General features: G+C 60.7%; 56 protein-coding genes (1 of these 56 only partly in view). 26 read left to right on the forward strand and 30 right to left on the reverse strand.

Annotation, left to right across the window (positions count from 1 at the left end; genetic code table 11):
- Positions 1-113 precede the first annotated feature (113 nt).
- Positions 114-848, forward strand: coding sequence for a BglII/BstYI family type II restriction endonuclease (locus tag Q1B16_RS07165; RefSeq protein ID WP_299786063.1), 735 nt, complete (start codon positions 114-116; stop codon positions 846-848).
- 59 nt (positions 849-907) lie between these two features.
- On the opposite strand, the gene Q1B16_RS07170 is transcribed toward Q1B16_RS07165, so the two are convergent.
- The 4 genes from Q1B16_RS07170 to Q1B16_RS07185 all read right to left on the reverse strand — a co-directional run bounded on the left by Q1B16_RS07170 (position 908) and on the right by Q1B16_RS07185 (position 5,180).
- Positions 908-1,564, reverse strand: a complete 657-nt coding sequence (locus Q1B16_RS07170; protein WP_299786064.1) for an MT-A70 family methyltransferase — start codon at positions 1,562-1,564, stop codon at positions 908-910.
- 203 nt (positions 1,565-1,767) lie between these two features.
- Positions 1,768-4,386: an ATP-dependent chaperone ClpB gene (gene clpB, locus Q1B16_RS07175; protein WP_299786066.1), complete on the reverse strand. Its 2,619-nt coding sequence runs from the start codon at positions 4,384-4,386 to the stop codon at positions 1,768-1,770.
- A gap of 123 nt (positions 4,387-4,509) precedes the next feature.
- Positions 4,510-4,770, reverse strand: a complete 261-nt coding sequence (locus Q1B16_RS07180; RefSeq protein ID WP_299786068.1) for a hypothetical protein — start codon at positions 4,768-4,770, stop codon at positions 4,510-4,512.
- Positions 4,770-5,180, reverse strand: coding sequence for a hypothetical protein (locus Q1B16_RS07185; protein WP_299786070.1), 411 nt, complete (start codon positions 5,178-5,180; stop codon positions 4,770-4,772). Before Q1B16_RS07185 ends, Q1B16_RS07180 begins: the two co-directional genes overlap by 1 nt.
- A 105-nt stretch (positions 5,181-5,285) precedes the next feature.
- On the opposite strand from Q1B16_RS07185, the gene pyrF reads away from it, so the two are divergent.
- On the forward strand, positions 5,286-6,002 hold the full coding sequence (gene pyrF, locus Q1B16_RS07190) for an orotidine-5'-phosphate decarboxylase (RefSeq protein ID WP_299786072.1): 717 nt from the start codon (positions 5,286-5,288) through the stop codon (positions 6,000-6,002).
- Here the strand turns inward: pyrF and Q1B16_RS07195 are convergent.
- A complete protein-coding gene (locus tag Q1B16_RS07195) occupies positions 5,996-6,331 on the reverse strand; it encodes an NUDIX domain-containing protein (RefSeq protein WP_299786074.1) in 336 nt (111 codons plus the stop codon). The genes pyrF and Q1B16_RS07195 overlap by 7 nt on opposite strands.
- Before the next feature lie 92 nt (positions 6,332-6,423).
- Here Q1B16_RS07195 and Q1B16_RS07200 point away from each other — a divergent pair, with 92 nt between their 5' ends.
- A complete protein-coding gene (locus Q1B16_RS07200) occupies positions 6,424-7,371 on the forward strand; it encodes an IS1595 family transposase (protein WP_299786076.1) in 948 nt (315 codons plus the stop codon).
- Between the two features lie 379 nt (positions 7,372-7,750).
- Here Q1B16_RS07200 and Q1B16_RS07205 read toward each other — a convergent pair whose 3' ends face one another.
- A complete protein-coding gene (locus Q1B16_RS07205) occupies positions 7,751-8,125 on the reverse strand; it encodes a hypothetical protein (RefSeq protein ID WP_299786078.1) in 375 nt (124 codons plus the stop codon).
- Positions 8,126-8,439: 314 nt separating this feature from the next.
- On the opposite strand from Q1B16_RS07205, the gene Q1B16_RS07210 reads away from it, so the two are divergent.
- Entirely contained in the window at positions 8,440-8,580 is a 141-nt protein-coding gene (locus Q1B16_RS07210; protein ID WP_299786080.1) for a hypothetical protein, read from the forward strand.
- Between the two features lie 119 nt (positions 8,581-8,699).
- Here Q1B16_RS07210 and Q1B16_RS07215 read toward each other — a convergent pair whose 3' ends face one another.
- Positions 8,700-8,942 carry a hypothetical protein gene (locus Q1B16_RS07215; protein WP_299786082.1) on the reverse strand — a complete coding sequence of 81 codons (243 nt, stop codon included), beginning with the start codon at positions 8,940-8,942 and terminating at the stop codon, positions 8,700-8,702.
- A 174-nt stretch (positions 8,943-9,116) separates the two neighbouring features.
- Between Q1B16_RS07215 and Q1B16_RS07220 the strand changes: the two genes are divergently transcribed.
- On the forward strand, positions 9,117-10,370 hold the full coding sequence (locus Q1B16_RS07220; RefSeq protein ID WP_299786084.1) for a DNA polymerase IV: 1,254 nt from the start codon (positions 9,117-9,119) through the stop codon (positions 10,368-10,370).
- Here the strand turns inward: Q1B16_RS07220 and Q1B16_RS07225 are convergent.
- The 6 genes from Q1B16_RS07225 to Q1B16_RS07250 are packed head-to-tail and all read right to left on the reverse strand — an operon-like array spanning position 10,367 to position 15,332.
- A complete protein-coding gene (locus tag Q1B16_RS07225) occupies positions 10,367-10,690 on the reverse strand; it encodes a DUF3775 domain-containing protein (protein ID WP_299786086.1) in 324 nt (107 codons plus the stop codon). The genes Q1B16_RS07220 and Q1B16_RS07225 overlap by 4 nt on opposite strands.
- A gap of 60 nt (positions 10,691-10,750) precedes the next feature.
- Positions 10,751-11,482: an SDR family NAD(P)-dependent oxidoreductase gene (locus Q1B16_RS07230; protein WP_299786088.1), complete on the reverse strand. Its 732-nt coding sequence runs from the start codon at positions 11,480-11,482 to the stop codon at positions 10,751-10,753.
- The gene (locus Q1B16_RS07235) at positions 11,479-12,045 is read right to left on the reverse strand and encodes a DUF3833 family protein (protein ID WP_299786090.1); all 567 of its coding nucleotides are present in this window, start codon (positions 12,043-12,045) and stop codon (positions 11,479-11,481) included. The genes Q1B16_RS07230 and Q1B16_RS07235 overlap by 4 nt, the downstream gene beginning before the upstream one ends.
- Before the next feature lie 4 nt (positions 12,046-12,049).
- Positions 12,050-13,282 (reverse strand): MFS transporter, encoded by a 1,233-nt coding sequence (locus Q1B16_RS07240; RefSeq protein WP_299786092.1) that lies wholly within the window; start codon positions 13,280-13,282, stop codon positions 12,050-12,052.
- A complete protein-coding gene (locus tag Q1B16_RS07245; RefSeq protein ID WP_299786094.1) occupies positions 13,282-14,037 on the reverse strand; it encodes a DUF1365 domain-containing protein in 756 nt (251 codons plus the stop codon). The genes Q1B16_RS07240 and Q1B16_RS07245 overlap by 1 nt, the downstream gene beginning before the upstream one ends.
- Entirely contained in the window at positions 14,034-15,332 is a 1,299-nt protein-coding gene (locus tag Q1B16_RS07250; protein WP_299786096.1) for an FAD-dependent oxidoreductase, read from the reverse strand. Before Q1B16_RS07250 ends, Q1B16_RS07245 begins: the two co-directional genes overlap by 4 nt.
- Before the next feature lie 178 nt (positions 15,333-15,510).
- On the opposite strand from Q1B16_RS07250, the gene Q1B16_RS07255 reads away from it, so the two are divergent.
- Together Q1B16_RS07255 and Q1B16_RS07260 are read left to right on the forward strand one after the other, a co-directional pair.
- The gene (locus tag Q1B16_RS07255) at positions 15,511-16,104 is read left to right on the forward strand and encodes a sigma-70 family RNA polymerase sigma factor (RefSeq protein WP_299786098.1); all 594 of its coding nucleotides are present in this window, start codon (positions 15,511-15,513) and stop codon (positions 16,102-16,104) included.
- Between the two features lie 7 nt (positions 16,105-16,111).
- The gene (locus tag Q1B16_RS07260) at positions 16,112-16,765 is read left to right on the forward strand and encodes a ChrR family anti-sigma-E factor (protein WP_299786100.1); all 654 of its coding nucleotides are present in this window, start codon (positions 16,112-16,114) and stop codon (positions 16,763-16,765) included.
- Between the two features lie 57 nt (positions 16,766-16,822).
- Here Q1B16_RS07260 and lpdA read toward each other — a convergent pair whose 3' ends face one another.
- The 6 genes from lpdA to Q1B16_RS07290 all read right to left on the reverse strand — a co-directional run bounded on the left by lpdA (position 16,823) and on the right by Q1B16_RS07290 (position 26,437).
- Positions 16,823-18,607 (reverse strand): dihydrolipoyl dehydrogenase, encoded by a 1,785-nt coding sequence (gene lpdA / locus Q1B16_RS07265; RefSeq protein ID WP_299786102.1) that lies wholly within the window; start codon positions 18,605-18,607, stop codon positions 16,823-16,825.
- Between the two features lie 13 nt (positions 18,608-18,620).
- Positions 18,621-19,892, reverse strand: a complete 1,272-nt coding sequence (gene aceF / locus Q1B16_RS07270; RefSeq protein ID WP_299786104.1) for a dihydrolipoyllysine-residue acetyltransferase — start codon at positions 19,890-19,892, stop codon at positions 18,621-18,623.
- 81 nt (positions 19,893-19,973) lie between these two features.
- Complete coding sequence (gene aceE / locus Q1B16_RS07275; protein ID WP_299786106.1) at positions 19,974-22,634, reverse strand: pyruvate dehydrogenase (acetyl-transferring), homodimeric type; 2,661 nt, start codon at positions 22,632-22,634, stop codon at positions 19,974-19,976.
- A gap of 188 nt (positions 22,635-22,822) precedes the next feature.
- Complete coding sequence (gene dld / locus Q1B16_RS07280; RefSeq protein ID WP_299786108.1) at positions 22,823-24,505, reverse strand: D-lactate dehydrogenase; 1,683 nt, start codon at positions 24,503-24,505, stop codon at positions 22,823-22,825.
- Between the two features lie 94 nt (positions 24,506-24,599).
- On the reverse strand, positions 24,600-25,388 hold the full coding sequence (locus tag Q1B16_RS07285; RefSeq protein ID WP_299786110.1) for an exodeoxyribonuclease III: 789 nt from the start codon (positions 25,386-25,388) through the stop codon (positions 24,600-24,602).
- A 143-nt stretch (positions 25,389-25,531) separates the two neighbouring features.
- Positions 25,532-26,437 (reverse strand): LysR family transcriptional regulator, encoded by a 906-nt coding sequence (locus Q1B16_RS07290; protein WP_299786112.1) that lies wholly within the window; start codon positions 26,435-26,437, stop codon positions 25,532-25,534.
- Positions 26,438-26,657: 220 nt separating this feature from the next.
- Here Q1B16_RS07290 and Q1B16_RS07295 point away from each other — a divergent pair, with 220 nt between their 5' ends.
- Positions 26,658-27,101 carry a DUF4399 domain-containing protein gene (locus tag Q1B16_RS07295; protein ID WP_299786114.1) on the forward strand — a complete coding sequence of 148 codons (444 nt, stop codon included), beginning with the start codon at positions 26,658-26,660 and terminating at the stop codon, positions 27,099-27,101.
- 72 nt (positions 27,102-27,173) lie between these two features.
- Here Q1B16_RS07295 and Q1B16_RS07300 read toward each other — a convergent pair whose 3' ends face one another.
- From Q1B16_RS07300 to Q1B16_RS07310, 3 genes are all read right to left on the reverse strand, one after another.
- Positions 27,174-27,734, reverse strand: a complete 561-nt coding sequence (locus Q1B16_RS07300) for a type 1 glutamine amidotransferase domain-containing protein (RefSeq protein ID WP_299786116.1) — start codon at positions 27,732-27,734, stop codon at positions 27,174-27,176.
- 88 nt (positions 27,735-27,822) lie between these two features.
- Positions 27,823-29,850, reverse strand: coding sequence for an NADPH-dependent 2,4-dienoyl-CoA reductase (locus Q1B16_RS07305; RefSeq protein ID WP_299786118.1), 2,028 nt, complete (start codon positions 29,848-29,850; stop codon positions 27,823-27,825).
- Between the two features lie 79 nt (positions 29,851-29,929).
- Positions 29,930-31,105 carry a TIGR03862 family flavoprotein gene (locus Q1B16_RS07310; protein WP_299786120.1) on the reverse strand — a complete coding sequence of 392 codons (1,176 nt, stop codon included), beginning with the start codon at positions 31,103-31,105 and terminating at the stop codon, positions 29,930-29,932.
- A gap of 153 nt (positions 31,106-31,258) precedes the next feature.
- Between Q1B16_RS07310 and Q1B16_RS07315 the strand changes: the two genes are divergently transcribed.
- From Q1B16_RS07315 to Q1B16_RS07330, 4 genes are all read left to right on the forward strand, one after another.
- A complete protein-coding gene (locus Q1B16_RS07315) occupies positions 31,259-31,579 on the forward strand; it encodes an HNH endonuclease (protein ID WP_299786122.1) in 321 nt (106 codons plus the stop codon).
- Positions 31,580-31,652: 73 nt separating this feature from the next.
- The gene (locus Q1B16_RS07320) at positions 31,653-32,264 is read left to right on the forward strand and encodes a RimK/LysX family protein (RefSeq protein WP_299786124.1); all 612 of its coding nucleotides are present in this window, start codon (positions 31,653-31,655) and stop codon (positions 32,262-32,264) included.
- Positions 32,261-33,166, forward strand: a complete 906-nt coding sequence (gene rimK / locus Q1B16_RS07325; RefSeq protein ID WP_299786126.1) for a 30S ribosomal protein S6--L-glutamate ligase — start codon at positions 32,261-32,263, stop codon at positions 33,164-33,166. The genes Q1B16_RS07320 and rimK overlap by 4 nt, the downstream gene beginning before the upstream one ends.
- Positions 33,166-34,209: a succinylglutamate desuccinylase/aspartoacylase family protein gene (locus tag Q1B16_RS07330; RefSeq protein ID WP_299786128.1), complete on the forward strand. Its 1,044-nt coding sequence runs from the start codon at positions 33,166-33,168 to the stop codon at positions 34,207-34,209. Before rimK ends, Q1B16_RS07330 begins: the two co-directional genes overlap by 1 nt.
- A 24-nt stretch (positions 34,210-34,233) precedes the next feature.
- On the opposite strand, the gene Q1B16_RS07335 is transcribed toward Q1B16_RS07330, so the two are convergent.
- The 3 genes from Q1B16_RS07335 to ubiA are packed head-to-tail and all read right to left on the reverse strand — an operon-like array spanning position 34,234 to position 37,488.
- Positions 34,234-34,560, reverse strand: a complete 327-nt coding sequence (locus tag Q1B16_RS07335; protein ID WP_299786130.1) for a hypothetical protein — start codon at positions 34,558-34,560, stop codon at positions 34,234-34,236.
- The gene (locus Q1B16_RS07340; protein WP_299786132.1) at positions 34,547-36,463 is read right to left on the reverse strand and encodes an OmpA family protein; all 1,917 of its coding nucleotides are present in this window, start codon (positions 36,461-36,463) and stop codon (positions 34,547-34,549) included. Before Q1B16_RS07340 ends, Q1B16_RS07335 begins: the two co-directional genes overlap by 14 nt.
- A gap of 59 nt (positions 36,464-36,522) precedes the next feature.
- A complete protein-coding gene (gene ubiA / locus Q1B16_RS07345) occupies positions 36,523-37,488 on the reverse strand; it encodes a 4-hydroxybenzoate octaprenyltransferase (protein WP_299786134.1) in 966 nt (321 codons plus the stop codon).
- Between the two features lie 12 nt (positions 37,489-37,500).
- Here ubiA and Q1B16_RS07350 point away from each other — a divergent pair, with 12 nt between their 5' ends.
- The 3 genes from Q1B16_RS07350 (at position 37,501) to Q1B16_RS07360 (ending at position 40,249) form a co-directional block, all read left to right on the forward strand.
- Entirely contained in the window at positions 37,501-38,220 is a 720-nt protein-coding gene (locus Q1B16_RS07350; protein WP_299786135.1) for a 16S rRNA (uracil(1498)-N(3))-methyltransferase, read from the forward strand.
- 64 nt (positions 38,221-38,284) lie between these two features.
- The gene (locus Q1B16_RS07355; protein ID WP_299786137.1) at positions 38,285-38,815 is read left to right on the forward strand and encodes a hypothetical protein; all 531 of its coding nucleotides are present in this window, start codon (positions 38,285-38,287) and stop codon (positions 38,813-38,815) included.
- Positions 38,816-38,878: 63 nt separating this feature from the next.
- Positions 38,879-40,249, forward strand: a complete 1,371-nt coding sequence (locus tag Q1B16_RS07360; RefSeq protein WP_299786139.1) for a glutamate--cysteine ligase — start codon at positions 38,879-38,881, stop codon at positions 40,247-40,249.
- Positions 40,250-40,306: 57 nt separating this feature from the next.
- Here the strand turns inward: Q1B16_RS07360 and Q1B16_RS07365 are convergent, their stop codons facing one another.
- From Q1B16_RS07365 to Q1B16_RS07375, 3 genes are all read right to left on the reverse strand, one after another.
- Positions 40,307-41,884 (reverse strand): gamma-glutamyltransferase family protein, encoded by a 1,578-nt coding sequence (locus Q1B16_RS07365; protein ID WP_299786141.1) that lies wholly within the window; start codon positions 41,882-41,884, stop codon positions 40,307-40,309.
- A 316-nt stretch (positions 41,885-42,200) separates the two neighbouring features.
- Positions 42,201-42,635 carry an ATP-binding protein gene (locus Q1B16_RS07370; protein WP_299786143.1) on the reverse strand — a complete coding sequence of 145 codons (435 nt, stop codon included), beginning with the start codon at positions 42,633-42,635 and terminating at the stop codon, positions 42,201-42,203.
- Positions 42,616-42,954, reverse strand: coding sequence for an STAS domain-containing protein (locus Q1B16_RS07375; RefSeq protein WP_299786145.1), 339 nt, complete (start codon positions 42,952-42,954; stop codon positions 42,616-42,618). The genes Q1B16_RS07370 and Q1B16_RS07375 overlap by 20 nt, the downstream gene beginning before the upstream one ends.
- Before the next feature lie 93 nt (positions 42,955-43,047).
- Between Q1B16_RS07375 and Q1B16_RS07380 the strand changes: the two genes are divergently transcribed.
- Positions 43,048-44,211 (forward strand): acetyl-CoA C-acyltransferase, encoded by a 1,164-nt coding sequence (locus Q1B16_RS07380; protein ID WP_299786147.1) that lies wholly within the window; start codon positions 43,048-43,050, stop codon positions 44,209-44,211.
- A 57-nt stretch (positions 44,212-44,268) separates the two neighbouring features.
- Positions 44,269-44,724 carry a GAF domain-containing protein gene (locus tag Q1B16_RS07385; protein ID WP_299786149.1) on the forward strand — a complete coding sequence of 152 codons (456 nt, stop codon included), beginning with the start codon at positions 44,269-44,271 and terminating at the stop codon, positions 44,722-44,724.
- 41 nt (positions 44,725-44,765) lie between these two features.
- Here the strand turns inward: Q1B16_RS07385 and Q1B16_RS07390 are convergent, their stop codons facing one another.
- Positions 44,766-44,918, reverse strand: a complete 153-nt coding sequence (locus Q1B16_RS07390; RefSeq protein ID WP_299786151.1) for a hypothetical protein — start codon at positions 44,916-44,918, stop codon at positions 44,766-44,768.
- Between the two features lie 96 nt (positions 44,919-45,014).
- On the opposite strand from Q1B16_RS07390, the gene Q1B16_RS07395 reads away from it, so the two are divergent.
- From Q1B16_RS07395 to Q1B16_RS07430, 8 genes are all read left to right on the forward strand, one after another.
- Entirely contained in the window at positions 45,015-45,587 is a 573-nt protein-coding gene (locus Q1B16_RS07395; RefSeq protein ID WP_299786153.1) for an XRE family transcriptional regulator, read from the forward strand.
- Positions 45,587-46,213, forward strand: a complete 627-nt coding sequence (locus Q1B16_RS07400) for a LysE family transporter (RefSeq protein WP_299786155.1) — start codon at positions 45,587-45,589, stop codon at positions 46,211-46,213. Before Q1B16_RS07395 ends, Q1B16_RS07400 begins: the two co-directional genes overlap by 1 nt.
- Entirely contained in the window at positions 46,210-46,581 is a 372-nt protein-coding gene (locus Q1B16_RS07405) for a GFA family protein (protein WP_299786157.1), read from the forward strand. The genes Q1B16_RS07400 and Q1B16_RS07405 overlap by 4 nt, the downstream gene beginning before the upstream one ends.
- Positions 46,582-46,584: 3 nt before the next feature.
- Complete coding sequence (locus tag Q1B16_RS07410) at positions 46,585-47,208, forward strand: LysE family translocator (protein ID WP_299786159.1); 624 nt, start codon at positions 46,585-46,587, stop codon at positions 47,206-47,208.
- A 10-nt stretch (positions 47,209-47,218) separates the two neighbouring features.
- Positions 47,219-49,663 (forward strand): FAD-dependent oxidoreductase, encoded by a 2,445-nt coding sequence (locus tag Q1B16_RS07415; RefSeq protein ID WP_299786161.1) that lies wholly within the window; start codon positions 47,219-47,221, stop codon positions 49,661-49,663.
- On the forward strand, positions 49,660-50,532 hold the full coding sequence (locus tag Q1B16_RS07420; RefSeq protein WP_299786163.1) for a homocysteine S-methyltransferase family protein: 873 nt from the start codon (positions 49,660-49,662) through the stop codon (positions 50,530-50,532). The genes Q1B16_RS07415 and Q1B16_RS07420 overlap by 4 nt, the downstream gene beginning before the upstream one ends.
- Before the next feature lie 190 nt (positions 50,533-50,722).
- Complete coding sequence (locus tag Q1B16_RS07425; RefSeq protein WP_299786165.1) at positions 50,723-53,167, forward strand: FAD-dependent oxidoreductase; 2,445 nt, start codon at positions 50,723-50,725, stop codon at positions 53,165-53,167.
- Between the two features lie 63 nt (positions 53,168-53,230).
- On the forward strand, positions 53,231-53,875 hold the full coding sequence (locus Q1B16_RS07430) for an RluA family pseudouridine synthase (RefSeq protein WP_299786167.1): 645 nt from the start codon (positions 53,231-53,233) through the stop codon (positions 53,873-53,875).
- Positions 53,876-53,982: 107 nt separating this feature from the next.
- Here the strand turns inward: Q1B16_RS07430 and Q1B16_RS07435 are convergent, their stop codons facing one another.
- Positions 53,983-55,422, reverse strand: a complete 1,440-nt coding sequence (locus tag Q1B16_RS07435; protein WP_299786169.1) for an aldehyde dehydrogenase family protein — start codon at positions 55,420-55,422, stop codon at positions 53,983-53,985.
- A 130-nt stretch (positions 55,423-55,552) separates the two neighbouring features.
- Here Q1B16_RS07435 and Q1B16_RS07440 point away from each other — a divergent pair, with 130 nt between their 5' ends.
- On the forward strand, positions 55,553-55,734 hold the 5' end (the start) of the coding sequence (locus Q1B16_RS07440; protein WP_299786171.1) for a peroxiredoxin. The gene runs 472 nt beyond the window's last position; the window shows 182 of its 654 coding nt (coding positions 1-182); it begins with the start codon at positions 55,553-55,555; the stop codon falls past the right edge of the window.

Genomic DNA, 55,734 nt, shown 5'->3' on the forward strand with positions numbered 1-55,734 from the left:
GTTGATAAAGTCGGACATAAGGTCGGACTTACCATCGGATCGATCCCGAAATCAGACGGCCGCCGCCGGAGGCTTACGCTTGAGGACACCTCCAGTTGCTTTAACCTGCGCGCATGTTCGATCGCCTCCGACACAAAGGATTTGACGTCGAAACCCGCAACCATGCGGGCGCGATCCTGTCCGTGGATTTCCCAAAAATATCGGGCGAACTGGAAACGGCTCTGATGGAGCTTTCCATTCCGGCGGAAGAACTCATCGGTTCCGGCGGAGGTGAGGCGCTTTCAACGCAACGACTGCGCAAGCGGTTGTACGAAGCGGGGTGGCCTAAGCACAATTTCGATTTTCGACTGATTGTGGACGGACGCGAAACCGTGTCCAACAGCCACGAGATCGATCACGTGCGCAGCACCGATCTTGGCAAGGTCGCGCTCGAGATCGAGTGGAACAACAAAGACCCGTTCTTCGACCGGGACCTAGAGAATTTTCAGCGCTTGCATGCGCAATCGGCCATTTCCGTCGGCATCCTGATCACACGAGGGGCCAGCCTTCAGGACGACATGCGCGGGATCATTCAGCGATGCATCGAAAAACATGGGTTCCTCGATGAATCCGATATGGTCTCGGCCTTTGGCATGAAAGACCGGACGAAACGGCAACGCGATGCCGTCCAAAGGCTTATTGATCAGCAAACCCCGTTCGCCGAGGCGTTCGCCAAGCATTTCGTCAGCGACAAGTTCGGCGCTGCGACGACCCATTGGCAGAAATTGAAAGACAGGATCGACCGCGGCGTCGGGAATCCCTGCCCGCTTCTGCTCATAGGGCTGCCTGCGTCGATCATCAGCGAATAATCGCGGGTCGGCGTCGGTGATGCGTCAACGCATCACCGCGTTTCGATCAATCGAAACGCTTACTCTGCCGCGACGCCGGAATTGTGCTTATAGGTCTTCCAGGTCGGTTTGTAATCGTCGCTGGCCTGATTGCCCCAGACCGTCCATCCGTCACGAACACCGCGACCGAACAGTTCCAGATATGGTCCCCAGGAACAGCTTTCGATGATCTTGTACTGCTCGTCGGGCTTGCGGCTGTGCTCACGCTTGCGCGTCTTGAGCACGTCGCCATCGGGTTCTTCGGCTTCGATGTAGTTCACTTGGGACCGGCCCGGACCAAGCGTGCGGACATCCTTGCCACGGACACCGAACAGCAGAATCTCGGTCACGTTGCGAAAGTAGAAGCCGACGCCCCGCCCATCCGGTCCGCCATCCTTGCGCACTTTTTCCCAGATGATGTTCGACTTGTATTCAAAGCCCCAGGCGTTCAGCACCTGAAGCCCATCAGGCAAAAGTGCGTTTGGCACCCAGAGATAGCAATGCGCGCGATCTTCGAGATGCTCGGCGACAGGCAGGGCGCAGATTTCGTCCAGTTCCATTGTGGGATAGCGCGCCAGTCGTTTATGCTCTGGCGCCACCTTCCCGGTGCGGTTTTGAAACCGCCAAGGCGGGTCTGCCATGACGGTGGCAAAACGGTCGTCGCCCAGGAAATTGCGCAGATCGTCCGCTGCTGTCATGACTCACCTCTAGTTGTGGGTTCGTTCCTGTCTAAAACAATATTTGGTATCGGGCAAACAAAGAAGACAATCTGTCCACACCGTTCTTGCATGCGGATCCTTAACGCTTTCCAAAGACGCTGAATGTGTCGGTATTTGCCAGACAAAACGCAAAAAAGGCGGGAGAACCTCCCGCCTTTTCCTTGCTCAGTCAGACTGGGCCCTTAGTGAACCACGGCATCGTCCGGGCGCGGCCGGTTTGACGCGGCAACGCGATCACCGATGATAAGCCCATCCGCACCGGCCGTGACCGGCACGAGATCACCGTCCGCGATATCCCCGGCCAGCAACATCTCGGCCAGCGGATCCTGAAGCGCGCGCTGGATGACCCGCTTCAGCGGCCGTGCACCAAAGACCGGATCATAGCCTTCCTCCGCCAGCCACTTGCGTGCGGCATCGTCCAGTTGAAGGTCGATCTTGCGCGCTGCAAGCCGCTTGAGCAGGCGAGACATCTGGATGTCCACGATCCCATGCATATCCTCGCGCTTGAGGCGGTCGAAGATCACGGTTTCGTCCAGACGGTTCAGGAACTCGGGTCGGAAATGCGCCCGCACCGCGTCCATCACGTCCCGTTTGGCCTGGCTCGGGTCCGCGCCATCTGGAAGCTGGGACAGCGCCTGCGACCCGAGGTTCGAAGTCAACACGATCAGCGTCTGCTTGAAGTCCACGGTGCGGCCCTGACCATCGGTCAGCACGCCGTCGTCGAGCACCTGCAACAGCACGTTGAACACGTCAGGGTGCGCCTTTTCGACCTCATCGAACAGCACAACCTGATACGGACGCCGCCGCACAGCTTCGGTCAGCACACCGCCTTCATCGTAGCCGACATAGCCCGGAGGCGCACCGATCAGGCGGGATACGGCGTGTTTCTCCATGAACTCCGACATATCAATGCGGACCATCGCGTTGTCATCGTCGAACAGGAATTCCGCCACCGCCTTGGTCAACTCGGTTTTACCCACACCGGTCGGTCCGAGGAACAGGAAGCTGCCCAAAGGACGGTTCTCGTCGTTCAGACCAGCGCGCGCCCGGCGCACGGCGTTGGCAATGGCTTTGACCGCTTGATCCTGGCCAATGACCCGCTTGTGCAGCCCTTCTTCCATGCGCAAAAGCTTGTCGCGCTCGCCTTCCAGCATCTTGGATGTCGGGATACCCGTCCAACGCTCGACCACGGACGCGATCTGTTCGGGGCGTACGGCCTCTTCGACCATGACGCCGTCTTCTTCTTGCGCCTCGGCTTCGGACAATTGCTTTTCAAGCTGCGGAATCACGCCGTAGGACAGCTCACCAGCCTTTGCCAGATTGCCCTCGCGCTTGGCGATCTCCAATTCGGCACGGGCCTTGTCCAGCTGCTCTTTCAACTCGCGGGCCGAGGCCAGCCTGTCGCGTTCCGCCTGCCATTTGGCGGTCATTTCGGCCGATTGCTGTTGAAGCTCGGACAGATCCTTTTCCAGCTTTGCGAGCCGGTCCTTGGATGCCTGATCGTCTTCTAAACGCAGGGCTTCCGCTTCGATCTGCTTTTGCAGGATGTCACGATCGAGGTTGTCGAGCTCTTCCGGCTTGCTGTCCACTTCCATCCGCAGACGAGCGGCTGCCTCGTCCATCAGGTCTATGGCCTTATCGGGCAGGAACCGGTCCGTGATGTAGCGATGCGACAGCGTCGCCGCGGCGACCAGGGCAGAGTCCGAAATCCGCACGCCGTGGTGCAGTTCGTACTTTTCCTTGATGCCCCGCAAGATCGAAATCGTATCCTCGACCGTCGGTTCCTGCACCATCACGGGCTGGAAGCGTCGGGCCAGAGCCGCGTCTTTCTCAACGTGCTTGCGGTACTCATCAAGCGTGGTCGCACCCACGCAGTGCAATTCACCGCGCGCCAAGGCTGGTTTCAGAAGGTTTGATGCATCCATCGCGCCATCGGCTTTGCCGGCGCCGACAAGCGTGTGCATCTCGTCGATGAACAGAATGATCTCGCCCGTCGCTGCCGTGACTTCCGACAGAATGCCTTTGAGACGCTCCTCGAACTCACCACGATATTTCGCGCCAGCGATCAGAGCGCCCATGTCGAGCGCCAGTAACCGTTTGTTGCGCAGGGATTCAGGCACGTCGCCGTTCACGATGCGCAATGCCAAGCCTTCGGCAATGGCCGTCTTACCGACACCCGGCTCACCGATCAGAACAGGGTTGTTCTTGGTCCGACGGCTCAACACCTGCATCGCCCGACGAATTTCATCATCGCGGCCAATGATCGGGTCGATCTTGCCTTCGCGCGCGCGCTCCGTCAGGTCAAGCGTGTACTTTTTCAGCGCCTCGTACTGATCTTCGGCGCTTGCGCTGTCGGCGGTGCGACCCTTGCGGATGTCATTGATAGCGGAATTCAGCGCTTGAGCGTTCACGGCACCGGCTTCCAGCGCCTCTTTGGCGGGGCTTTTGACCATCGCCAAGGCCATGAGAATACGCTCCACCGGGACAAAGCTGTCACCGGCTTTCTTCGCGATCTTCTCCGCTTCGTCGAGGACCTTGCCCGTCACGGAATCAAGGTAAACCTGACCGGCATCCCCGGAAACCTTGGGAATTTTCCCCAACTTGCCATCCAAAGCCTGAACGACGCGCTGCGGCGATCCGCCAGCGCTCGAAATGAGATTGGAAGCCAATCCCTGTTCATCGTCCATCAATGCTTTGAGGATGTGTTCGGGTGCGAGCCGTTGGTGGCTTTCCCGCATCGCGATGGTCTGGGCCGCTTGAATGAAACCGCGCGACCGCTCCGTGAACTTCTCTAAGTTCATGGTATTCTCCTTCTGTTAAGCACCCCCTCATCCAGAAACGCCCGCCTGCGGCACGTCTCATCTTTGGGGCCTTCGTAAAGGAAATGGGGGCCGGCAAGCCCCCATTCAAGAGGTTGTGATCGCTTAGTCCTGCACCTCTTCCAGGATCGTTTCATTGTCCTCGTATTCCGGCCCGGACGGCGACGGCACTCCTGCACTGTCCGTGTCGGGATCGACCACTTCCTCCAACTCGGTCTCAGGCGCTTCGCCCGTGTCGAGAGGGCTGGTGTCGATCTGCTGGGACTCGGGCGCGACCGGACCGCCAGTCGGACGACCGATCAAAACAAGAATGGCAACGATGGCGACGAAGCCAAGCGGGATCAGAACATAAATCAATCGTTTCATTACGATCCCTCCGGTGCCTGCACTGTTCCGGTTTCATCGCTGACCGTGCCTTCTTCACGCGTGATCACATCCGACGGGGACAAAGTGCGGCTGCCTTCGTCCGCAACTGTGTTTTCATATCCCGGCTCATTGATGCCGGTCAGATCCGTCGCATCCGTGCTGCCTGTGATTACATCATCCGCGCTGCGTTCGACGGGGAATCCATCCTCCAGTACCGCAGCTTCTCCATCGGGATTGCTGCCTGCGCCGGTCGGGTTCTGCGAAAGATCATCCAGATAGGGGTTTGTCTGCGAAAAGGCCGTTGGTCCAATTTGCCAGATGGCGAGGCCAATCAGCGCGACAACAGCAACGATGATCGCGATCGGACGAAAGGCGGTCGAGGTTTTTTTCGGGTCTTGGTGCGTACTCATGAATATCTCCTTGTTCACGAGAAGAACGCCTGCCCCCGGGGGATGTTCCTTGACGCGAGGTCGCATCTGGCTAAGACGGGGCAACCGCTCAGGAAGGATTACCCGATGTCCGATGACCGTCTGATTGTTGCTCTGGATGTACCGAATGCGCTGGCCGGTCTGGAGCTGGCCGAGAAACTCGGTGATGCGGTGTCCTTCTACAAGATCGGCCTCGGAATGCTCACGGGTGGCGGGCTGGCGCTTGCGAACGAACTCAAGCAAGAACATGGGAAGCGCATTTTCCTCGACATGAAGCTCTTCGACATCGGTGCGACCGTCGAAGCGGCGGTGCGGGGCCTTGCGCAATTCGACCTCGATTTCCTGACCGTCCACGGTGATCCGCATGTGGTTCGTGCCGCCAAGGAGGGCGCGGCCGGGTCCGACCTCAAAATCCTCGCGGTGACGATCCTCACCTCTTTGGAGCGCAGCGATCTTGATGACAGCCTGATCCGCGACGGCGACATTCCCGATCTGGTTGCCGAACGTGCAAGCCGCGCCTTCGAGGCCGGGGCCGATGGCGTCATCTCGTCCCCGAACGAGGCGGCACTGATCCGGACCCTGCCTGAATCCGCGAACCGCCTGATCATTACGCCCGGAGTACGCCCTGCCGGTGCTGATCTTGGCGACCAGAAACGCGTCGCGACACCGGCACATGCCATCAAGAGCGGGGTCGATCATATCGTGGTCGGTCGCCCGGTCTGGAAATCCGACGACCCACGCGCCGCGGCGCAAGCGATCGTGGCGGAAATGCAATCGCCCCAGGCGCTGCGACCCAATCACTGATTCAAGTATCGGCGCACCATATCCGCGAAATGCGGGATCGCCTCTGGACGTGCGACGTAGGCTTCGGCGTGCATCAGCATCCAACCCTGCCCCTCGTCCCCGAAGACAATCCGCGTTTCCGCGTCTTCGGGAAGATGAGCCGCGAAGAACACGCCGCGTTTGAACTGCTTTCGCCAGATCAGATCCTCGACCGCCAAAACCAACCCAATCTCTTCACAAGCCTCACGCAGCACACACGCCTCGGCGGTTTCGGTTCCGTCCCTGCCACCACCCGGCAGATCAAGCCGACCGGGCCACGGAATATCCGGCCGGTCATCGCGGCGCAGCACGACGATGCGATCACCTATGAAAAGGCGATTGTATACTTGACAAACCCAAGGCAGATGCGTAGTTTAATCTCAACAAGTTAGAGGTTAATCCAATGTCCGTTCTGTCAAAAGCCTACATGCACGACGAAGCCGCAGCGTTTGCGCACGTTGAAAGCATTATCTGGGCCAACGGAACGGTTTGCCCGCACTGTGGTGTTGTGGATCGCGCCTACAAGCTGGAAGGCGTCCGCACCAAGCCGAGCAAGAAGAACCCGGAAGGCAAAGAGCGTCACGGCCTCTGGAAGTGCCGCGAGTGCCGCAAGCAGTTCACCGTGCGCAAGGGTACGATCTTCGAGGAAAGCCACATCGAAATGCACAAGTGGCTGCAAGCTATTCACCTGATGGTGTCCAGCAAGAAGGGCATTAGCAGCCATCAGCTTCACCGCGTTCTCGAAATCACCTACAAATCCGCGTGGTTCCTGACGCACCGCATTCGTGAGTGCATGCGTGACGGTGCGCTGGCCCCGTTTGGCGGCAATGGTGGCACTGTGGAAGTTGACGAAACCTTCATCGGCACAAAGCACAAGAAAAGCAAAACCGCTCGTGGCTTCGCCCACAAGAACGCCATGCTGACCCTTGTGGATCGTGATACCAAGCGCGCCAAGTCCATCGTTGTTGACGACATCAAGAAAGATACTCTGGTGCCGATCCTGCGCGAGAACATCGCCAAAGAAGCGGTGATCTACACCGACGAAGCCAAGCAATACACGAAGCTGGCTGACGATTTTGCAGGCCACGACTTCACCACGCACAGCAAGGGCGAGTATGTGAAGCGCGAGAAGCCGCAGGTCCACACGAACACCGTCGAAGGCTTCTACAGCATCTTTAAGCGCGGCATGAAGGGCGTGTACCAGCACTGTGGCAAACAGCACCTTCACCGCTATGCGGCAGAGTTCGACTTCCGTTACAACAATCGGACTGCGAACGGTGTGGATGATGCGGAGCGTGGTCAGATTGCGCTGCGCGGTGTGGTTGGAAAGCGGCTGACCTACGCTCAATAGATCGGCAATGATTCAATCATTTGCGACCGCGTCAGCAAACGCTTCACCGCAAGCAAGAAGTGACTACATTGATTTCTGTGGTGGCACAAATCCTTGCACGGGACGGTTCGCCGGTTGCGTCTATCACGAAAAGAGGGAGCGGCAGAGCCACTCCCTCCTCAATAGAATGCAAGTCAGAGTTCGATCCGAAACGCTTTCTTGCCGTACCATTTGGCCCAGATACGGCGACCATCTTTGGTCGTGATGTAGGGCCTGTAGACGACCTTTTTGTCGTCAGTCGAGTTGTCCATGGGAAATCCTTTCCTTTTGGACGTGAGCCACTCCCTCAGATTGCTTTCCACGGCTAACCTCTGAGGGGGTGGGTCTTCGCAGCAAAAGATCAGTACGACCTATCGCCCGAAGTTCGTAGCGGGGTAATCCCCGGCATCTCTGTGAATTTTTTCAAGCGATAGGCGCTGCCATCGTAGGTAACAACATCATCAGTCTTGAGGCGGGACAGCAGGCTAGATACAGACCCGCGCTCAAGATCAATTCCCTTATCCTTTGCTAGATCTACAGCGGTAGCCGCATTGAGGCCGCTTCTGCCAACCTCCTCCAGAAGGTCAAGAACTGTGGTTTTGACGCTACCCTTAACCGCTCGTGTCTGTTTAGGAGTAGGGGTTTCGTCTAGCATTTCGAGGAGCAAGGACTCCTGGGCTTGAAGTTTCTCAATTTCGCGTCTGATCCTCTCAAGCCGCGAACGAATATCGTTCATAGTTGGCGCTCTTGGCATAGCGACCTCCGTTTTGTGGTGACCCCGGTGGGACTCGAACCCACACACCTTGCACGGTTTCCGTTTTAAAGACGGTTGCGTCTACCATTCCGCCACGGGGCCTATGTTGTGCGAGACTATCCCGCTTGCGCAATATCCTGTGGTATCAGCAGGCTAAGAGTCAACGGCAATTTGCGTTAACAGGGCCAAATTTCTTTAAGCAACTGATATTTAACGAATTGCTATCTGCGTTAAAAACACAAGCAAACACTATTGCGGGAGTGGTATGAGCATATCCGAATCATTATTGTCTCCATATGAGCAAACAAAAATCCCAACTCGACAAGTTCAAAGAAGCCGCCCGACAGCTAGAGACGGACGACGACGAAGAGCGGTTTGAGGAGCGTCTCAAGAAGATCGTAAAGCAGAAGCCGGACGAAAAGGAGGCTGACGATTGAGGTATTGAGTTACCCCAAAATTTGGGGTATCATTTTACCTATGAAAGATTTTCGCATCAAAGTCGCCATGTGGTTCGCCTACCGAGTTTGCCGCGTTCCGGTGCAGGTTGAGCAACGCTTTATGTGGGGCCGAAACTCTTGAGGGTGTGGGCATAGGTGGTAAACACAATTGCTTTGTCCTTACGGTAGTCGAGAACGCCGTAAAGGGCTCTATGAACCGCTTCCGTGTCGTCGGTGTCTAAAAACAGGCATGATGTGCTTTTGTCTTCGACAATACCAAAGTCCGCCATCCTATCATGCAGCTTTCGGTAACGACTGCTGTAGTCGTCATCATATTTGATGTTGAAGGTAACGCCGATCATACTCGAATCTCCTTAAAGCTGAGTCCGAGCATGTCGCTACGTTACGGGTTTGTCAAATATACAATCGCATATGAAAAGGATGAGTTTGGCCCCGCCGAAGTCCTGCACGTTCTCGCTCTTTTGTCCGATCCTTGCCGGGTGTATCCTGCCGTCGCCCGAACGGATACCCAACCCATGCCTGCCCTCTGCCGCGATTGCCTGACCGAATTCGACACCGGTGCGCGTTGCCCTGCGTGCCGGTCGCCGCGCGTTCTGTCCCATCCCGAGCTTTACGATCTCAGCATCGCGCATATGGACTGCGACGCATTCTACGCGTCGGTCGAGAAGCGCGACAATCCCGATCTGGCCGACAAACCCGTCATCATCGGAGGCGGGAGACGCGGTGTGGTGTCCACCGCCTGCTACGTCGCCCGTATAAAGGGGGTGCGCTCGGCGATGCCGATGTTTCAGGCGCTCAAGCTTTGCCCGGACGCGATCATCGTGAAGCCGCGCATGGACGCCTATGTCGAAGCGTCCCGCGCCATCCGACAGTTGATGGAGGAACTGACCCCCTCCATCGAACCGCTGTCGCTCGACGAGGCATTCATAGACCTCACCGGAACGACCCGTTTGCACGGCCATCCCCCTGCCGTGATGCTCGCGCGGTTGGTCAAACGGATGCGCGACGAACTGCGGCTGACCGGTTCAATCGGTCTCAGCCACAACAAGTTTCTGGCGAAGATCGCCTCGGACCTCGACAAACCGCGCGGGTTCTCGGTCATCGGCAAGGCCGAAACCCAAGCTTTCCTGCGTCCCAAATCCGTGCGCATGATCTGGGGCGTCGGCACCGCAACGCAAGACGCTTTGGAGCGCGCGGGCATTCGGACGTTTGACGACCTGCTGCGCTGGGAGCTCGACGATCTCACTCATCGCTTCGGCAGCATGGGGCACCGGCTTTGGCATCTGGCGCGGGGCCAGGATCAACGGCGCGTGTCAGCCCACAGCCCGATGAAGTCCATCTCCAACGAAACGACGTTTCATGAGGATACGAACGACCCGGAATTGTTGGACGGCCATCTCTGGCGCATGTGTGAAAAAGTGTCCGATCGCGCCAAGGCCAAAGGTCTCGCGGGCCGTGTGGTGACGCTGAAGCTGAAAAAGTCGAATTTCACGTTGGTGACCAAACGGATGTCTCTCAGCGACCCGACACAAATCGCCGACCGCATCTATCGCACCGCCCGCGCCCTCTTCGATCAGGTTGGCGATCAGGGGCCTTACCGGCTGCTTGGTGCCGGGATCAGCGATCTCAGCACCGCCGAGGGGGCCGATGTGTCGGGAGATTTGCTGGATCCCCAAGGCATCAAACGCGCCCAAGCCGAACGCGCCACCGATGCGATCCGCGAAAAATTCGGGCCGGACGCGATTCTCAAGGGTCGCGCTTTGCGCTAGCGCCCCATCACATCATCCTCGGCATCGGACGCTGAAATACCCAGTGCCTCCAATCCCGCTTCCAGGTGATCGGCCAGATGCGGTGTTCCGAGAAGATAATCAGCCGTTGGCGTCGTCGCCTCGTTCATCGCGGTCTCGAACGCTTCGTTCCATTCATCCGCGTCGAACGCGCCACGTCCGATCCACATGACGGTGACAAGCTCCGCTTTTTCCTCGTCGTTCATGCGGTCGATAAAGCCCCGCATTTCGCCTTCGGCCCGGTTCAGTTCCCGCGCCATCACGATCACAGCGGCGACCTTGTTTGCACTGATATGTTCCATGACGATTCTCCCGTGTTGTTGGGTGAAACATGAGCCAAGAAGCCATCTTTGACTTTGATCTTACGCAAACAGCCGATAGTAGAGCCAATCCGGCATGAACTGGCTGCCGCGAAATACCCAGGAAAAAACCGTCGGGAAACTGCGCTTGAAGGCATCGGTGTTCATGTGCTCGAAAAACTCGCGCGCGGCAGCGTCGGGCTCCATGATGAACGGCATGTTGAAATCGTTTTTGTCGGTGAGCCGAGTCTTGACGAACCCCGGATTCACCAACTGGACGCGCACATTGGTTTTGTGAAGATCCGCGTAAAGCGACTCCGCCAGTGTCATGACGCCGGCCTTGGACGCGGTGTAGGCAGCGGCACCCGGCAAACCACGAAAACCAGAGAGCGATCCGGTCAGCACAATGTGCCCGGCGTCACGCTCGACGAATTTCGGAACAACGGCCCCCATCAGCCGCATCGCACCGGTAAAGTTGATATCCGCCATCGCATTCGCTTGGTCCGCATCCCACTTTTTGGCGCCGAAAGGCCAGTAAACACCGGCAAGCTGAACCACACCGTCGATCTCACCGACTTTGTCAGCCGCAGCCTGCACGGACTCTGCGTCCGAAACATCCACTGTAACCACATCCGCCTTACCCGGCAGTTCTTCGGCCAATTCTTTCAATTTGTCTTCGCTGCGGGCAGACAGGATCAGATGGACGCCCGCCGCGCTCATCTTGTGCGCCAAAGCTGCGCCAAGACCTTCGCTTGCGCCCACCAACCAATATTTTTTGCCTGCCCAATCGCTCACGCCGCTTCCTTTCTGCGCATCGTGGCCACAAGTTCGGCCACCTTGATTCCGTATTTGCGAAACTGGCTGCGGTTCACGATGGTTCCATTGGGCGCAAGATACATCCAATCCGTGGTGTCGAGCACGTGCCCTCCCTGATCGTCGGGCAACTTGTACTTGTACTTGAGCTGCACGGTCGGGCCACTTTGCACGCCCTCGCCCTCGCCCACCACATCCGAGGCGGTGGCACGAATGCGACCGTCATTGCCTACGGTCAATTTCCATTCCCGCAGCACTTCATCGCCGCTGTCATAGGTGAATTGCTCGGTCATCACCCCCTTGTTGCCGTCCCATTTCGCGTGGAAATCCCCGACAAATCGTGAGGTGACGCGCCCAGTTGGGCCGTAGATCACGCCCTCGCAAATGATCGGGCCGTTCAGATGCGCGCGCACATCAAATGGCTCGCCCGCCGCATCGGCGTAATCGGACGGGGTCTGGCCGTAAAATCCGAAATAGCGGGTTTTGATATATCCAAGGATGAGCATGAGGCTTGCTCCGAGAAATACGAGAAAGACAGTCTCCATGACGTCATTCCTTTCCAATCGGTGTCGCGAACAGAAGCCCGATCGCCACCAGTTTCAAAGCGCAGGGCACACCTGCGTAGAGCAAAGTCAAAGTCATGAGGGCAGTATCACTGTTGTCCGTCCCCGAGACGAACCCGCTGGCCTCGAGAATGGGAAGCAAAGCGATGGCCGCGAAGGCCAGCGTGAACTTGGACACGAACCCCCAAAGCGCAAACCCTTCGGACGCGTTCGGAGCTACCGTTTCCATGCGGCGCGCAAAGACTGCCGGCAAAAGTGTCAGATCCGCACCGACCGCCGCACCGGAGGCAAGGCAGATGATCGCAAACCAAATCGTGTCACCACTTCCCAGCAGCATGGCGAAGCTGAACGCGATGATGGCCAACACCATCGCCGCCAGCAGCGCGGCTTTCGCCCCGATCCGCTCTGCTAATGCTCCCCAAAGCGGCGCGGCGGCGGCGGCGGACACGAAGAACAAAAGCAGTAACGGGCCTTCCCATCCGGGCGCGTCAAGGCGGCTTTCCACGAAGAACAGGAACAGCGTCGAACTGACTGCGACCGGCGCGGCATTGACCAGCGCGATCAACAAAAGCCGCCGCGAGATCTGGTCCTTCAGGACAACCCCGAACCCGGCAGAGGGCGCGGCAGTCGCGCCACGCCATTCGTTGTGCATCGCGATCCCGGCAATCAGGCAGGCCAGCGCAAACACCCCTGCGTAAGCTACGAATTCCGGCCACGCGATGGCGAGGAAAACCGATGGCATCACCGACGCCACGCACACACCCAGCAATGCGCCCGTTTCACGCCAACGGGCGACGCGAAGGTATCCGGTGTCGCCCCCGAGCGTCTGCGCCTTCTGCACACCGCGGGCGTAGAAATTTATGGTCAGAAAGCTGAAGGCCGAAAAGACCAGCGTCAGCATCACCGCGAACCATAGGATCGGGTTGGTCGGCGGTTCGACGGCGAAAAGCCCCAGCATCGCCGCGCCCATGATGGCCAGCGTCACCCCGACGGCAAGGCCCTGCACGTTCCGCAGCGCAACGGCGAGCTTGCCCAACAGCGGGTCCTGCACAACGTCAAGCAGCCGCAACGCGAACAGAACCGACCCCAGCGCGGCAAGGCTGACACCGTATTCGTCGACGTAGAATTTCGGCGCATGAATATAAATCGGCAAGCCTGCGGCCGCGAGGACCGCCGCGAAAATGGCGTATCCACCAAGATTTTGCCGATCTGACACCATTACTGGCTGACTTCTTCCATCGGAGGCTCCGGCCGTGTCCGGTAGCGCGACCCCTTCCACCACAGCTTGAGCGCCTGCCAATGGATCAACGCCAATACCCGCCGCGACCCGAAGGGTCGGCGCAGCAGCGACCGCAGGATGGATCCGTTGCTGATCGACCGGCGGGGCCCGGTCAGCGTGGCAATCAACCCACCAGCCGCTTGCGAATAGTCGATCCAAATCCCGATCTTGTCGGGCCGGATGTCAAAGCGGAACTCGTATCCACCTTCTACGGGTTGGAAAGGCGACACGTAGAATATCTTGGTCGCCTGCAACCTGTCCGACGCGTCGATTGGCGCATTGTCAGGCTTGCGGCAGAGATAGGAATGACGGTCACCGAAGGTATTTGTCACCTCGGCGATCACCGCCACTAGCCGCTCTTTTTCATCATGCGCCAGCCAAAAGGACACGGGGTTGAACACGTGGCCCAAGAACCGCGGTTGCGCCAGAAGCATGAGCTTTCCGCGCGCCCTGACTTGGTGCGCATCCAGCACTTCGCGGGCCCATGCGGCACCTCGGCCGTCGCCAGGCGATCCACCGTGATCGCTGTCCTGAAGGCTCGCCACGTTGCCCGAATTCCGCGAGAACAACCACGGCGTCTCGGGCTCGGCTTCGGCATCGAGCATCACGTAGTCGATGGAATACCGGAACGCGTTTTCCGTGCTTCCCTTCCGGCCGTGATAGGTGTGGCCAACGATATGATCGACACTGCTCATTCCGCTGCCACCGCAACGGCGTTGCGCGCACGAATCGCGTCGACGACATCCACCGCGCTGCCAAGGCCGTCTTCGTGAAAGCCGTTCTTCATCCACGCGCCGCAGAACCATGTCCGATGCGTGCCGTTCATCTCGCGCACCGCCTCCTGTCCAGCCAATGCCTCAAGGTCGTAGACCGGGTGGCGCAGCGTGCATTCATCGTAGATCAAGTCGTCGCGGATCGGACGCGTCGTGTTCAGCGTCACGAAATGCGGATCGCTTTCCGGGATCGGCTGAAGACTGTTCATCCAATAGGTGAGGTCGATGGTGTTCATCTCTTTCGCCGCGCTCTCGGTGTAGTTCCACGACGACCAGCAGATGCGTTTCTTGGGCATCACGCTTTCATCGGCGTGAAGCACAACGCGGTTCGGCTGGTACTTGATCGCCCCAAGAGCACGCTTTTCGAGCGGCGTTGCGTCGGACAGAAGCCGCAGGCTGTCGTCTGAATGGGTTGCGAACACAACCTCGTCGAACTGCTCCCACTCGCTGCCTTGGGCCTTTACTTCAGCGCCCATAACGTTACGCCGAACGCCATCAATAGGTGCGCCAAGGCGCAGGGTGACACCGCGCTGCTTCATCGACGCCTCGAGACGGCGCACATATTCAATCGACCCACCCTGAACCGTATACCACTGATGCTGCCCCGAAACGGACAAGAGCGCGTGGTTCTCCATGAATTGCACCAGAGCATGCGCCGGGAAATCCATCACCTTCTCAGTGGGCGTCGACCAGATCGCGCCGGTCAGCGGCAGGAGATACTTGTCCCGAAACCAAGGTCCTGTTCCCAATTGTTCTAGAAACGCCCCAAGGCTCAACGACCGGTCCCGCGTCGCATCCAGAGCGTGCTTGTTGAACTTGACGATATCCGCGAGCATGCGCAGGAACCTTGGGTTCACCATGTTCTTCTTCTGCGCGAACACAGAGGCCATCGTGGCCAGCGCATATTCGATCCGCCCACCGTCAAGGCTCGCGGCAAAGCTCATGTTGCTCTTGGTCACCGGGACATCCAGCGATGCGAAAAGCCGCGCCAGATGCGGGTAATTGGCGTAATTGAAAACGATAAAGCCCGTGTCCACCGGTTGATCGCCATTCTTGCCGGCCATGACGGTGCGGGCGTGCCCGCCAAGCCGTGGCTCTGCTTCATACAGAGTGACATGATGATCTTCGGACAGCATATGCGCTGCCCCCATCCCGGATATTCCTGCGCCAATCACGGCAATCTTCTTTGGGGCGCTGGCGCGGGCTTCGAACGGCATAGATGTCTCGCTTTGTGATGTGTCTAGTTTTGTTTACGTCCTTAGGGGCCGAGCGGATGAAAAGAAAAAGAAAAATATCTTTGATCCATTCCTGTACCCGGCCCGTAATCACAACATGTTTACGAGCACAGTGCTTTCCCCAGAGTGCGACCCCTCGCCCGTTGCCAACGGGGCGAAAATGGGTGACCCCTGTCCGGAAGCCGTGATCGGAACAAAGACTTTGAACGACGGAACGCCAGACAGCGTCGCACCTTGGGTGACCGAACTTCTCGCAGTGCGCGATCAGCGCGACGAGGAAGCTTTCATTCGGGTGTTCGAACACTTCGCGCCGCGCGTGAAGGCGTTTCTCATGCGGACGGGTATGGATGCCGCGCTCGCCGAGGAATGCGCGCAGGAAGTGCTCGTTACCGTATGGAACAAGGCGCATCTTTACGATGCCACACGGGCAAGCCCATCGACTTGGGTGTTCACCATCGCCCGCAACAAGAAGATTGACGTCCTGCGCAAGCAACGGCGTCCGGAACCGGAAGACCTCCCCTGGGGCCCCGAAGCGGAACCAGATCAGGCGGATATTCTGGGTCTGCAACAGGAGAGCGAACAATTGGGTCGTGCATTGCGCGATCTGCCCGCGAAACAAAGGGAGTTGATCGAAAAGGCGTATTTTGGCGAACTGTCTCACAGCGAAATAGCTGAGCAGACCGGCCTACCGCTGGGCACGATCAAATCCCGCATAAGACTGGCGCTTGACCGCTTGCGCCACTCGATGAAGTGATACTGACATGACCGTGAAACATCATCTGACAGACGACCTCCTGATGGCCTACTCGGCAGGTGACCTGCCCGAAGCCGTCAACCTGATCGTCGCCACGCATATTTCGCTCTGCGACGAATGTCGGGCCGCTGCTGGCAGCTACGATGCCGTCGGTGGAGCGGTTCTCGACACATGCGACAGTGTCGAGATGTCGAAAAGCAGCCTGACTTCGGTTCTCGACATGATCCACGCGCAGGACACCAAGACAGCCGAAGAACGTATCGCTGCACCGGTCAAGGACGATGTCTTTCCCGCACCGCTTGCCGATTACGTCGGCGGCGGGTTGGATCAGGTGCGCTGGCGCTCGGCCGGTATGGGCGTGAAGCAGGCGATCCTGCCGACATCCAAGGACGCGACCGCGCGCCTTCTCTACATTCCGGCAGGCACCGCGATCCCCGACCACGGCCACCACGGGCTTGAACTGACGCTCGTGCTCAAAGGCGCGTTTCAGGACGAAGGCGGCTACTTCGGGCGCGGAGACATCGAGGTGGCGAGCGAAGACTTGCATCACACGCCGGTCGCCGACATTTCCGAGGATTGCATCTGTCTGGCCGTGACCGATGCACCGCTGAAGTTCAAGGGCCTAGTGCCGCGTATCGCGCAGCCGTTCCTCGGGATATAAGTACCGACATCTACAACGAAAAAAGAGGGCCGCTTGGCCCCCTTTTCTTTGCGTGGCTTATGCCTTTTTCTTCTTCGGGGGCATCAGGTCGGTGATCGTGCCCTCGAACATCTCGGCGGCAAAGTTCACCGTTTCCGACAGCGTCGGGTGCGGGTGGATCGTGTGACCCAGATCGACCGCATCCGCGCCCATCTCGATGGCCAACGCGACTTCCGAGATCAGATCGCCGGCGTTTGTGCCGACGATGCACGCACCGATCACCCGGTCGTCTTCCGGATCGAAAAGCAGCTTGGTGATACCCTCATTCCGCCCGTTCGACAGGGACCGGCCCGAGGCCGCCCAAGGGAACACGCCCTTTTCGTACTTGATGCCTTTGGCCTTCGCCTCGGTCTCGGTCACGCCGCACCATGCCACTTCGGGATCGGTGTAGGCGACTGACGGGATCAGAGACGCATCGAAGAAGCGCTTGTGCCCGGCACAGACCTCTGCCGCGACCTTGCCTTCGTGAACCGCCTTGTGCGCCAGCATTGGCTGGCCCACCACGTCACCGATGGCGAAGATATGGCTGACGCCGGTACGCTGCTGGTTGTCCACGGCAATAAAACCGCGCTCGTCTACCGCGACACCGGCCTTTTCGGCGTCGATCAGCTTGCCATTCGGCTTGCGGCCCACGGCAACCAGAACCTTGTCGAATATGTCGTCAAAGGTCTCGCCCTTATCGTTCTCGAACGTGACCTTCAGGCCCTTCTTCTGCGCCTCGACATTCGTGACCTTGGTCTTAAGCCAGATGTTCTCGTACCGGCCCTCAATCCGCTTGTGCAGCGGCTTGACGATGTCCTTGTCGGCGCCCGGCATCAGCTGGTCCATGAACTCCACGACCGAGATCTTGGACCCAAGCGCATCATACACGCAGGCCATTTCAAGACCGATGATACCACCACCAAGGATCAGCATCCGCTTCGGAATGTCCTTCAGCTCAAGCGCCCCGGTGCTGTCGATCACCCGTTCATCATCATGCGGGATGAAGGGCAGGTTCACCGGCTCCGACCCGGCGGCGATGATGCATTGGTCAAAGCTGACATTGGTCTTGCCGTCGTCACCAACGACCTCGATCATGTTCGGGCCAGTGAAGGTACCGTAGCCTTGCACAACCTGGACCTTGCGCCCTTTGGCCAGACCGCTCAGACCGCCAGTCAACTGACCAACCACGCTGTTCTTGAAGTCGCGCAGTTCATCCAGATCAATCTTCGGTTTGCCGAAGCTGATCCCGTGGCTGCCCATCTCCTCGGCCTCGGTGATCACCTTGGCCACGTGCAGCAGCGCTTTCGACGGGATACACCCGACGTTGAGACAAACGCCGCCAAGCGATGGGTACTTCTCGATCAGGACAACCTTCTTGCCCAGATCGGCTGCCCGGAAAGCTGCCGTGTAACCGCCGGGGCCGGAGCCCAGGACGACCACTTCGGCGTGCACATCGCCCTTGCCAGACGCACTGCCTGTCGCCTGAACGGATTGCGGTGCCTCGGTCTGCGGCGTCGATCCACGGCCACCATAGCCGCCTTTGACCTCGCCCCCCTGTCCGGTTGCGTCCTTTGCCGTCTCTTCCTTGGCGTCCGCGCCTTCGAACACCATGATCACGTCGCCTTCGGAGACCTTGTCGCCCTCCTTGACCTTGATCTCGGTGATCTTGCCAGCGGCAGGCGACGGTACCTCCATCGTCGCCTTGTCAGACTCCAACTCGATCAGCGGATCTTCTTCGCTGACCGTGTCGCCGACACTGACCAGAACGGTGACAACGGGCACGTCTTTGAAATCCCCGATATCGGGTACCTTGATATCCATCAGATCGCTCCCCTTACCACATCAACTTGCGCATATCGCCGAGCAGCGTCTTGAGCGTCACGCAGAAGCGCGCGGCCAAGGCGCCGTCGACGGCACGGTGATCGTAGGACAGCGACAAGGGCTGCATCAGGCGTGGCACAAATTCTTCACCGTTCCAGACCGGGGCCATCTTGGACCGCGTCAGACCAAGGATCGCCACTTCGGGCGCGTTCACGATGGGGGTGAAGCTGGTCCCACCGATGCCACCCAGCGACGAGATGGTGAAGGTCGCGCCCTGCATATCCTTGGACTTCAACTCACCGTCACGTGCCGCCTTGGACAGGGTCATCAGCTCTTTCGAGATGTCCACCAGCCCCTTGCGATCCGCGTCCTTGATCACCGGAACCATCAGACCGTTCGGCGTGTCCGCCGCGAAACCGATGTTGTAAAAGTCTTTCTTGATAAGCTTATCGCCATCGGGATGGATCGACGAATTGAATTCCCAGTGCTGCTTGAGCGCCGAAACGCTCGCCTTGATGACAAAAGACAGAAGCGTGACGCGATAGCCCTCCTCTTTCGCCGCGGTATCCATCTCTTTCCGATAGGCATCCAACTCGGTGATGTCCGCCTCATCGTTATGCGTGACATGCGGGATGTTGAGCCACGAGCGATGAAGCGCGGGCCCCGAGATCTTCTTGATCCGGGACATCTCGACCTCTTCGATCGGCCCGAACTTCGAGAAATCGACCGCTGGGATCGGCGGGATACCCATGCCACCCTGCGCAGCGCCGCCACCGGCCGCTGCCGGGACCGTCTGCGACTTGAGCGCTTTTTCGACGTCTTCGCGCAGGATACGACCCTTGCGGCCCGATCCATTCACCTGCGCCAGATCAACCTCGACCCGACGTGCAAAGGCGCGCACAGACGGTGACGCATGGACCTTGCCAAAGCCGGCATCGGTCTTGGCCGGTGCTGGAGCGGCCGCAGGTGTGTCCGCCTGTTTCGGAGGCTCTCTGCTTTCCGTTTTCGCAGGCTCGCTCTTGGACTCTTCCTTGGGCGCGTCGCTGGCGCCATCCGCTTCGAGGATCAGGATCAACGACCCTTCCGAAACCTTGTCTCCCTCGGAGACCTTGATCTCTTTCACCACACCGGCGGCCGAGCTTGGCACTTCCATCGTTGCCTTGTCGGATTCCAGTTCGACGATCGGGTCTTCTTCGGCAATCGTATCGCCAACGCTGACCAGAACGGTCACGACCGGCACATCAGTGAAATCGCCGATATCCGGCACTTTAACTTCGGTTGTCATAGTTTCTTCCCTTTAGTGCCGCCTATTCCGGGCGCAAAACCGGTTTCCACTTTTGCTGAATAAGCGCGCATCTCCTCCCGCTCACACCAGACGCGGGTTCGGCTTTTCGCCGTCGATGTCGTATTTCTTCAATGCTGTCTTGAGGTCTTTCTCGGTCACCGCACCCTCGCGGTAGAGATCGACCATCGCAGCGGCGGCGATGTGGTTCGCGTCCACCTCGAAGAACCGGCGCAGGTTCACGCGGCTGTCCGACCGGCCATAGCCATCGGTGCCCAGAACCGTGTAGCGGCCCGGCACAAAGGCCCGGATTTGCTCGGCAAAGTTCTTCATGTAGTCCGTGGCGGCAATCACCGGCCCCTTGGCCCCGTCAAGCTGCTGCGTGACATACGGCACCTTCGGGTCGGCCAACGGATTCAACCGATTGTAGCGCAGACAATCCTGACCATCGCGGGCCAGTTCGTTCAGCGATGTCGCCGACCAGATATCCGACGTCACACCGAAGTCTTCCTTCAGCATCTCGGCCGCCTTGAGCGCTTGCACAAGGATCGTACCAGAGCCCAACAGGTTCACGTGTTTCTTACCCGGCTTCGCCGTTTTGGAGAAGCGGTAGAGACCCTTGATGATCCCCTCTTCCGCGCCCATTGGCATCTCGGGATGCTGATAGTTCTCATTCATCAGCGTCAGATAGAAATAGACATCTTCCTGATCGACGAACATCCGCTGCAACCCGTGCTGCACGATGACAGCAACTTCATAGCTGAAGGTCGGATCGTAGCTGATGCAGTTCGGGATCGTGCTGGCAAGGATGTGGCTGTGCCCGTCCTCGTGCTGCAAGCCTTCCCCGTTCAGGGTGGTCCGCCCGGCGGTCCCGCCCAGCATGAAACCCCGCGCCCGACTGTCGCCAGCCGCCCAGGCCAGATCGCCGATCCGCTGGAAGCCGAACATCGAATAGTAGATGAAGAACGGGATCATCGGCACGCCGTGGTTGGAATACGACGTCGCCGCCGCAATCCAGTCAGCCATAGCACCTGCTTCGTTGATGCCTTCCTGAAGAACCTGACCATCAAGGCTCTCTTTGTAGAACATCATCTGGTCTTTGTCCTGCGGGGTGTAGTTCTGCCCCAGTGGGTTATAAATCCCGGCCGAGCGGAAAAGCCCCTCCATCCCGAAGGTGCGGCTTTCATCGGGGACGATCGGCACGACGTTCTTGCCGATCTTCTTGTCCCGCAAAAGCGTCGTCAGGATGCGCACGAAGGCCATCGTGGTCGAAATCTCGCGGTCGCCCGTGGATTCGAGTTGCCCCTTGAACTGATCCAGTGCCGGAATTTCCAGCTTCGGCGCGTCTTTCCAATGGCGCACCGGAAAGGACCCGCCCAACTCTTTGCGCCGATCCGCCAGGTAAGCTTTCTGCGCATTGTTCAGGCTGACGAACGGCACGTCCTTTTCCAGCTCTTCATCGGTCACCGGAATCTTGAACCGATCCCGCATCGCCTTGAGCTGGTCGAACTGCATCTTCTTCTGCTGGTGGGTCGTGTTCTGACCTTCGCCAGCCGTACCCATGCCGTAACCTTTGACCGTCTTGACCAGCAAACAGGTTGGCGTGCCCTTGGCTTTGCTGGCGCGCAGGAAGGCGTTGTAGACCTTCTTGGGATCATGCCCGCCACGCCGCAGCGCCCAGATCTGATCGTCGGTCCAGTCTTCGACCAGAGCGGCTGTTTCAGGATACTTGCCGAAGAAATGTTCGCGGATATAGGCGCCATCCTTCGATTTGAAGGTCTGGTAATCGCCATCCACGGTTTCATCCATCAACTGGCGCAGCTTGCCGGACGTGTCGCGTTCCAGCAACTCGTCCCAGCCACGACCCCAGAGAAGCTTGATCACGTCCCAACCGGCACCGCGGAAATCGCCCTCGAGTTCTTGCACGATCTTGCCGTTGCCACGCACCGGGCCGTCAAGACGCTGAAGGTTGCAGTTGATGACGAAGATCAGGTTGTCCAACCCCTCGCGCGACGCGAGATCGATGGCGCCCCGGCTTTCCGGTTCGTCCATCTCGCCGTCACCCAGGAAACACCACACCTTCCGGTCGCCCATGTCGATCAGGCCCCGGTTGTGCATGTATTTCATGAACCGCGCCTGGTAGATCGCCATGAGCGGCCCCAGGCCCATCGAAACCGTCGGGAACTGCCAGTAATCCGGCATCAACCAAGGGTGCGGATAGGAGCTTAGACCGCCGCCCGACACTTCGGAGCGAAAATTCTCAAGCTCTTCGGCGCTGATGCGGCCTTCCATGAAGGACCGCGCGTAGATGCCGGGAATCACGTGCCCCTGGAAGAACACCAGATCACCGCCGTGGATCGCCGATTTCGACCGCCAGAAATGGTTGAGACCTATATCATAAAGCGCAGCGGACGACGCGAATGAGGCAATGTGCCCACCGTATTCGCTGCTCACCTTGTTGCGCTTCACGACGGTCGCCATCGCGTTCCAGCGATTGATCGTGCGGATGCGCCATTCCATTTCGGTGTCGCCGGGGAGGTCGACCTCGTCATCCGGCGCGATGGTGTTCTGATACGGTGTGTTCGCCGAAAACGGCAGCTTCGCACCAGCGGCGCGCGCCTGTTGGACCGCCTTGTCGAGCAGGAAATGTGCACGATCGGCGCCATCCCGAAGGATCACGTCTTCGATCGCGTCTTGCCACTCCTGGGATTCGACCGGGTCAATATCGTTGGGGCTGTCTTTCATAATCCCTCTTCCCTTGGTCTGGCCGTTCAGGCCATTAGTTTATCGTTGAACAAACTGCGCGGACGCAATCGTGCTGAAACGAACAACGCGCACCTAGCACGCCGGGTTCCCCAGCGGCAGTAACGGCACGTCATATCCTCCATGCATCAGACGCATGGCAAAACTAGTTCAAAGCTAAACAAAACAGATCACGCGTAATGCTTGCAACGCGACATCTTGCCGATGCCCGGATTGAACGAGTTGGTCGGATCGATTGATTTGTAGAACTCGGCCAGGTCTGGTTTTGCCGTGTAGATATGCCCGACATTGTGCTCGGCCGGGTATTCCGCGCCGCGTGCGTCCAGCAGGGCCAGCATTTCGGCCTTCAGCGCTGCAACATCGACGCCTTTCTTCACGATGTAATCCTGATGCAGGACGTGACAGAAAAAATGGCCGTAATACAGCTTGTGCACCAGCTTGTCCGAGATATGCGGCGGCAATTCTTCCAACCACGCTCGCTCATTCCGTTTCAGGGCGATGTCGAGAGCAAGAATATCCTCGACCTCACGTTGGTGAACACTCTGATACCGAATCGCAGCCCCCGCGGCCGCAAAGCGGTTCAGCCCTGCCATCTTGCCCTCTCGGGCCTTGCATTCAAAGAAATCTCCGTCGCGCGACCTGAAAAAGGTCGGAAGGAAGGCTCGCGCCTCCGCAACACCGCCATCCCGCATCTTGAGGATCAAGTGATGCTCGTACCGATCCCGGAAGTCGGTCAACCGTTTGGGCAGAACCTTTGGCGCCAGTCGCGACACGGCTTGCATGAAGCGGTCGGTAAACCCGCGCGTCAGCGCAAACTTGTTCAACCGCGCATCGACCGCCCCCTTGAGCGCAAAGAAGGTCGGCAGTTTATCCGTCCCCAGCCGGTCGATCATCATGACCGTGTCTTTGCCATAAGCCTCCGAGATATCGAAAATCTCGCGATGCATGTATTCGCCCGACACCGGCAGGCTGTCGAACTCTGTCAGGATATGCCGCCGCAGATCGGTGAGCGCGTCGGGATCATTGGTGCCGATGTAAAAGGTCTGCTCGTCTTCGTTGATCGGATAGGTGTCCAGCCGCACGGCAAAGACCGCGAGCTTTCCAGCGCAGCCAGCCGCCTCGTAAAGCCGCCGCTTGTCCGCGTTGAACCGCGCGGGCGTGTCCGCCTCCACGTCGCGCACACGCCGGTGATACTCGGTATCCGATGCGCGCTTGTTCGTGTCTTCCAGATCGGCATCGGTGAAATCGCCTTTCTGAACCCGGGTCAGGATCTCTTCCGGCGTATCGCCCAGCGCGATCCCAAGATGATTGACCAGTTCGAGCGCGCCATTTTCCGTGATCCGCGCGAACAGTGACAACTCGGTATAGCTCGGCCCACGTTCGATCAGCGCACCCCCCGAATTGTTGCACACCCCACCGATGATCGACGCCCCGATACAGGATGACCCGATCACTGAATGCGGCTGGCGGCCCAACGGCTTCAGCAGCTTTTCCAAGGCGAACAACGTGGCCCCCGGCAAGCTCACAACCTGCTCGCCTTCCTTGATCGTGTGAATATCATCCATCCGCCGCGTGTTGATCAGAACCACGTCCCGATCGTACGAGCCCTTCGGCGTCGATCCTTCGGTCAGCCCGGTATTCGCCGCCTGCATGATGACGATCTTGTCCGCCGCCACGCAGGCCTGAAGCACCTGCCATTGCTCAAGAATCGTTGCGGGCTGCACCACCGCCAGCGCATCGCCTTCGCCCGAGCGGAACCCTTTGCGGAACCGTTCGGTCTGCTTCGCGCCGGTGAGAACATGGCGTGCGCCGACCACATCGCGCAATCGTTTTAGAAGGTCGTCGTCCGTCATCGGTCTTCTTCCTTTGCGTTGCGAGGTAGCCTAGCAAGCCGGACCGGGGCTCGCGCAACAGGACAAATCGCGCACTTTCCTGACGGTTGAACGGTCAAAGATCGAAGGTCGCGAAAACCGGCGCGTGATCGCTGGGTTTCTCCCACCCCCGCGCGTCCCGCAGGACACGGCTCGAATGCGCTGCGTTGGATATGTCCGGCGTCGCCCAGACATGGTCCAGACGCCGTCCTTTATCGGCCGCGTCCCAATCCTTGGCGCGGTAGCTCCACCAGGAATACAGCAACCCGTCGGGAATATCCTGGCGGGTCACATCCACCCAGCGACCAGCCTCTTGCGTCTCGCCGAAATGCTCCACCTCGATGGGCGTGTGGCTCACCACCTTGAGCAATTGCTTGTGCGACCACACATCGTCCTCGCGCGGAGCGATGTTCAGATCCCCCACCAGAATCGCCTTCTCGGGCCGTTCGCTGTGGAACCAATCCCGCATCTCGGTCAGGTAATCGAGCTTCTGGCCGAACTTCTCGTTCACGGCGCGATCCGGCACGTCACCGCCTGCGGGGACATAGAAGTTGTGGATCGTCACCCCGTTCTCCAGCCGCCCCGCCACATGGCGCGCGTGGCCGAGACCGGCGAAATCCTTGTGGCCCAGATCCTCGATCGGCAGCTTCGACAGGATGGCAACGCCGTTATACCCCTTCTGCCCCCGCGCGATCATGTGGCCATAGCCCAGCGCTTGAAACTGCTCTACGGGGATCTTGGCCACCGGGCTTTTGCACTCTTGCAGGCACAGAACATCCGGCCCTTCCTCGGCCATCAGTTTCGCCACCAAGCCTTCACGCAAACGGACCGAATTGATGTTCCAGGTGGCTAGGGTAAAGGGCATGACAAAGCTCCGGCAGGGATCAGGTCGCCAGACACTGCCCGTGCACGGCCCCCATCGCAACCCGGAAACCGACACGAAAAAACGCCCCGGCTATGGCATCCGGGGCGTCAAGGTGGTCTGCGAACAGACGAGGGAAGATTGCCTTACCAGTCCTTGGGACCTTTGTCGGCGAACTGGTGCACGAGGAAGTCGATGAAGGCACGCACCTTGGGTTGGGTAAATCGGCCCGGCGGATACACGGCGTAAATGCCCTGCGTGTCGATCGGCAGATCCGGGATCGCGTCCTCGACCAGCCCCTGTTCCATCGCGTCGGCGTAAAGGAAAGATGGCAGATACGCGATGCCAAGCCCCGCCACACAGGCGTTGAGGAGCGATTGCCCATCGTTCACCGACAGCCAACCCGCTGTACGGACTTGACGCTTCTCACCCGACGGTGCGGTCACTTTCCAGACATTGCCGCTCGACTGGTTGGAATAGTGCAAAAGCTTGTGTTCGTTCAGATCGTCGATCCGGCGCGGACGACCGTATTTCTCGAAATAGGCCGGAGACGCGATCATGCGTTTCGTCGTCTCGGTCAGCTTGCGCGCGCGCAGCGTGCTGTCTTCCAGCTCCCCGATCCGCACTGCCATGTCGAACCCTTCGGAAATCAGCTCCACGTACCGGTTGTTCAAAACCATGTTGACGGTGATGTCCGGGAAATCCGACAGGAACTCGCCCAGGACAGGTGACAGGTGATTGACCCCGAAATCCGTGGCCACGCTGATCCGCAGCAATCCAGAAGGCGCTGATTGCATGGAGGTCACCAAAGCGTCCGCCTCGCCCGCATCGTTCAGCACCCGGCGCGCGCGGTCGTAATAGGCAAGACCGATCTCGGTCGGGCTCACCCGGCGTGTCGTGCGGTTCAGAAGCCGCGCCCCAAGCCGCGCCTCGAGACTCGAGACATGCTTGGAGACAGCCGACTTCGAAATGCCCATCTTCTTCGCCGCGTCGGTGAAGCCACCCTGATCCACAACCGTGGCAAAGGCCTCCATTTCGGTAAGACGGTCCATACAAATTCCTCGTGTTTCCTTGCGAAGGGTATGACCGTCAAATGCGACGCGACTTGGGCGGGCTGCCGACAATATCTGGGTTTTCTTGGACAATGTCGTCTTAGGGGAAACAGCGCCAGGCACGTCCAAGCCCGCTTGGCGTGGGCCGTTTTCGCCCTAACTTTCCGTAAGGGAAGCCAGTGCGACGCATGTCGACGGCATCCAATCATGGGAGGAAAACATGAAACACTTTGTCTTGGGCGCTGCCTTGGCCCTGTCCACCGCAGTCTCCGCTTGGGCCAGCGACACCCCGGCACCGGACGGCGCGTCACTCTACATCATCAACCTCGAGGACGGCGCCACGGTGCAATCGCCGGTCAGCATCAAGTTCGGCCTACTAGGCATGGGCGTCGCCCCCGCCGGTGTCGAAAAGGCAGACACCGGCCATCACCACGTCTATCTCAACCGCCCGCCATTCGGCGAGGCCGAGAATGATGCCGAAATCGCGGCAAACGGCATTCCGAGTGACGACAACCACATCCATTTCGGCGGCGGTCAAACGGAGGTGTCGCTCGATCTTCCACCCGGAGAGCACACGGTCCAGTTGGTGCTGGGGGATCATTTCCACGTCCCCCACACCCCGCCGGTGGTCAGCGACCGTATCACCATAAACGTCACTGAATAACCCGACCCAAAGTGTCGAATGACCAAAAAAGCCGGGCGCGATGCCCGGCTTTTCCAGTGTTATCAGAGTGGCTTACGCTGCGCTGCGCTGATGTTTGCCCTCTTCGATCTCTTCTACGATCTTGCTAACGAACGCCTTGAGATCTTCCGGCTGACGGCTCGTCACGATGGCCTGATCGACCACGACCTCTTCATCTTTCCAGTTCGCACCGGCGTTTTTCACGTCGGTCTTGATGGAATGGTACGACGTGGCATCGCGGCCCTTCAGAATGCCCGCTTCGATGAGCACCCACGGCGCGTGACAGACGGCGGCGATCGTCTTGCCTTGGTCATGGAATTTGCGGACCAGTTCCAGCACGTGTTCATCGACGCGCAGCAGGTCAGGGTTGATCTGACCGCCGGGGATGACCAGCGCGTCGTAGTCGTCGGCGCTCACGTCGGAGATCTTGACATCCGCCTCGGCCTCACGGCCCCAGTCACTGCCTTCCCAGCCTTTGATGGCCTTGCCGTCGGGCGTTGCCACGTGCAGCGTAGCACCCTTGGCGCGCAGTTGATCGCGCGGGAATTCAAGCTCGGATTGTTCAAAGCCGTTGGTCGAAATGAGTAGGATCTTTGCGTCACTGATTGCAGGCATGATGGGCCTCCTGAGTTGATGAATGTCCAGGCGGGGCCTCTCGCCCCGCTGTCTGGTCACTCAACGCATCATTCAGCCAACACGTTCCTTACAGTGTCGCGGCGAGCCGTGTGCCCTGGTCGATGGCGCGTTTGGCGTCCAGTTCCGCCGCCACATCGGCACCGCCGATCACGTGGCAGGTCACACCCTTGGCGTCCAGCGCATCCGCCAGCGACCGCTCCGACACCTGCCCGGCGCACAGGACAATCGTATCGCAGGCGATCACCTCCGGCCGCTCTCGCGCCTCTCCGTAAGAGATGTGAAGCCCATCCGCGTCGATCCGCTCGTAATTCACACCCGCCTTCATCTGCACGTCCTTCATCATCAGGCTCATGCGATGGATCCAGCCCGTGGTCTTGCCCAGACGCTTGCCCGGCTTTTCAGCTTTGCGCTGGAGCAGCGTCACCTGCCGCGCGGGCTTGCCCGGTTGCCCGCCCTCGGGTGCCAGCCCCGACCGCGCCTCCGCAGGATCGGTGACACCCCATTCGCGCATCCACTCGGGCAGGTTCTCGGTCGGGCTCTCACCTTCATGGACAAGGTATTCCGACACGTCGAACCCGATCCCGCCAGCCCCGACCACGGCAACCCGTTTTCCCGCCTTCGCTTTTCCGCGCAGCACGTCGACATAGCCCAGCACGTTCGGCCCGTCTTGACCCGGGATCTGCGGATCGCGCGGCAAGACGCCGGTGGCGATGATCACGTCGTCAAACCCGGACAGATCATCCGCCGTCACTTCTTTGCCCAAGGATACCGTGACACCGGTCTCCTCCAGCATGGTGCGGAACCAGTCGACCAAACCCCAGAACTCTTCCTTGCCCGGCACCTGCTTGGCCATGTTGAGCTGACCACCGATCTCGTCCGCCTTGTCGAACAGCGTCACATCATGCCCGCGCTCTGCCGCCGTGATCGCCGCTGACAGGCCCGCAGGCCCGGCACCCACAACCGCAACGTTCTTGCGATTTACGGTCGGTTCAACCTTCAACTCGGTCTCGAAACAGGCCTTGGGGTTCACAAGGCAGGACGAGATCTTCATCTGGAACGTGTGATCCAGACAGGCCTGGTTACAGGCGATACAGGGCGCGATCTGCGCCGCCTTACCCGACGCCGCTTTCGCAACGAAATCCGGGTCGGCCAAAAATGGCCGCGCCATGCTGACCATATCGGCGCATCCGGTCGCCAGAACTTCCTCGGCGACCTCGGGCGTGTTGATCCGGTTCGACGTGATCACCGGGATGCCCACCTTGCCCATCAGTTTCTTCGTGACCCAAGCAAACGCCGCGCGCGGCACGCTGGTGGCAATCGTCGGAATGCGCGCCTCGTGCCAGCCGATGCCGGTATTGATGATCGTGGCACCCGCCTTCTCGATCTCCTGCGCCAGTTGCACGACCTCTTCATGGGTCGAGCCATTGGGCACCAGATCAATCATCGACAGGCGATAGATCACAATGAACTCCGGTCCCACCGCCTCGCGCACACGGCGCACAATCTCGATGGGAAGGCGCATCCGGTTCTCGTACGATCCACCCCAGCGATCCGTACGCTTGTTGGTATGCGTGACAAGGAACTGATTGATGAAATACCCCTCGGATCCCATCACCTCGACCCCGTCATACCCCGCCACTTTTGCGCGTTTCGCAGCGGTCACGATATCGGCGATCTGCTTCTCGATCCCGTCCTCGTCCAATTCGATCGGCACGAAGGGCGAGATCGGCGATTTGATCGCACTTGGGGCCACACATTCCTTGCCATAGGCATAGCGCCCGGCATGCAGGATCTGCATGGCGATCTTGCCATCTGCCTCGTGCACACGGTCCGTCACCATCCGGTGATTGGCGATGTCCTGATCGGTGAACAGGCCAGATGCGCCGGGAAACACCCCACCCTCGCGGTTCGGCGCCATGCCTCCCGTGACCATCAGCGCCACGCCGCCGCGCGCGCGGGTGGCATAGAATTCCGCCACCCGGTTCCAATCGCCGGTTTCTTCGAGGTTCGTGTGCATCGACCCCATCAGCACGCGGTTCTTCAGCGTCGTGAACCCAAGGTCGAGCGGGGCCAGCATATGCGGGTACGTGGTCATGGCAGAACTCCTCCGTTGGCGTCACCTGACACGGCGAAAGTTGACGTGTCACGCCCCAACGTCACGTCACAGTCGTCCGTCAGGTGCGGTCATACTCCGCCGCGTGCCGCCCGGCCCAAAGCCCGGTCGCAAAACACGCGGTCAGAAGATACCCCCCGGTCGGCGCGTCCCAATCCAGCATCTCACCCGCGCAGAACGTGCCGGGACGGTCCTTGAGCATGAGCGTGTCATCCAGCGCGTCGAAGGACACACCCCCAGCGGTGCTGATCGCCTCGTCCATCGGGCGCAGCCCGGCATGGCGGATCGGTAGGGATTTCAGCCGATGGGCCAGTTCACCATAATCGAAGGATTTTCCAAATTCGTTCCACAAGGCGATCTTGACCGGAGACAGCTTCAACGTGTTCCGCAGGATCTTTGCCAGCCCCTTCTTGGGCGAGTCCGGCAATCGTGTTTTCAGATCGTCGAAAGTCACATCCGGCAACAGGTCAACGGTCAGGCGTGCACCCTCGTCGCGCAAGGCGGGGGCCAGGGAATAGATGCCACCCCCTTCAAGACCGTCTTTCGACAGGATCGCCTCGCCACGCGACACAAGATCGCCCGCGCGCCAGGCCACCGATTTGATCGGGCTGCCGAAATGCGGAGCCATGTGCGCGGTCCAATCAACGCGCAGTCCCACATTTGACGGCTGGAACGGGCTCACCTTGATCCCGTTCGCAGCGAAACGCGCGGCCCACGCGCCATCCGACCCCAACCGCGCCCAGCTTGCACCGCCCAGCGCGAAGACCGTTACGCGCGGCGTCAGCACGCGTGTGCCCTCGGGCGTACTGAACTGGTGGGCGTTCTTGTCCCAATCCACCCAGCGCCAGCGCGTGTGGCGTTCAAGACCCATCCCATCCAGCCGCGCCAGCCATGCCCGCAGAAGAGGCGAGGCTTTCATGGCGTGCGGGAACAGGCGTCCGGTCGTTCCGGTAAAGGTCGTTTGCCCCAAGCCCTCGGTCCACATGCGCACCTCATCGGGGCCAAAGGCCCTGAGACATGCCCGCAACGTCGGGTGAAGACCGGTTCCGTAGGAGGCCAGAAAAGGCCCAAACGCCTGCATCTTGGTCAGGTTCAACCCCGACTTCCCCGCCATCAGGAACTTGCGCCCGATGGACGGCTTCGCCTCGACCAGTGTCACCGCGCGCCCGGCTAGCAACAGCGCCTCCGCCGCCATCAGGCCCGCAGGCCCACCTCCAATGACCAGCGCGTCGGTCACGGGTCCGCAGGGGCGTTGCGCAGCACGGCAGAGCGAGTGGACGGGGAGCGTGCGGTCTCCATAACGATTCCCTTGAACTTTCGCCGCGATACCGCAGCTTGATGCCTTGACCCACGCCCCAGCACAAGCCTCGCACGCCGGAGACCTGTCGTCGTGACCGACCCTGCCCCGATCTGCCCGCTCTGCCTGCGGCCCATCCCTGCGGGCGTGAAACAAAGCCAACATCACCTGATTCCCAAGCTGAAAGGCGGCAAGGGCGGGCCCACGATCCTGATCCATCAGATCTGCCACAACGAGATCCACGCGACCCTGACCGAGACAGAGCTGGCCCGCGAGTACAACACCCCGGAGGCACTCCGGGCGCATCCGAGGCTTGCGGCCTTTTTCGACTGGGTGGGAAAACGGCCCCCCGATTTCCACGCCCGCAGCACCGGAAGCCTGCGCAAGCAGCGGTCCCGCAAACGCAAGAGATAGGTCCGGTTCGGTCCTTTCGTTTCGCGCGCGAAACATTGGGGCCGGATCGGAACTATTAACGATTTGTTTACGTTTGTTTTTTGCCCGCCGGGAGCCCGGCGTTCCAGCAACATCATCTCTGCACGCCCATCGCGTGTGCAGGCTGGACAAGGGCTTCAACCCAGTTCAGAGGCTGGCGGATCACCCCGACGTGGTGCAATGTCGGTACAACAGACTTCAGGAAACGACAGTTATGATCGTAATAGGTTGGCAAGAACACATCGACTTGCCGTTGTTGGGGCTTACCAACCTCAAAGCCAAGATTGACACCGGAGCGCGGACATCGGCGCTTCATGCGACCAACATCGTCGAATTCGAACGCGACGGCGTGCCGTGGGTCAGGTTCCACACGAAATTCAACGATGATGCCAACGACGTCGATGTCGAATGTCCGATCCATGATCGCCGACACATCACCAACACGAGCGGGGTCCCGGAGCAGAGGATCATCATCCGTACCAAGTTTCGCCTTGGCGCGAAGCTTTGGAAGATCGACCTTTCCCTGACCGAGCGGACCGAAATGAAATTCCGAATGATCGTCGGGCGCACCGCCCTGCGGCGTCACCCGATCCTGGTCAATCCCAGCAAGCGGAACCTGATGCAGGTGGCGGCCAATTCGGACCACACCCAAAGGATAACCAAATGAAAATCGCGCTTCTTGCCCGGAACCCGGATCTCTATTCGCACAAGCGCCTTGTCGAGGCCGCCGAACAGCGCGGGCACGAGATCGACATCATCAACACGCTGCGCTGCTACATGAACATCGCCTCGCGGCGTCCCGAGATTTACTACAACGGTGAAAAGCTCGAAGGATATGACGCGGTGATCCCGCGCATCGGGGCATCTGTCACATTCTACGGAACGGCCGTTCTGCGCCAGTTCGAGATGATGGGGGTCTATCCCCTGAATGAAAGTGTGGGCATCGGGCGGTCACGCGACAAGCTGCGCTCCATGCAGCTTTTGGCGCGGGACGGTGTCGGGCTTCCGGTGACGACATTCGCACATGACCCCAAGCAGACCGAAGAGGTGCTGAAACTGGCGGGCAATGCACCTTTGGTGATCAAGCTGCTGGAAGGCACGCAAGGGCTGGGCGTCGTTCTGGCCGATACCGACCGATCCGCGAAATCCGTGGTCGAAGCGTTTCGCGCGACGGGCACCAACATCCTGATCCAGGAATTCATCAAGGAAGCCGGTGGCACGGATATTCGTGCCATCGTCATCGGTGGCAAGGTGATCGCCGCGATGAAGCGCACGGGCGCCGAGGGTGAGTTCCGGTCGAATCTGCATCGCGGCGGGTCGGCGCAGGTGATCAAGCTGTCGCCGGAAGAACGGTCGACTGCCGTGCGGGCGGCGAAGTCGATGGGGCTCAATGCCTGCGGTGTCGACATGCTGCGCGCCAATCACGGCGCAGTGGTGATGGAGGTCAACTCGTCCCCCGGTCTGGAAGGTGTCGAAAAGGCGACCGGCCTCGATGTGGCGGGCAAGATGATCGAGTTCCTGGAGAAAAACGCGAAGCCGTGGAAAACCAAAACCAAAGGCAAGGGCTGATGCCCAAACGGCCGGGATTCCGCATCGGAGGTGAGGTCATCCCGGCCGGAAGCAGGCGGACGGTCGATCTGCCCGTCAGTTCGCTATCCGATCACACGCCGGTCACGATGTCGGCCCATGTCATCCACGGGAAAACCGATGGTGCGACCGTTTTCGTCAGCGCCGGGGTGCATGGCGACGAGGTGATCGGAATCGAGATCGTCCGACGATTGCTCAAGGCTTCTGCGCTGAAGCGGCTGAAGGGCACGCTGATCGTGGTGCCGATCGTCAATTCCTTCGGCTTCATCAACAAGTCCCGCTACTTGCCGGACCGGCGCGATCTCAATCGCTCGTTTCCCGGCAGCGAGGGCGGGTCTCTGGCGGCGCGTCTTGCGCATATGTTTCTGACCGAGATCGTTGCCCATGCCGATATCGGCATTGATCTGCATTCCGCCGCCATTCATCGGACCAACTATCCGCAGGTGCGCGTGTCGCCCGAAGATCCGAAGATGCGAGCGCTGGCCGATGTGTTCGGCGCGCCGATCATCATGCAGTCCCCGGTGCGCGAAGGCTCGCTTCGGGGCGCGGCGCGGGATCTCGGGACGCCGGTGCTTCTCTACGAGGGTGGCGAGGGCCTGCGGTTCGACGAGGTGTCGGCGCGGGCCGGGTTGGCCGGGATCCTGCGGGTGCTTCGGTCGCTCGACATGATCTCGGGCCGGGGGATTGCCGCAGCCAAGTCACAGCCGCAGTTCTGCTCGTCAAGCAAATGGCTGCGTGCGCCCTTGGGCGGATTGTTCCGCAGCTACAGGTCCGATGGCGATCTGGTGCGCAAGGGGGATGTGCTCGGGTCGGTTTCGGACCCGTTCGGCGAAAAGGAAACCGAGATCGAAGCGCCCTTCGAGGGGATCATCGTGGGGCGGGCCGTGATGCCGGTGGTGAACGAAGGCGATGCCGTATTCCACCTCGCGCGGATCGCGTCCTACAAGAAGGCCGAAAACGCGATGGACGGGCATTCGACCCAGTTGGCGGACGATCCGATGTTCGACGAGGACGAGATTATCTGAGCCGTGGCGCAGGCCCGCGCGATGTCAATTCGCATTCATCCGTTCGACATAGACGCGCATTTCCTCGGCCTCGTGACGCGCATCGCGGAGACCTTCCATCGCGGCGGCAAGCTCTGCCTCGGTCTGGGCCAATTGATTGGTCAGTTCGGCCTCGCGCTGCTGGAGGTAGGTGATGGCCTGATCGCGGGTTTCCTCGGCCTCGTGGAGTTCCTGGCTCATGCGCTCGAGTTGATCCATGTCGGCTTGGCTGACCCGCGTGAATCTGTGCACCAGCCAGTTGGCGAACCATCCAAGGCAAAAGGCCACAAAAAGAATGATCGCCGTGGTGATGACAAATTCAGTTCTGTTCATCGATGGGTTCCTCTGCGCCGTCGGTCTGTGATGTTTCGTCTGTCGGCGCAGATTCTTCAATGCTTTCGAGTGTGGTTTCTGTCTCGGGTATCGGTTCAGGACGTCGCAGCTTGAATTCGATCCGGCGGTTGGCCTCGCGACCTTCTTCGGTATCGTTGCTGGCGATGGGTTGTTCTTCGCCGTAGCCCCTGACTTCGTAGCTCGCGGTGAGAACGCGGCGCTGGCGCAGCGCGTCGACCACCGCCTGCGCGCGTTCCTGGCTGAGCTGCTGGTTCATCACTTCGCGGCCCTGGCTGTCGGTGTGACCGGCGATCACGAGAGGGATGTCGCCGCAGAGTTGCAGCAGTTCCGCGATCTCGTCCATGATGTCGCGGGTCGCAGCGTCGAGCGTGGCCGATCCCGGTTCAAACGTGATCTTGCGGTCGCCGATGATTTCGACGATCTGCGCCTCACATTCCTCGGGGGTGGGAATACCCAGAAGCGGGTCGAGTTTCTCTTGGTAGGTGATTTCGATCTCAAAATCCTCGGACTCGCCCAGCTTGTCGGCGAGAAGGCCCGAGATTTCCGAGCTGGCGTTCTGGTTGCCAGTGTTGCCCGTGATCGTGAGCACATCGGGCGTCACCACCACGGCGCCATTGGACAGGCGCGACAGGGCTTCGAGCCCGGCAAGAACGCGGCTTGACCAGTTGGACGGCAGGTTTTCGTCGACCCGTGCGGTCATTCGGACGGTGGAAGAGCCGAACGCGGCGCGGGCGAAGCTGTCGGCTGTCTGGCGCGCGATTTCGCTGTCGATGCGTCCGCGCAGTTGCACCTGTCCCTCGGGGCTACGGGTGGCGGTGAATTCGGGGATGCCTTCGGGCGCATCGGATGGCGGTTTGGGCAGGGTCGCCTTGACAACAAAAACATCCGGCAGACCGGTCTCCAGTTCTCCGACCACGCGGTCGAACACCGATTGGTCTGTGCCTTCAAGCGCGAACAACGCGACATCCGCGTCCGAGAACGTGATCGTGCCGCCGCCCAGCGCGTCTACCGCGTTGATCCCCATTGCGGCCGCCGCGCCCCATTCGTTGGTCGGCGTTCCCAACCCGAGGCGGCAATCGGCCTTGTCGGACAGACCGGCGGCCGCGGCCGCGGTCAGGATTTCCGCGCGGTCTTCTTCGGTCGGTGCCGCACAGGCGTCGAAACGCGCGCCGTCATCGTCCTTGATGAACCGCAGCGTGAAGGGCGAGATGACCGGGCGCGGTGCGGTGATTTCCAGCGCGAGGCGCACGTCTTCACCCGCGCGGCGCGCAAGATCGGCCTCGACCCGGCGACGGGTGTCTTCGTTGGCGACGGCGCCTTTGACGGTAACGCGGCCCGCCTCGATTGAGATCTTTGACCGGTCAAGCACCCGAAGCACCGATACGGCGTAATCCTGTGCATCCTCCCAGCCATCGGGGATCGGGTAATCGGCGACCTCGAGAAGGTCTGCGACTTCGATATCCGGCACCGCGCGTGAAATGTCCTCGACCAGACGTTCACGGTCGACATCGGCGGGAAGCAATCCGATCATCGAAACGCCCGCATCGTTGCGCAGCAATTCGATCGAGAATCGGGGCGGCGCGATACCATCGGTGTCGACGATGTCGATCTGGTCGATCACCCGCGCCGTATCGACAACGCGCCCGGCGGCGCTCAGCGCCTGAAACCGCGCGGCCTCCGTCGGGGCGGTCCCGATCAAAAACACCTGCAACCCGTTGGTGTCCACATCCGCCCAGGTCAGCGCGTCCCGGTCAAGTTCGGTGCGCACGGCGCGTTCAGAGCTTTCCTCCACCGCCCCGGCGGCGACCCATGCCGCACCCAGACTCAGGATGGCGGCGCTCGCGAAGGCAGAAAAGAGAATGAAGAGAGAGGAGAGTCGCATCAACAATCCATGTCAGTTGCGGGTTGCAAAGCGATACGCCGCAGCGCCGCCGAGTGCAATCACGCGAAAAGCGCGATGGCGAAAAACAGCACAGGGATCAGCCCGGCGTCCCGATTGGAGCGGAAGAGCGTTAGCAGGGTATCGTTATCGTCCAGTTTGAGCCGCCGCATCTGCCACATCATGTGCCAGCCCATCGCCCAGGGCCCGCCAAGCGCGATCACGAGGGCAAAGATCTCGCCCCGTGGTGCGGCGAGGATGACGGCAAAGCCGATCAGCGCAACGGTGAGAACGAGAAACCAGGCAAGGTATCGGGGCGTGTCATCCCCGAACAGGCGCGCGGTGGATTTTACGCCTATCAGCGCATCATCTTCCTTGTCCTGATGCGCGTAGATCGTGTCGTAAAACAGTGTCCAGGCCATACCGGCGAGGTAGAGGCAAACCGCAGGCCATTGCAGTTGCCCGGTATGGGCCGTCCAGGCCAGAAGCGCGCCCCAGTTGAAGGCGATGCCAAGAAAGATCTGCGGCCACCACGTGAACCTTTTGGCGAAGGGATAGATCGCCACCGGGACAAGCGCGATGATCCCCAGCAGGATCGCCTGAATCGGGAAGGTGATTAGGATGCAGAAGGCCAGGAGCGACTGCACCACCGCCCAGATCAGCGCCTGTTTCGCGCTGACCTGTCCCGAGGGGATCGGGCGCGATGCGGTGCGCGCGACGGACCCGTCGATGTCGCGGTCGGTGATGTCGTTCCACGTGCAGCCCGCCCCCCGCATCAGGAAGGCGCCGATACCGCAGCCGAGGATGATCCACGCATCGAAGAGCCGGGCTTCGCCGGTGTAGAACATCGCCAGCAGCGTCCCCCAGACGCAAGGCAGATAGAGCAACCACGTTCCGATCGGCCGATCGGCCCGGCTGAGCCGTAGATAGGGACGGGCCCAGCCCGGTGCGCGGGTGTCGACCCAGTTGCCCGTGACGGCATCAGCGACCTGACCGCTCTGGTCTGGTGTTGTGTGCGGGCCGGGCATATGTGTTGCTCCATGAATGCGAAAGTCAGGCTTTATGTAGATCAGCCGCTCGGGGCGGCACAACCGGTCGCTCTGACGCGGGAGCAGGCGCATTACCTGTTCGGCGTGATGCGCATGACCGTCGGGGACGCGGTGGCGCTGTTCAATGGCACCGATGGGGAATGGCAGTCCGAGGTCGTCGAGGCCGGAAAACGGCGGGGTGTTCTGGTTTGTCGCGCGCAATCCAAACCGCAGTCGATGCCGCCCGATCTCTGGTTGCTCTTTGCGCCGATCAAGAAAGCACGGACCGATTTCATCGTGGAAAAAGCGGTCGAGATGGGGGTGCGGCGCATCGTGCCTGTGCAGACTGCCTTCACAAATTCCGAGCGTATCCGGCAGGACCGGCTGCAAGCGCACGCGATCGAGGCCGCCGAACAATGCGGCGGGGTGTTCGTGCCCGAAGTGGCGGAGCTGACCAAGCTCGACCGATTGCTGGACCGATGGGAGCCGGACCGCCGCATCGCCTATTGCGACGAGGCGCTGGCGGGAGAGACCGGGCGTTTGCACGACGATCCCGGACCGTGGGCGGTGCTGATCGGGCCGGAGGGTGGCTTCTCGGATGACGAACGCACGCGGCTGCGCGCGATGGACTACGCTACACCGATCAGCCTCGGGCCGCGGATCTTGCGCGCCGATACGGCGGCGGTGGCGGCGCTGACACTGTGGCAAACCACGTTGGGAGACTGGGCATGACGGGTTTTCGGTCGCCCGAAAACCGTCCATCCGTCGACGGATGGACCGCGCCCGGAGCCGCGCGATGACGTTCATCCGACCGGAGGTACGTGCCGCAATCCGGCGCTGGCGCGAGGCGCTGGTGGGGACCGCGATCCTGCTGCTTGGCCTCTATTGGAGCATCGGCGTCACACCAGGATTGCTGACATGGGTCGGATACCTCGCGCTGTTTCTCGGAGCCGCGCTGTTCTTTGCCGGGCTGCAGAAGGGCCGCGCGCGCATCGGCGGCGGCGGTCCTGGGGTCGTGCAGATCGTGGAACGGCGCATCGGGTATTTCGGGCCGCTCAACGGCGGGATCGTCGATCTCGATGCGGTTACATCACTGAGCCTCGACCCGACCGAACATCCGCGCCACTGGGTGATCACGCATGACGGTGGCCCGGCGCTCCACATCCCGGTCAACGCCGAAGGGGCGGATACGCTGTTCGATGCTTTCGCCAGCTTGCCCGGTCTCAGCCCCGGTCTCGTTGCCGCGACCTTGAAACAGGATGGCACCAAACCAATTGTGCTCTGGCGCAGGCCCGACCTCTCGAACCGCATCGCGCGCCTGCATTGACAGCCCGGAGAAATCAGCCCAAGGCTGACCCCGATTGACGAGCAGACAGACCGGAGACGCGCCATGTCCATTCCACAGTCCGGCGGCGGGCCCATCGAACACGAGGACCAGCTGGCGCAGTATCTTGCTGACGGCTGCAAACCCAAAGCCGATTGGCGGATCGGCACCGAGCACGAGAAATTCGGCTACTGCAAGGACACGCTGCGGCCCCTGCCCTATGAGGGCGAACGGTCGATCCTCGCGGTGCTCGAGGGCTTGCGGGACAAGCATGGCTGGTCGCCGGTCATGGAAGGGCAGTACCTGATCGGGCTGGAAAAGGGCGGCGCGAACATTTCGCTCGAACCCGGCGGGCAACTGGAACTGTCGGGCGCACCTCTGGAGACCATCCACCAGACCTGTGACGAGGTGAACGACCACCTACGCGATGTGAAAGACATCGCCGACAAGATCGGGGTCGGGTTCATCGGTCTCGGGGCCGCGCCGATCTGGCGGCACGAGGACATGCCCCTGATGCCCAAGGGGCGCTACAAGCTGATGGACAGCTACATGGAAAAGGTCGGCACCGCCGGCACCACCATGATGCGGCGCACCTGCACGGTTCAGGTCAATCTCGATTTCTCGTCCGAGGCGGACATGGTGCAGAAGATGCGCGTGGCGCTGGCGTTGCAGCCGGTGGCCAACGCGCTGTTCGCCACATCCCCGTTTTTCGAGGGCAAGCCGAACGGTCACAAAAGCTGGCGCGGCCGCGTCTGGCGTCATCTGGACGATGCGCGCACGGGGATGCTGCCTTTCGTGTTCGAAGACGGATTCGGGTTCGAGGCGTGGGTGCAATACGCGCTCGATGTGCCGATGTATTTCGTCTACCGCGACGGGACATATATCAATGCGCTGGGTCAGTCCTTTCGCGACTTTCTGAAGGGTGAACTGCCGGCGCTGCCGGGTGAAATACCGACGCTGTCGGATTGGGCCGATCACCTGACCACGATCTTTCCCGAAGCGCGGGTCAAGAAATTCATCGAAATGCGCGGAGCGGACGGCGGCCCGTGGCGCCGCCTTTGCGCCCTGCCCGCGTTCTGGGTTGGCTTGACCTATGAGCAGTCGGCGCTGGATGCGGCGTGGGATCTGGTCAAGGGTTGGGATGCAGAGACCCGCGATGCGCTGCGCGTCGCGGCGTCGGTCGACGGGCTTCAGGCCGAGGTGAACGGGATCAAGATGCACGATCTGGCACGCGAGGCGCTGAAGATCTCCGACGCCGGATTGGTCGCCCGGGCGCGCCCCGGTGCCGGCGGATTGGTGCCGGACGAGACCCATTTCCTCAATGCGCTGAAGGAAAGTGTGGAGACCGGAAAAACGCTCGCCGACGAGTTGATCGACCATTACCACGGCGATTGGAATGGCGATATCAGCCGGATTTACGAAGAATACAGTTACTGAGGGCGGAAACTCTTCGAAGAGTTTCCCCCGGCTTTTCGAAAAGCCGGGGACCGTCGATCAATAGCCGATGGCGCAGCCGTCCTTGCGCGGATCCGAGGCGCCTTCGAGCACACCGTCTTCATGGATCAGGATCGCCTGAGCGCCACCGATGGCAGTCTCCGGTGTCTCGACCTCGTGCCCCATCTCGGTCAATTCGGCGCGAACCTTGTCCGAATAGCCGCGCTCCATCATCAGCTTTCCGTTTTCGGCAAAACAACGCGGCGCATCGAGAGCCGCCTGTGGATCGAGCCCGAAATCCGTCATGTTGGTGATCGCGCGCGCGTGACCGCAGGACTGGTACTGCCCGCCCATCACGCCGAAGGGCATGGTCACACGTCCCGAATCCCGGATGATTCCCGGAATGATGGTGTGCATCGGCCGCTTGCCGCCGCCGTATTCGTTGGCGTGGCCCTCTTGCAGAGTGAACCCCGCCCCGCGGTTCTGGAAAAGGATGCCGAATTTCTCGGACGCGAGCCCCGATCCGAACCCGTGGAAGATCGAATAGATCAACGAGACAACCATGCGATCCTTGTCGACCACGGTGATGTAGATCGTGTCCTTGTGGACCGCCTCGCTGAGCGCCGCCGGACCCGCCATCGCGCGTTTCGGGTCAATCAAGGTTGCCAGCTTCTGCGCCGTATCCATCGAGAGCAGATGATCCAGCTTCGTCATGTGGTCAGCATCGGCCACGAAGCGATTGCGCGCATCGTAGGCCAGCTTGGTCGCCTCGGCCTCGATATGAGCGCGTTCGGCACCGAACGGATCCAGAGAGGCCAGATCGAAATGCGACAGGATGTTGAGCAGCAGGATCGCCGCAGCACCCTGTCCGTTTGGCGGATGCTCGAGCAATTCGCGCCCTTGGTAGGTTCCGCTGACCGGCGAACCGATGGTGGATTGGGTCTTCGCGAAATCGGCGTCGGTATGGACGCCACCCAGCGCGTTCAGCGTCGCGAGCATGTCCTCGGCCACCTCGCCGGTGTAGAACCCGTCGCGCCCCTGGCTGGCGACACGTCGCAGAACCTCCGCGTTGCCTGGAAGGCGGAACATCTGCCCCCGTTTCGGGATCGATCCCTGCATCAGGAAATGCGTTCGCGCGTGGCTCTGAAGAAGGTGGCCGTTCTGTTCCCAGTCCCAGGCGACGCGTTCGGCAACAGGGATCCCGTTTTCCATGTATTCGATAGCCGGCGCAAGACTGTCTGCAATACCGAGCCGACCCCATTGTTCGGACATGGTGCAGAAGGCGTCGATCGCACCGGGGATCGTCACCGCCTCGGGCCCGTAAAGTGGCACGGTCGTCTCGCCACGGCTGCGCAGATCGTCGGCCTTGGCCGCAGCGGGCGCGCGCCCGGAGCCGTTGACGGCGATTACATCATCGCCGCCCGCAGGAGAGATCAGCGCGAAGCAATCCCCGCCGATGCCCGTCATCGCCGGTTCCGCCTGTCCAAGAATGACTGCCCCCGCAATCGCAGCATCGACGGCGTTGCCGCCACGCTTCAGAATGTCGATTGCGGCCTGAGCGGCCAGTGGATGCGATGTGGCACACATGCCATTGGTTGCCATCACCGCTGAGCGGCCCGGCATCTGAAAATCGCGCATAGGACATGTCCCCCTCTTTTGCGGCCAAAATAGACAGGCACGGACAGAGGTCAATCGACGATATATGCTGGGGAGATAGTACCTCGACGCCGCGCACTGGGTGGGGGCTGTTAATGGCGCGACGCCGAGGTGAAGCTTTGTGCAGCTACCCTTACGTTTTGCCGGTCAACAGCGGCCAAAATTCGGACTGAATGAGACCATTGTTGGACATTGTCTCCGGCAGCCGCATCAGAAGGGTCTGGAATCACTTTATTAATTCCAATTGTTTGACAATTGGAAGCAAATTGACGGAATCATGGCAGAAGCGACCGACGCGCTACGCGGTGAGTCGAAGGAACAGGTTGTTTCTGCCGCCACTCCGCGAGTAGCGAGCCTCCGACGACAGCGCCTGTATCAGAAATCGACCGTACCCGCCTTCGGCCAGGTCTTCAGGCGCGGGGCCGGTTGCGTCGTGAACCGCGTGTTCTATAATGGGACGGCCCCAGTCCGCGATGTCGATGCACAGATCGTTCCCGTGCCGCGCGACGGTGACGGACACGGCGCCCAGAGCGACACGACCATAGGCGTGCTCGGCGATGTTGTTCAGCGCCTCTGCCAGCACGATCTGCACATCGTCGCACAGGTCTTTAAGGCCGGCCCGTGCCACGGCGGTGTCGACACGTGACAGAATACGTGGCGTGACGACATCGAGCGCGGGCAAACACAGCTCAAGAATCACGACAGAGGGTGCGTCAGCCTTCGCCGCTGACAACGCCTTGATCCGCCGTGTCGTGGATTTTGAAGATCGTGTCCATCCGGGTCAGGCGAAACACTTTTTCGACAATCGGTTGCAGCGCGGCAAGTTCAAGCGTCTGGCCCGGCCGCAACTGTTTCATCGATGCGACGACCGCACCCAATCCGCTGGAATCGATAAAATCCACCTGTTCAAGGTCGAGGATGAATCGGCCATCGGTGCGCGCTGTGAGCGTGCGCATGCCTTCCTTGAATTGAAGTGCGACCGGCGCATCGATGCGCGTGGCATTCACGTGGATGATTGTGGCGGTGGGCAAAGCGTCGACGATCAGTTCCATAAGGCCTCGGACAATTGATATGCCGGGCACCCTAGACGCCAATCCTTACCATCCGGTATGCAGGGCCCACGAACGCCATGAGGGGAGGCCGCAATGCCGGATGTCGTAATCACAGGGGCCGCACGCACGGCGATGGGGGGCTTTCAGGGCGCGTTTTCCGAAGTCAGCGCATCTGACCTTGGCGGGGCCGCGATCCGCGCGGCGGTGGCACAGGCCGAACCAAAGGCGGTCGATGAGGTTCTGATGGGCTGTGTCTTGCCAGCGGGTCAGGGTCAGGCCCCGGCGCGCCAGGCCGGTTTTGCCGCAGGTCTGGGGGAAGAGGTGCCCGCGACCACGCTCAACAAGATGTGCGGATCGGGCATGAAAGCGGCGATGATGGCCTACGATGCCATTGCGCTGGGCCGGGCGACAGCCATCGTTGCGGGTGGAATGGAATCGATGACCAACGCCCCCTACCTGCTGCCGAACATGCGCGGCGGCGCTCGGATCGGACATGGGCAGGTGATCGACCATATGTTTCTTGACGGTCTTGAAGACGCCTATGACAAAGGCCGCCTGATGGGCACCTTCGCCGAAGATTGCGCCGAGGCGTTCCAGTTCACCCGCGAAGCGCAGGATGAGTACGCTCTGCGGTCACTTTCCAACGCCCTGGACGCCCAGAAATCCGGCGCGTTCGAGAGTGAAATCACTCCGGTGACGTTCGCCACCCGCAAGGGCGATGTCACGGTGCGCGAGGATGAACAGCCCGGAAATGCCAGGCCGGACAAGATCCCCACTCTCAAACCCGCGTTCCGCAAGGATGGCACCGTCACCCCGGCCAACAGCTCGTCGATTTCGGACGGCGCTGCGGCGCTGGTTCTGACCACGACAGAAGCCGCAGGAGATCGCGCGCGTGCGCGCATCGTCGGCCACGCGAGCCATGCCCAAGCGCCGGGCCTCTTCACGACAGCCCCGGTTCCGGCCGCGCAAAAACTGCTCGACCAGATCGGCTGGAGCAAGAACGACGTCGATTTGTGGGAAGTGAACGAAGCGTTTGCCGTGGTGCCTATGGCCTTCATGCACGAGATGGGCCTGTCGCGCGATATCGTGAACGTCAATGGCGGCGCCTGCGCTTTGGGGCACCCGATCGGTGCTTCGGGCGCGCGCATCATGGTCACCCTGCTCAATGCTCTGGAAAAGCGCGGGTTGAAACGCGGAGTTGCGGCGATCTGCATCGGCGGCGGCGAGGGCACGGCCATTGCCATCGAACGGCTCTAGGTTTCTTTGGGCTTCAAACACCTCGGGGGTGTGGGGGCTGGCCCCCACGGGACGGACATGACCGATTACGTGACACTTGCCAAAACCATCGCGGCGCTCACCGATGGTGAGACAGATACCGTATCGCTTATGGCGACGCTTGCCTGTGAGGTGCATCATTCGGATGACCGCTTTGACTGGACCGGTTTTTACCGTGTCGCCGGACCCGATCTGCTGAAGATCGGGCCGTATCAGGGCGGTCATGGGTGTCTGACGATCCCGTTCTCACGCGGTGTCTGCGGCGCCGCCGCGCGCACGGGTGAGGTGCAACTGGTTCCGGATGTCGAGGCTTTTCCCGGCCATATCGCCTGCGCATCGAGCACGCGGTCGGAACTCGTTCTTCCTGTCTGGAATGGATCAGGTCGTCTTCTTGGCGTGTTCGATATCGACAGCGATCAGCCGGACGCTTTCACGCAAGAGGATACAGATGCTTTGTCGGAAATTCTGAAAAAGACGTTTGCGCCGGTGGCATGAGCCGCAGTCCTCATGCGGTCTCATGCCCGGATTTGGTCGTGTCACGCAAGGCCGATGAAGGACAGAATGGCGATAACGATGACGACGAGGCCGACGATATAGATGATGCGGTTCATGGGGTATCCTGACGTTTTGTTGTGACCTCTCAACAAATGCGCGGCGCGTTTGGTTCCGCCGGACAACCTCCATGTCATCTACGCGTGCAATATCGAAACGCCCTGTGAAAATTTTGTTTGAAATTTCACAGATGTCTGCGATGAAATATGCAAAGCAAATTTCATCGGCGACTCATGCAACACGATCCGGTTCTTCACAACGCATCGCTCGGCACGGACCTTCGGGCCCTGCGCAAAACGCGCGGATTGACGTTGCAGGACATCGCAGACCGTTTGGGACGGTCGGTCGGCTGGGTCAGCCAGATTGAACGCGACCTGTCAGAGCCCTCCATCAGCGACCTGCGCCGCATCGCCAAATTGCTTGATGTGCCTGTGTCGCTTCTTTTCGGCACGCCTCAGGCTGCAGCTGAAGAGGCGGGCTACGTTGTGCGTGCAGGCGCGCGGCGGCCCATCGGGACCGGAGAGGGCGGGCTTATCGAAGAGTTGTTGTCTCCGGACCTGTCGGATGATTTCGAAGTGGTGCATTCGACCTTCCAGCCTCACAGCCGCCGGGGTGAAGTCATCACACGTCCGACCCAGGAACTTGGCTACATTCTGTCCGGCAAGCTCGACCTGATCATCAGCGACCGCCGGTTCACCCTGACCCCCGGCGACAGTTTCCGGATCAAGTCCGAGCCGTTCGAGTGGATCAACCCTTATGATGACCCCGCCGTGGCGATCTGGGTCATCGCGCCGCCGGTGTACTGATGACTTTTGAAGGCTGGACCATATTCGCGCTGTTCTGGGTCGTTTTCGTGACCTCCCCCGGCCCGAATGCGGTGAATTGCATCCAGAATGGCATGACATACGGATTTGCAAAGTCGCTCTGGGGTGTCGCGGCCATCCTGACGCAGGCCTCGCTGTTCCTATGTCTTTCGGCGCTGGGCATCACCGCCCTTATCGCAGCCTCACCAGCCGCGTTTCTGATCGCGAAAATCGTCGGGGCCGCGTTCCTGATCTGGATCGGCGTTCGCGCCTGGATCAACGCGACACGCCCCTTGGTCGACGCGCCGCCGTCCTCTGGTTCGATCTTCGGGCGGGCCTTTGCCATCGCGACGATCAATCCCAAAAGCGTCGCCGGATACCTTGCCGCCTTTTCACAATTCGTCATGCCGGACGTGCCCATCGCCCAACAGATGTGGGTGATCGTGCCGACCGCGCTGACCATCACAGCGGCGAGCTATGTCACCTATACCGCGCTGGGTGCCGGGTTGGGGCGGGCTGCACTCGGCATGGTTGCCAACACCGTTTTACGCCGCGTGCTCGCTGTGTCGTTTCTCGTTTATGGCCTGCTCTTGGGCAGCACGGCGATCCCGAACGGAGGCCGCGCATGAAGGGGAGCTGTCTGTGCGGAGCGGTCACATACACAGCGCGCGGCACACCCGGAGCGCCCGCAGCCTGTCACTGCACGCAATGCCGCAAGCAATCGGGGCATGTCTGGGCGTCGTCTTATGTCGAGGACGGCGCGTTGGACATCACGGGCGATGTGCGCTGGTATCAATCCTCCGAAAAAGCGCGGCGCGGCTTTTGCCCGCCCTGCGGATCGGCGCTGTTCTGGGACCACGAGGATGATCCGTTCATCTGCTTCTCCACCGGGTCCATCGACGGGCCAACCGGGCTGGCCCTGCGCGGTCATATCCATACTCGGACCAAGGGCGATTACTACGCAATCAACCCCAATGATCCGCAGCGCGAGGACTGACCGATGCTTGATCTCACCCTCGACATCCCGCTTTGGACCTACATCACCTTCATGGGCGCAGCGCTTGTGCTCTACCTGACCCCCGGCGCGGACATGATGTTCACGCTGGCCAGCGGGATGCGCGGCGGCGCGCGATCCGGCGTGGCGGCGGCTGGTGGCATCGGGCTGGGCGTCATGGGGCACGTGGTGATCGCGGCCGCCGGGTTGGCGGTGCTGCTCATCACCTATCCCATCGCCTATGACGCGCTGCGCTATGCGGGCGCGGCCTACCTGCTCTGGCTTGCCTATAATTCATGGACCGACACCTCCGACCCGACCCGACGCGAGGGACGGAGCGACACCTGGCGCGCGTTTCGCCGGGGGTTCCTGACCAACATCCTGAATCCCAAGGTGGGCCTCTTCGTTCTGGCCTTCCTGCCGCAATTCGCCGATCCGGCCATTGGCCCGGTGTGGCAACAAATCCTGATCCTCGGAGCTTTGCTCGCTCTGGGCGAACTGGCTGTCTATTGCCTGCTGGGGGGCTTTGCAGGACTGGCGGCCGCCCGCATTCAGCGCGCGTCGGGGTGGATCAACAAACTGTCTGCAATCGTGTTCGGCGGGCTTGCGCTGCGCCTTGCCTGGAACTGAGGAGACCATCATGTCCGATTTCCCCACATCCACCCGCGTCGTCATCATCGGCGGCGGAGTCGTCGGTGCGTCCTGCGCCTACCATATCGCCAAGGCGGGCTGGGATTGCGTGCTGCTCGAGAAAAACGAACTGACCGCCGGGTCGACGTGGCACGCGGCAGGCAACTGCCCGTCCTTCAGCACAAGCTGGGCGGTGATGAACATGCAGCGCTATTCGCTGGAGCTTTATCGCACGCTGGCGGACGAGGTGGATTACCCGATGAACTACCACGTCACCGGGTCGATCCGCCTTGGCCACACCAAGGAACGGATGATGGAGTTCGAGCGCGCCCGCGCGATGGGCCGGTATCAGGGTCTCGACCTCGAGATGATGGCGGTGGAGGACATCAAGGGACGCTACCCGTTCATCGAAACCCACGATCTTGCCGGTGCGCTTTATGATCCCGACGATGGCGATATCGACCCCGCCCAGCTGACACAGGCGCTGGCCAAGGGCGCGCGTCAGATGGGCGCGCGGATCGAACGGTTCTGCCCCGCCACAGGCGTTAGCCGCAAGAACGGCGAATGGATCGTGCATACCGACAAGGGCGACATCACCTGCGAAAAGGTGGTCAATGCGGCAGGCTACTATGCCCAGCGCGTCGGCGAGTGGTTCAAGCCTTATGGCGGTCGCACGGTGCCGATGACGGTGATGAGCCACCAGTATTTCCTGACCGAACCCGTGGCCGAGCTTGAGGCGTGGTCGAAGGAGAACGGCAAGCTGCCGCTGCTGCGCGATGTCGACAGCTCCTACTACCTGCGGCAGGAAAAGTACGGTCTGAACCTCGGACCGTACGAACGCAACTGCAAGGCGCATTGGGTCACGCCCGACGATCCCATGCCCGACGATTTCAGCTTCCAGCTTTATCCCGACGATCTGGAACGGCTTGAGTGGTATATCGAGGATGCAATGGCCCGCGTGCCGATCCTTGGCGCGTCTGGTGTGGGACGGGTCATCAACGGACCGATCCCCTATGCGCCGGATGGCTTGCCGCTGATCGGCCCTATGCCCGGTGTCCCCAACGCGTTCGAGGCCTGCGTCTTCACCTTCGGCATCACCCAGGGCGGCGGCGCGGGCAAGGTGTTGGCCGAATGGGTCACTGAGGGCCAGACCGAATGGGACATGTGGGCCGTCGATCCACGCCGCTACACGGACTACACCGATCAGGATTATTGCGACCAGAAGGCGATCGAGGTCTACGGCCATGAATACGCCATGCATTTCCCGCATCACGAATGGCCTGCCGGGCGGAACAAGAAACTGTCGCCGGTGCATGACAAGATCGTCGCGCTTGGCGGCGTCATGGGGGCCTACAATGGCTGGGAACGCGCCAATTGGTTCGCGAAACCGGGCGACGACACTTCTGAGGGAAGCACCCATACCTGGGCGCGCAAGGGGCCGTGGCAGCAGCGCGTGAAAGACGAGTGCGAAGCGGTGCGCGATCACTGCGGGGTGCTCGACCTGCCCGGCTTTTCGCGGTTCAAAATCTCCGGCCCTGGTGCCGATGAATGGCTGCGCGGCCAGATCACAGGCGCGCTGCCCAAGATCGGGCGCGTGGGCTTGATCTATTTCGCGGATGATCGCGGGCGTATCCTGACCGAGATGACCGTGGCCCGAGAGGCCGAAGATCACCTGATCCTCGTGACGGCGGCGGCTGCGCAGTGGCATGATCGCGACCTGCTGAAAGCCCGGATGCCCGCCGATCGCAGCCTCACTTTCGAGGACTGGACCACCCGGATGTCCACCCTCATCGTCACCGGGCCGAAAGCGCGCGAGGTTCTCTCCGGGATCACCGAAGGCGATCTCGATCTGCCGTGGCTCAGCCTTCAGAACACGAGTGTCGCGGGTTGTTGGGCCGCGCTGGTCCGTCTGTCCTTCGCCGGAGAACTTGGCTGGGAAATCCATGCGGAAAACGCGGATATGCCCGTCATCTACGATGCGGTGCTTGCCGCCGGTGCAAAGCCCTTTGGCATGTACGCGCTCAATTCGCTGCGCATCGAAAAAGGCTACCGCGCGTGGAAGGGCGATCTGAGCACGGATTATTCGATGCTCGAAGGCGGCCTTGATCGCTTCGTCAAGCTCGACAAGCCACAGGATTTCCCCGGCAAGGCGGCTCTTTTGAACGAAAAGCAGCAGGGCGTGAAAAAGCGGTTCGTCACGCTGACCGTCGACGCGGGCGATTGTGACGCGCCCTATATGTCGACGCTCTGGCACAAGGGCCAAGTTGTCGGCGAAACCACCTCGGGCGATTGGGGCTACAGGGTGAACGCGTCCGTCGCGCTCGGCATGCTGCGCGCCGATCTTGTCACGCCGGGGACCGAGCTTGAGATCGACATCTACGGTGAGATGCGCAAGGCAATCGTGCAGAAGGATGAACCCCTCTGGGATCCGCAGAACGAAAGGCTCCGCGCATGACGATCACCCTTCTGGACGGCGGGATGGGTCAGGAACTGATCCATCGCTCCGGCACGCCGCCGACCCCGCTTTGGTCAACGCAGGTCATGATCGACATGCCCCACCTTGTACGCGAGATCCACGCGGATTATTTCGCCGCCGGGGCTGATATCGCCACGACGAACACCTACGCCATTCATCGCGACCGCCTGGCCGGAACAGCGCATGAAGGCCGCTTCGAAGAACTGCACCGCATCGCCCTCGATATGGCGCTGGAAGCCCGTGAAGCGCACGGGTCGGGTCAGGTGGCAGGAAGCATCGGTCCGCTCGGCGCGTCTTATCGGGCGGACCTTCAACCTCCGCACGAGATCGCTGTCGAATTGATGGCCGAAGTCGCTGGTTTGCTTGCCCCGGACTGTGACATGCTGCTTTTCGAAACCGTCATCTCCACCGCACAGACCCGGGCAGCACTGGACGCTGCACGGGGTCTGGGCAAGCCGATCTGGATCGCCTTTTCCGTCGATGACGAAGACGGGCGCGTTCTGCGGTCCGGCGAGCCCCTTGCCGATGCCGTGGCCCTCTGCGCAGAGGCTGATGCGCTGCTCGCCAACTGCTCCGCGCCCGAAGCGATGCCCGCCGCCATTGACGTCCTCGAGACCAGCGGCAAAGCGGTTGGGGCCTATGCCAATGCCTTTACCCAGATCACCAAGGATTTCCTCAAGGACAAACCCACCGTCGATGCCCTGACCGCGCGCCGCGACATGGGGCCCGACGCCTATGCCGACCAGGCGGCGGAATGGGTTGCGCATGGCGCGACGATCCTAGGGGGGTGCTGTGAAACCACCCCTGCCCATATTGCCGAACTGTCCCGACGGTTTGCAGAAGGCTAGGGCACATGAAGTGCATGAGACCGGCCCACGTATCCACCGTTGAAACTCCATTAAGGTTAACGCGCGTGCCCCTGCTTCTTCTTTTTCCAAATATGCCAGCGGCCACGTCACCATGCTGCCAAACGGGCGTGAAATTTACTGATAACGCCAGAGGTTGCACTCTCCATACGGGACACCAAGGAGACCTCCCATGACCCTTCCCACACATGCTCGCGCCGTCATCATCGGCGGTGGTGTCATCGGCTGTTCGGTAGCCTACCACCTGACGAAGCTGGGCTGGACCGATGTGGTGCTTCTGGAACGCAAGCAGCTGACCTCGGGCACGACTTGGCACGCGGCCGGGTTGATCGGACAGCTTCGTGCCTCGTCGAACATGACCAAGCTGGCGAAGTACACGGCTGATCTTTACGCCACCATCGAGGAAGAAACCGGCGTCGCCACCGGGTTCCGCAAGACCGGGTCGATCTCGGTCGCGCTGACGACCGAACGCCACGAGGAGTTGCGCCGCTCGGCCGCGATGGCGCGGGCCTTTGGTGTCCCGGTCGAGGAAATCGACACTGCAGAGATCAAACGGAAATACGACCATCTCAACACAAGCGACGTGGTGGGTGGTGTCTATTTGCCCAGCGACGGTCAGGGCGATCCCGCCAATATCGCGCTGGCGATGGCCAAGGGCGCGCGTCAGCGCGGGGCACAGATCGTTGAACGCACAAAGGCCACCAAAGTCACCCGCGACGCGCGAAGGATCACATCTGTCGATTGGGTGTCCGAAGATGGAACCAACGGCACGATCACCTGTGACCATGTGGTCAACTGCGCGGGCATGTGGGGCCGCGAGATTGGACAAATGCTGGGCGTCAACGTGCCGCTTCAGGCTTGCGAACATTTTTACATCGTCTCCGAGCCGATCCCCGGTCTGTCGGCCTTGCCAGTGCTGCGGGTGCCGGACGAATGCGCCTATTACAAGGAAGACGCGGGCAAGATGATGCTGGGCGCGTTCGAGCCCAAATCGAAGCCCTGGGCGCTGAACGGCATCCCCGAGAGCTTCGAGTTCGACCAGCTGCCCGAGGATTTCGACCATTTCGAACCGATTCTGGAAGCCGCCGTCAACCGGATGCCGATGCTCGCTGAGGCGGGGATTCACACGTTTTTCAACGGGCCCGAAAGCTTTACCCCTGACAATGCCTATTACCTCGGGCAGGCGCGCGAGATGGACAATGTCTGGGTCGCCGCCGGGTTCAATTCCATCGGCATCCAGTCGGCCGGCGGCGCGGGCATGGCGCTGGCGCAATGGATGGAGGACGGGGCAAAGCCATTCGATCTGGGCGACGTCGATATCGCCCGGGCGCAGCCGTTCCAGCGCAACCGCCGCTACCTCAAGGAACGCGTGACCGAAACTCTGGGCCTGCTCTATGCCGATCACTACCCCTACCGGCAAAAGGCCACCGCACGCGGTGTCCGGCGGACGCCGTTTCATCAACATCTTCTCGACCGGGGTGCGGTGATGGGGGAAACGGCAGGTTGGGAACGCGCCAATTGGTACGCGACCGAAGGCCAGACCCCTGAATACGCCTACAGCTGGAAGCGGCAGAACTTCTTCGACAACGTGGCCCGCGAACACCGGGCGATCCGTGAAAATGTCGGCATGTACGATATGTCGTCTTTCGGCAAACTGCGGGTCGAAGGGCCGGAGTCCGAGGCGTTCCTGAACCATGTCTGCGGTGCCGATATGTCGGTCCCGGTGGGCAAGATCGTCTACACGCAGTTCCTGAACCCGCGCGGCGGGATCGAGGCGGATGTGACCGTCACGCGCCTGTCCGAGATCTGCTATCTCGTGGTGACCCCCGCCGCGACGCGGGCCGCAGATCAAACCTGGTTGCAACGCCACGCGGTCGACAGGCGGGTGGTGATCACCGATGTGACGGCGGGCGAAGGCGTGCTTGCGGTGATGGGACCGAACGCGCGAAAGGTCATGCAGGCGGTGTCGCCCGATGATTTCTCGAACGACACCAACCCCTTTGGCACCGCGCGGGAGATCGAGATCGGGCTTGGCACCGCGCGGGTGCACCGCGTGTCCTATGTCGGGGAATTGGGCTGGGAGATCTACATCTCTGCCGATCAGGCCGGGCACGTGTTCGAAACGCTATGGGAGGCGGAACAGGAACATGGTCTGACGCTGTGCGGAATGCACGCGATGGACACCTGCCGGATCGAAAAGGCGTTTCGGCATTTCGGCCACGACATCACCTGCGAGGACCATGTGCTTGAAGCCGGGCTTGGCTTTGCCGTGAAGACCGCGAAGCCGGATTTCATCGGGCGCGCAGCGGTTTTGCAAAAGCGCGAGGCCGGTTTGCAAAACCGGATGGTGCAATTCCGGCTGACCGACCCCGAACCTCTGCTTTACCACCACGAGCCGATTCTGCGGGACGGACAGATCGTAGGCTACCTAAGCTCCGGCGCGTATGGGCACCATTTGGGCAGCGCGATCGGCATGGGATATGTGCCCTGTGCCGGTGAAAGCGCGGAGCAGGTTCTGGCCTCGACCTACGAGATCGACGTCGCTGGAACGCGGGTTCGGGCCGAGGCGTCGCTGAAGCCGATGTACGATCCGACCTCGGCGCGGGTCCGGGCGTAGCTGGAACTTCGTCCGAAAATTCTGCGCCTTGCCGGAATGCGCCAAGCTGCGTAGAGGGAGCGGATGACCGATTACTGTCCGCCCGACACGCCTTTGGACATCCTGCACGAGGATCACGAGATCCTTGTCGTGAACAAGCCTGCGGGTTTGTTGTCGGTGCCCGGCAAGGGGCCTGACCTGGCCGATTGCCTCATGGCACGGCTCGAGGCGGCGTATCCACAGGTCCTGTTGGTGCATCGGTTGGACCGGGACACATCGGGGGTCATGGTGTTCGGCCTGACGCCACACGCGCAACGGCATCTTGGTCTGCAATTCGAGAAACGGCAAACGAAGAAAACTTACCTTGCCCGCGTCGCCGGCCGCTTGGAGCCGAAAACCGGAACAGTGGATCTACCGCTCATCGTGGATTGGCCGAACCGGCCCTTGCAGAAGGTGGATCACGAGACCGGCAAACCGGCGGTGACGGATTGGCGGGTGATGAAGGCCTCGGACACGGAAAGCCGGGTCCAGCTTTATCCGCAGACGGGACGGAGCCACCAGCTGCGGGTACACATGCTGGCGCTGGGACATCCGATCCTCGGCGATCCGCTCTATGCGCCCGAGACCGCGGCGCAGTATCCACGGATGATGCTTCATGCACAGGAATTGCGGCTGCGGCACCCCGATGGGGGCGAAGGCGTGAAGTTTCGGGTCAAGGCGCCGTTCTGACGTGGTTCGGACGCTGACGCGTCCGACCGGCGCCGCCTGCGGCTGCGCATTTTGCATATTTGGAAAAAGAAGAAGCAGGGGACCTGTGCCCCTGCTTCCAGTCTGCTTTATTCGGCAGCCCAGCCCGAGACGGCTTTGACTTCGAGGAAATCCTCGATCCCCCAGACACCGCCTTCGCGGCCGTTGCCGGATTGCTTCATGCCGCCGAAGGGCGATCCCGCGGACCGGCCTTCGCCGTTCATTTCGACCATGCCCGAGCGCAGTTGACGGGCAAGACGATTGCGGCGCGCACCGTCCTGGCTTTGGACATAGTTGGTCAGGCCATAAACCGTGTCGTTGGCGATGCGCACGCCCTCTTCCTCGGAGTCGAACTTCATGATCGACAGGACGGGGCCGAAGATTTCCTCGCGCGCGATGGTCATGTCGTTGGTCACGTCGGCGAACACAGTTGGGCGCACGTAGAAGCCCTTGTTGAGACCTTCGGGGCGACCAAGACCGCCGGTCACAAGACGGGCGCCTTCGTCGATGCCCTTCTGGATCAGATCCTGAATTTTCTGCCATTGTGTTGCGTTCACCACAGGGCCGATATGGCGACCCTCGGCAGAGGCCGGGCCGACGCTGACCTTCGACGCAATCTCGCCTGCCTCGTCCACGACGCGGTCATAGATCGGCGCTTCGACCAGCATGCGGGACGGCGCGTTGCAGGATTGGCCTGTGTTCTGCATCATATGCAGCACGCCGCGTTTGACGGCCTTGTCGTCGGCATCGGCGAAGATGAGGTTGGCACCTTTACCACCGAGTTCCAGATGTACCCGTTTGAGCGTGTCGGCGGCGGCTTTCGAGATCAGTTTGCCCGCGCGGCTGGAGCCGGTGAAGCTGACCATGTCGATATCGGGATGCGCGGAAAGCTGGCTGCCGACACCGGCCCCATCGCCGTTGACGAGGTTGAATACGCCCGGCGGGAAACCCGCCTCGTGCATCATCTCGGCGAAGAGCATGGCGTTGAGCGGGCTTTCCTCCGATGGCTTGAGGACCATTGTGCAGCCCGCGATTGCTGCCGCGCCGACCTTGAGCGTGACCTGATTCATCGGCCAGTTCCACGGCGTGATCAGCGCACAGACGCCGACGGCTTCGTAGATGATCCGGTCGTTCGGGCTCTGATCGTTGAGCGGGCGGTCGAAGTCAAACGACTTGGCGGCATCGATGAAGTTTTGCAGGTGCCACGTGCCCGCGCCCACCTGGCTGGAGCGCGACATATCAATCGGCGCGCCCATCTCGAGGCTCATGGCCTGGGCCATCTCTTCGCCGCGCGACTGGTAGATGTCGAGCAGCTTTTCCACCAGCGCGATCCGCTCCGACGGGGGCGTCGCCATCCAGGATGGAAACGCGTTTTTCGCGGCGGCGACTGCCGCATCGGTATCGGCCTGACCGCCCAGAGAGATCACCGCACAGGGGTCTTCGGTGGACGGATCAATGACATGATGATCGCGGCCTTCGATGGGATCGACCCATTTACCGTTGATGTAGAACTGGCGTTTTTCGATCATCTGATTATCTCCCTACAGAGGATTGCAGACGACACTGTGTCACCCCCAAGTTTCCCTCGCAAGGGGTGCAAATATCAGAAACTCTGCATATGTACCGATCGAACGAAACTCAAAGGAAAGAGGCAAACACATGGGCCTGCGTATCAATGACGAAATTCCGAACCTGACCGTCGAGACCGATCAGGGCACGTTGAAACTTCATGACTGGATCGGCGACAGCTGGGCCATCCTGTTTTCGCACCCGAAGGACTTTACACCTGTCTGCACCACCGAGTTTGGCGCCGTGGCGCAATTGGCCGATGAGTGGGAAAA

It is taken from the genome of uncultured Marivita sp. (assembly GCF_947488135.1).
GTDB lineage: Bacteria > Pseudomonadota > Alphaproteobacteria > Rhodobacterales > Rhodobacteraceae > Marivita.

What these genes read in the sequence shown, in the direction of transcription:
- Q1B16_RS07165 (WP_299786063.1), top strand. Translation starts at nt 114, where the DNA reads ATGTTCGATCGCCTCCGACACAAAGGATTTGACGTCGAAACCCGCAAC.
- Q1B16_RS07170 (WP_299786064.1), bottom strand. Translation starts at nt 1,564, where the DNA reads ATGACAGCAGCGGACGATCTGCGCAATTTCCTGGGCGACGACCGTTTT.
- clpB (WP_299786066.1), bottom strand. Translation starts at nt 4,386, where the DNA reads ATGAACTTAGAGAAGTTCACGGAGCGGTCGCGCGGTTTCATTCAAGCG.
- Q1B16_RS07180 (WP_299786068.1), bottom strand. Translation starts at nt 4,770, where the DNA reads ATGAAACGATTGATTTATGTTCTGATCCCGCTTGGCTTCGTCGCCATC.
- Q1B16_RS07185 (WP_299786070.1), bottom strand. Translation starts at nt 5,180, where the DNA reads ATGAGTACGCACCAAGACCCGAAAAAAACCTCGACCGCCTTTCGTCCG.
- pyrF (WP_299786072.1), top strand. Translation starts at nt 5,286, where the DNA reads ATGTCCGATGACCGTCTGATTGTTGCTCTGGATGTACCGAATGCGCTG.
- Q1B16_RS07200 (WP_299786076.1), top strand. Translation starts at nt 6,424, where the DNA reads ATGTCCGTTCTGTCAAAAGCCTACATGCACGACGAAGCCGCAGCGTTT.
- Q1B16_RS07205 (WP_299786078.1), bottom strand. Translation starts at nt 8,125, where the DNA reads ATGAACGATATTCGTTCGCGGCTTGAGAGGATCAGACGCGAAATTGAG.
- Q1B16_RS07210 (WP_299786080.1), top strand. Translation starts at nt 8,440, where the DNA reads ATGAGCAAACAAAAATCCCAACTCGACAAGTTCAAAGAAGCCGCCCGA.
- Q1B16_RS07215 (WP_299786082.1), bottom strand. Translation starts at nt 8,942, where the DNA reads ATGATCGGCGTTACCTTCAACATCAAATATGATGACGACTACAGCAGT.
- Q1B16_RS07220 (WP_299786084.1), top strand. Translation starts at nt 9,117, where the DNA reads ATGCCTGCCCTCTGCCGCGATTGCCTGACCGAATTCGACACCGGTGCG.
- Q1B16_RS07225 (WP_299786086.1), bottom strand. Translation starts at nt 10,690, where the DNA reads ATGGAACATATCAGTGCAAACAAGGTCGCCGCTGTGATCGTGATGGCG.
- Q1B16_RS07235 (WP_299786090.1), bottom strand. Translation starts at nt 12,045, where the DNA reads ATGGAGACTGTCTTTCTCGTATTTCTCGGAGCAAGCCTCATGCTCATC.
- Q1B16_RS07240 (WP_299786092.1), bottom strand. Translation starts at nt 13,282, where the DNA reads ATGGTGTCAGATCGGCAAAATCTTGGTGGATACGCCATTTTCGCGGCG.
- Q1B16_RS07245 (WP_299786094.1), bottom strand. Translation starts at nt 14,037, where the DNA reads ATGAGCAGTGTCGATCATATCGTTGGCCACACCTATCACGGCCGGAAG.
- Q1B16_RS07250 (WP_299786096.1), bottom strand. Translation starts at nt 15,332, where the DNA reads ATGCCGTTCGAAGCCCGCGCCAGCGCCCCAAAGAAGATTGCCGTGATT.
- Q1B16_RS07255 (WP_299786098.1), top strand. Translation starts at nt 15,511, where the DNA reads ATGGGTGACCCCTGTCCGGAAGCCGTGATCGGAACAAAGACTTTGAAC.
- Q1B16_RS07260 (WP_299786100.1), top strand. Translation starts at nt 16,112, where the DNA reads ATGACCGTGAAACATCATCTGACAGACGACCTCCTGATGGCCTACTCG.
- lpdA (WP_299786102.1), bottom strand. Translation starts at nt 18,607, where the DNA reads ATGGATATCAAGGTACCCGATATCGGGGATTTCAAAGACGTGCCCGTT.
- aceF (WP_299786104.1), bottom strand. Translation starts at nt 19,892, where the DNA reads ATGACAACCGAAGTTAAAGTGCCGGATATCGGCGATTTCACTGATGTG.
- aceE (WP_299786106.1), bottom strand. Translation starts at nt 22,634, where the DNA reads ATGAAAGACAGCCCCAACGATATTGACCCGGTCGAATCCCAGGAGTGG.
- dld (WP_299786108.1), bottom strand. Translation starts at nt 24,505, where the DNA reads ATGACGGACGACGACCTTCTAAAACGATTGCGCGATGTGGTCGGCGCA.
- Q1B16_RS07285 (WP_299786110.1), bottom strand. Translation starts at nt 25,388, where the DNA reads ATGCCCTTTACCCTAGCCACCTGGAACATCAATTCGGTCCGTTTGCGT.
- Q1B16_RS07290 (WP_299786112.1), bottom strand. Translation starts at nt 26,437, where the DNA reads ATGGACCGTCTTACCGAAATGGAGGCCTTTGCCACGGTTGTGGATCAG.
- Q1B16_RS07295 (WP_299786114.1), top strand. Translation starts at nt 26,658, where the DNA reads ATGAAACACTTTGTCTTGGGCGCTGCCTTGGCCCTGTCCACCGCAGTC.
- Q1B16_RS07300 (WP_299786116.1), bottom strand. Translation starts at nt 27,734, where the DNA reads ATGCCTGCAATCAGTGACGCAAAGATCCTACTCATTTCGACCAACGGC.
- Q1B16_RS07305 (WP_299786118.1), bottom strand. Translation starts at nt 29,850, where the DNA reads ATGACCACGTACCCGCATATGCTGGCCCCGCTCGACCTTGGGTTCACG.
- rimK (WP_299786126.1), top strand. Translation starts at nt 32,261, where the DNA reads ATGAAAATCGCGCTTCTTGCCCGGAACCCGGATCTCTATTCGCACAAG.
- Q1B16_RS07330 (WP_299786128.1), top strand. Translation starts at nt 33,166, where the DNA reads ATGCCCAAACGGCCGGGATTCCGCATCGGAGGTGAGGTCATCCCGGCC.
- Q1B16_RS07335 (WP_299786130.1), bottom strand. Translation starts at nt 34,560, where the DNA reads ATGAACAGAACTGAATTTGTCATCACCACGGCGATCATTCTTTTTGTG.
- Q1B16_RS07340 (WP_299786132.1), bottom strand. Translation starts at nt 36,463, where the DNA reads ATGCGACTCTCCTCTCTCTTCATTCTCTTTTCTGCCTTCGCGAGCGCC.
- ubiA (WP_299786134.1), bottom strand. Translation starts at nt 37,488, where the DNA reads ATGCCCGGCCCGCACACAACACCAGACCAGAGCGGTCAGGTCGCTGAT.
- Q1B16_RS07350 (WP_299786135.1), top strand. Translation starts at nt 37,501, where the DNA reads ATGAATGCGAAAGTCAGGCTTTATGTAGATCAGCCGCTCGGGGCGGCA.
- Q1B16_RS07355 (WP_299786137.1), top strand. Translation starts at nt 38,285, where the DNA reads ATGACGTTCATCCGACCGGAGGTACGTGCCGCAATCCGGCGCTGGCGC.
- Q1B16_RS07360 (WP_299786139.1), top strand. Translation starts at nt 38,879, where the DNA reads ATGTCCATTCCACAGTCCGGCGGCGGGCCCATCGAACACGAGGACCAG.
- Q1B16_RS07365 (WP_299786141.1), bottom strand. Translation starts at nt 41,884, where the DNA reads ATGCGCGATTTTCAGATGCCGGGCCGCTCAGCGGTGATGGCAACCAAT.
- Q1B16_RS07375 (WP_299786145.1), bottom strand. Translation starts at nt 42,954, where the DNA reads ATGGAACTGATCGTCGACGCTTTGCCCACCGCCACAATCATCCACGTG.
- Q1B16_RS07380 (WP_299786147.1), top strand. Translation starts at nt 43,048, where the DNA reads ATGCCGGATGTCGTAATCACAGGGGCCGCACGCACGGCGATGGGGGGC.
- Q1B16_RS07385 (WP_299786149.1), top strand. Translation starts at nt 44,269, where the DNA reads ATGACCGATTACGTGACACTTGCCAAAACCATCGCGGCGCTCACCGAT.
- Q1B16_RS07390 (WP_299786151.1), bottom strand. Translation starts at nt 44,918, where the DNA reads ATGACATGGAGGTTGTCCGGCGGAACCAAACGCGCCGCGCATTTGTTG.
- Q1B16_RS07395 (WP_299786153.1), top strand. Translation starts at nt 45,015, where the DNA reads ATGCAACACGATCCGGTTCTTCACAACGCATCGCTCGGCACGGACCTT.
- Q1B16_RS07400 (WP_299786155.1), top strand. Translation starts at nt 45,587, where the DNA reads ATGACTTTTGAAGGCTGGACCATATTCGCGCTGTTCTGGGTCGTTTTC.
- Q1B16_RS07405 (WP_299786157.1), top strand. Translation starts at nt 46,210, where the DNA reads ATGAAGGGGAGCTGTCTGTGCGGAGCGGTCACATACACAGCGCGCGGC.
- Q1B16_RS07410 (WP_299786159.1), top strand. Translation starts at nt 46,585, where the DNA reads ATGCTTGATCTCACCCTCGACATCCCGCTTTGGACCTACATCACCTTC.
- Q1B16_RS07415 (WP_299786161.1), top strand. Translation starts at nt 47,219, where the DNA reads ATGTCCGATTTCCCCACATCCACCCGCGTCGTCATCATCGGCGGCGGA.
- Q1B16_RS07420 (WP_299786163.1), top strand. Translation starts at nt 49,660, where the DNA reads ATGACGATCACCCTTCTGGACGGCGGGATGGGTCAGGAACTGATCCAT.
- Q1B16_RS07425 (WP_299786165.1), top strand. Translation starts at nt 50,723, where the DNA reads ATGACCCTTCCCACACATGCTCGCGCCGTCATCATCGGCGGTGGTGTC.
- Q1B16_RS07430 (WP_299786167.1), top strand. Translation starts at nt 53,231, where the DNA reads ATGACCGATTACTGTCCGCCCGACACGCCTTTGGACATCCTGCACGAG.
- Q1B16_RS07435 (WP_299786169.1), bottom strand. Translation starts at nt 55,422, where the DNA reads ATGATCGAAAAACGCCAGTTCTACATCAACGGTAAATGGGTCGATCCC.